Annotated in this window: 55 protein-coding genes (2 of these 55 cut by a window edge); 5 read left to right on the plus strand and 50 right to left on the minus strand. The window is 41.7% G+C overall.

The genetic code is table 11. The annotated features are described in order from the left end of the window. The 10 genes from AC0YN6_RS02960 to AC0YN6_RS03005 all read right to left on the minus strand — a co-directional run. A protein-coding gene (locus AC0YN6_RS02960; RefSeq protein WP_475745001.1) for a Gfo/Idh/MocA family protein crosses the window boundary here: on the minus strand, window positions 1-856 show its 5' portion. Its footprint begins 251 nt before the window's first position; the window shows 856 of its 1,107 coding nt (coding positions 1-856); its start codon is at window positions 854-856; the stop codon falls past the left edge of the window. Window positions 857-1,159: 303 nt separating this feature from the next. After that, complete coding sequence (locus AC0YN6_RS02965; protein ID WP_475745002.1) at window positions 1,160-4,330, minus strand: ATP-binding cassette domain-containing protein; 3,171 nt, start codon at window positions 4,328-4,330, stop codon at window positions 1,160-1,162. A 76-nt stretch (window positions 4,331-4,406) separates the two neighbouring features. Beyond that, window positions 4,407-4,820 (minus strand): SRPBCC family protein, encoded by a 414-nt coding sequence (locus AC0YN6_RS02970; protein WP_475745004.1) that lies wholly within the window; start codon window positions 4,818-4,820, stop codon window positions 4,407-4,409. Continuing rightward, window positions 4,820-5,143: an ArsR/SmtB family transcription factor gene (locus AC0YN6_RS02975; protein ID WP_475745515.1), complete on the minus strand. Its 324-nt coding sequence runs from the start codon at window positions 5,141-5,143 to the stop codon at window positions 4,820-4,822. Before AC0YN6_RS02975 ends, AC0YN6_RS02970 begins: the two co-directional genes overlap by 1 nt. 243 nt (window positions 5,144-5,386) lie before the next feature. Continuing rightward, complete coding sequence (locus AC0YN6_RS02980; RefSeq protein ID WP_475745005.1) at window positions 5,387-5,650, minus strand: hypothetical protein; 264 nt, start codon at window positions 5,648-5,650, stop codon at window positions 5,387-5,389. Window positions 5,651-6,364: 714 nt separating this feature from the next. Next, a complete protein-coding gene (locus tag AC0YN6_RS02985) occupies window positions 6,365-9,151 on the minus strand; it encodes a glycoside hydrolase family 3 C-terminal domain-containing protein (protein ID WP_475745006.1) in 2,787 nt (928 codons plus the stop codon). A 229-nt stretch (window positions 9,152-9,380) separates the two neighbouring features. Further along, window positions 9,381-11,765, minus strand: a complete 2,385-nt coding sequence (locus tag AC0YN6_RS02990) for a polyprenyl synthetase family protein (RefSeq protein ID WP_475745008.1) — start codon at window positions 11,763-11,765, stop codon at window positions 9,381-9,383. Between the two features lie 329 nt (window positions 11,766-12,094). Then, window positions 12,095-12,481, minus strand: coding sequence for a VOC family protein (locus AC0YN6_RS02995; RefSeq protein WP_475745009.1), 387 nt, complete (start codon window positions 12,479-12,481; stop codon window positions 12,095-12,097). A 119-nt stretch (window positions 12,482-12,600) separates the two neighbouring features. Continuing rightward, window positions 12,601-13,260, minus strand: coding sequence for a formylglycine-generating enzyme family protein (locus AC0YN6_RS03000; protein ID WP_475745516.1), 660 nt, complete (start codon window positions 13,258-13,260; stop codon window positions 12,601-12,603). Between the two features lie 69 nt (window positions 13,261-13,329). After that, complete coding sequence (locus tag AC0YN6_RS03005; RefSeq protein ID WP_475745011.1) at window positions 13,330-13,656, minus strand: antibiotic biosynthesis monooxygenase family protein; 327 nt, start codon at window positions 13,654-13,656, stop codon at window positions 13,330-13,332. A gap of 283 nt (window positions 13,657-13,939) precedes the next feature. Here AC0YN6_RS03005 and AC0YN6_RS03010 point away from each other — a divergent pair, with 283 nt between their 5' ends. After that, the gene (locus AC0YN6_RS03010) at window positions 13,940-14,419 is read left to right on the plus strand and encodes a DUF2975 domain-containing protein (RefSeq protein ID WP_475745013.1); all 480 of its coding nucleotides are present in this window, start codon (window positions 13,940-13,942) and stop codon (window positions 14,417-14,419) included. A 155-nt stretch (window positions 14,420-14,574) separates the two neighbouring features. Here the strand turns inward: AC0YN6_RS03010 and AC0YN6_RS03015 are convergent, their stop codons facing one another. The 10 genes from AC0YN6_RS03015 to AC0YN6_RS03060 form a co-directional block, all read right to left on the minus strand. Further along, the gene (locus tag AC0YN6_RS03015) at window positions 14,575-15,648 is read right to left on the minus strand and encodes a Gfo/Idh/MocA family protein (RefSeq protein ID WP_475745014.1); all 1,074 of its coding nucleotides are present in this window, start codon (window positions 15,646-15,648) and stop codon (window positions 14,575-14,577) included. Between the two features lie 4 nt (window positions 15,649-15,652). Next, window positions 15,653-16,651, minus strand: coding sequence for a Gfo/Idh/MocA family protein (locus AC0YN6_RS03020; protein ID WP_475745015.1), 999 nt, complete (start codon window positions 16,649-16,651; stop codon window positions 15,653-15,655). Between the two features lie 61 nt (window positions 16,652-16,712). Continuing rightward, a complete protein-coding gene (locus tag AC0YN6_RS03025) occupies window positions 16,713-17,519 on the minus strand; it encodes a phytanoyl-CoA dioxygenase family protein (protein ID WP_475745017.1) in 807 nt (268 codons plus the stop codon). Window positions 17,520-17,954: 435 nt separating this feature from the next. After that, on the minus strand, window positions 17,955-18,506 hold the full coding sequence (locus AC0YN6_RS03030) for a YdhK family protein (protein ID WP_475745018.1): 552 nt from the start codon (window positions 18,504-18,506) through the stop codon (window positions 17,955-17,957). 177 nt (window positions 18,507-18,683) lie between these two features. Continuing rightward, a complete protein-coding gene (locus AC0YN6_RS03035; protein ID WP_475745020.1) occupies window positions 18,684-19,349 on the minus strand; it encodes a FusB/FusC family EF-G-binding protein in 666 nt (221 codons plus the stop codon). A gap of 286 nt (window positions 19,350-19,635) precedes the next feature. Then, the gene (gene murB, locus AC0YN6_RS03040; RefSeq protein ID WP_475745022.1) at window positions 19,636-20,559 is read right to left on the minus strand and encodes a UDP-N-acetylmuramate dehydrogenase; all 924 of its coding nucleotides are present in this window, start codon (window positions 20,557-20,559) and stop codon (window positions 19,636-19,638) included. A gap of 118 nt (window positions 20,560-20,677) precedes the next feature. After that, window positions 20,678-21,790, minus strand: coding sequence for a DUF4179 domain-containing protein (locus AC0YN6_RS03045; RefSeq protein WP_475745517.1), 1,113 nt, complete (start codon window positions 21,788-21,790; stop codon window positions 20,678-20,680). Beyond that, on the minus strand, window positions 21,790-22,353 hold the full coding sequence (locus tag AC0YN6_RS03050; RefSeq protein WP_475745024.1) for a sigma-70 family RNA polymerase sigma factor: 564 nt from the start codon (window positions 22,351-22,353) through the stop codon (window positions 21,790-21,792). Before AC0YN6_RS03050 ends, AC0YN6_RS03045 begins: the two co-directional genes overlap by 1 nt. A gap of 200 nt (window positions 22,354-22,553) precedes the next feature. Further along, window positions 22,554-23,495, minus strand: a complete 942-nt coding sequence (locus AC0YN6_RS03055; protein WP_475745025.1) for a ring-cleaving dioxygenase — start codon at window positions 23,493-23,495, stop codon at window positions 22,554-22,556. A gap of 50 nt (window positions 23,496-23,545) precedes the next feature. After that, entirely contained in the window at window positions 23,546-23,989 is a 444-nt protein-coding gene (locus tag AC0YN6_RS03060; protein WP_475745027.1) for a MarR family winged helix-turn-helix transcriptional regulator, read from the minus strand. A 383-nt stretch (window positions 23,990-24,372) separates the two neighbouring features. Between AC0YN6_RS03060 and AC0YN6_RS03065 the strand changes: the two genes are divergently transcribed. Continuing rightward, window positions 24,373-24,915 carry an NADPH-dependent FMN reductase gene (locus tag AC0YN6_RS03065; RefSeq protein ID WP_475745029.1) on the plus strand — a complete coding sequence of 181 codons (543 nt, stop codon included), beginning with the start codon at window positions 24,373-24,375 and terminating at the stop codon, window positions 24,913-24,915. 46 nt (window positions 24,916-24,961) lie between these two features. Here the strand turns inward: AC0YN6_RS03065 and cdaS are convergent, their stop codons facing one another. From cdaS to AC0YN6_RS03155, 18 genes are all read right to left on the minus strand, one after another. After that, a complete protein-coding gene (cdaS, locus tag AC0YN6_RS03070) occupies window positions 24,962-25,591 on the minus strand; it encodes a sporulation-specific diadenylate cyclase CdaS (protein WP_475745031.1) in 630 nt (209 codons plus the stop codon). A 112-nt stretch (window positions 25,592-25,703) separates the two neighbouring features. Further along, window positions 25,704-27,575, minus strand: a complete 1,872-nt coding sequence (locus AC0YN6_RS03075; protein ID WP_475745032.1) for a family 43 glycosylhydrolase — start codon at window positions 27,573-27,575, stop codon at window positions 25,704-25,706. Between the two features lie 18 nt (window positions 27,576-27,593). Continuing rightward, window positions 27,594-29,093 (minus strand): xylulokinase, encoded by a 1,500-nt coding sequence (gene xylB, locus AC0YN6_RS03080; RefSeq protein WP_475745034.1) that lies wholly within the window; start codon window positions 29,091-29,093, stop codon window positions 27,594-27,596. Between the two features lie 150 nt (window positions 29,094-29,243). After that, complete coding sequence (locus AC0YN6_RS03085) at window positions 29,244-30,437, minus strand: ROK family transcriptional regulator (protein WP_475745035.1); 1,194 nt, start codon at window positions 30,435-30,437, stop codon at window positions 29,244-29,246. 133 nt (window positions 30,438-30,570) lie between these two features. Then, on the minus strand, window positions 30,571-30,705 hold the full coding sequence (locus tag AC0YN6_RS03090; RefSeq protein WP_475745518.1) for an ATP-binding protein: 135 nt from the start codon (window positions 30,703-30,705) through the stop codon (window positions 30,571-30,573). Then, window positions 30,644-30,952, minus strand: a complete 309-nt coding sequence (locus tag AC0YN6_RS03095) for a response regulator transcription factor (protein WP_475745519.1) — start codon at window positions 30,950-30,952, stop codon at window positions 30,644-30,646. Before AC0YN6_RS03095 ends, AC0YN6_RS03090 begins: the two co-directional genes overlap by 62 nt. 102 nt (window positions 30,953-31,054) lie before the next feature. Continuing rightward, window positions 31,055-31,687, minus strand: coding sequence for a nitrite reductase (locus tag AC0YN6_RS03100; protein ID WP_475745037.1), 633 nt, complete (start codon window positions 31,685-31,687; stop codon window positions 31,055-31,057). Between the two features lie 196 nt (window positions 31,688-31,883). Next, complete coding sequence (locus AC0YN6_RS03105) at window positions 31,884-33,026, minus strand: serine hydrolase domain-containing protein (protein WP_475745039.1); 1,143 nt, start codon at window positions 33,024-33,026, stop codon at window positions 31,884-31,886. Window positions 33,027-33,127: 101 nt separating this feature from the next. Next, window positions 33,128-33,514, minus strand: coding sequence for a rhodanese-like domain-containing protein (locus AC0YN6_RS03110; RefSeq protein WP_475745041.1), 387 nt, complete (start codon window positions 33,512-33,514; stop codon window positions 33,128-33,130). A gap of 129 nt (window positions 33,515-33,643) precedes the next feature. Continuing rightward, window positions 33,644-34,432 carry a sulfite exporter TauE/SafE family protein gene (locus tag AC0YN6_RS03115; RefSeq protein ID WP_475745043.1) on the minus strand — a complete coding sequence of 263 codons (789 nt, stop codon included), beginning with the start codon at window positions 34,430-34,432 and terminating at the stop codon, window positions 33,644-33,646. A gap of 317 nt (window positions 34,433-34,749) precedes the next feature. Next, window positions 34,750-35,016 carry a metal-sensitive transcriptional regulator gene (locus AC0YN6_RS03120; protein WP_475745045.1) on the minus strand — a complete coding sequence of 89 codons (267 nt, stop codon included), beginning with the start codon at window positions 35,014-35,016 and terminating at the stop codon, window positions 34,750-34,752. A gap of 75 nt (window positions 35,017-35,091) precedes the next feature. Then, on the minus strand, window positions 35,092-35,574 hold the full coding sequence (locus tag AC0YN6_RS03125; RefSeq protein WP_475745046.1) for a DsrE/DsrF/DrsH-like family protein: 483 nt from the start codon (window positions 35,572-35,574) through the stop codon (window positions 35,092-35,094). A gap of 39 nt (window positions 35,575-35,613) precedes the next feature. Further along, entirely contained in the window at window positions 35,614-35,841 is a 228-nt protein-coding gene (locus tag AC0YN6_RS03130; RefSeq protein WP_475745047.1) for a sulfurtransferase TusA family protein, read from the minus strand. 16 nt (window positions 35,842-35,857) lie between these two features. Further along, window positions 35,858-37,009, minus strand: coding sequence for an MBL fold metallo-hydrolase (locus tag AC0YN6_RS03135; RefSeq protein WP_475745048.1), 1,152 nt, complete (start codon window positions 37,007-37,009; stop codon window positions 35,858-35,860). Between the two features lie 32 nt (window positions 37,010-37,041). After that, window positions 37,042-37,623, minus strand: coding sequence for a sulfurtransferase TusA family protein (locus AC0YN6_RS03140; RefSeq protein WP_475745049.1), 582 nt, complete (start codon window positions 37,621-37,623; stop codon window positions 37,042-37,044). A 234-nt stretch (window positions 37,624-37,857) separates the two neighbouring features. Further along, window positions 37,858-38,016, minus strand: a complete 159-nt coding sequence (locus AC0YN6_RS03145) for a hypothetical protein (protein ID WP_475745051.1) — start codon at window positions 38,014-38,016, stop codon at window positions 37,858-37,860. A 95-nt stretch (window positions 38,017-38,111) separates the two neighbouring features. Continuing rightward, window positions 38,112-38,753: a Bax inhibitor-1/YccA family protein gene (locus AC0YN6_RS03150; RefSeq protein WP_475745052.1), complete on the minus strand. Its 642-nt coding sequence runs from the start codon at window positions 38,751-38,753 to the stop codon at window positions 38,112-38,114. A 100-nt stretch (window positions 38,754-38,853) separates the two neighbouring features. Continuing rightward, on the minus strand, window positions 38,854-39,804 hold the full coding sequence (locus tag AC0YN6_RS03155; RefSeq protein WP_475745520.1) for a substrate-binding domain-containing protein: 951 nt from the start codon (window positions 39,802-39,804) through the stop codon (window positions 38,854-38,856). A gap of 159 nt (window positions 39,805-39,963) precedes the next feature. Between AC0YN6_RS03155 and modA the strand changes: the two genes are divergently transcribed. Further along, entirely contained in the window at window positions 39,964-40,779 is an 816-nt protein-coding gene (gene modA / locus AC0YN6_RS03160; RefSeq protein ID WP_475745054.1) for a molybdate ABC transporter substrate-binding protein, read from the plus strand. Between the two features lie 95 nt (window positions 40,780-40,874). Here modA and AC0YN6_RS03165 read toward each other — a convergent pair whose 3' ends face one another. Next, entirely contained in the window at window positions 40,875-41,282 is a 408-nt protein-coding gene (locus AC0YN6_RS03165; RefSeq protein WP_475745055.1) for a TerB family tellurite resistance protein, read from the minus strand. A 154-nt stretch (window positions 41,283-41,436) separates the two neighbouring features. On the opposite strand from AC0YN6_RS03165, the gene AC0YN6_RS03170 reads away from it, so the two are divergent. Next, window positions 41,437-42,318, plus strand: coding sequence for a YihY/virulence factor BrkB family protein (locus AC0YN6_RS03170; RefSeq protein ID WP_475745056.1), 882 nt, complete (start codon window positions 41,437-41,439; stop codon window positions 42,316-42,318). A gap of 39 nt (window positions 42,319-42,357) precedes the next feature. Next, a complete protein-coding gene (locus tag AC0YN6_RS03175; RefSeq protein ID WP_475745058.1) occupies window positions 42,358-43,182 on the plus strand; it encodes an alpha/beta fold hydrolase in 825 nt (274 codons plus the stop codon). Between the two features lie 89 nt (window positions 43,183-43,271). On the opposite strand, the gene AC0YN6_RS03180 is transcribed toward AC0YN6_RS03175, so the two are convergent. From AC0YN6_RS03180 to nirB, 11 genes are all read right to left on the minus strand, one after another. Beyond that, entirely contained in the window at window positions 43,272-43,781 is a 510-nt protein-coding gene (locus AC0YN6_RS03180) for a hypothetical protein (RefSeq protein WP_475745060.1), read from the minus strand. Between the two features lie 145 nt (window positions 43,782-43,926). Then, window positions 43,927-45,369, minus strand: a complete 1,443-nt coding sequence (locus AC0YN6_RS03185) for a bifunctional 2-methylcitrate dehydratase/aconitate hydratase (RefSeq protein ID WP_475745521.1) — start codon at window positions 45,367-45,369, stop codon at window positions 43,927-43,929. Between the two features lie 23 nt (window positions 45,370-45,392). Next, on the minus strand, window positions 45,393-46,514 hold the full coding sequence (gene prpC / locus AC0YN6_RS03190; RefSeq protein WP_475745061.1) for a bifunctional 2-methylcitrate synthase/citrate synthase: 1,122 nt from the start codon (window positions 46,512-46,514) through the stop codon (window positions 45,393-45,395). Next, window positions 46,504-47,403 carry a methylisocitrate lyase gene (prpB, locus tag AC0YN6_RS03195; RefSeq protein ID WP_475745062.1) on the minus strand — a complete coding sequence of 300 codons (900 nt, stop codon included), beginning with the start codon at window positions 47,401-47,403 and terminating at the stop codon, window positions 46,504-46,506. The genes prpC and prpB overlap by 11 nt, the downstream gene beginning before the upstream one ends. Window positions 47,404-47,432: 29 nt before the next feature. Further along, window positions 47,433-48,575 (minus strand): acyl-CoA dehydrogenase family protein, encoded by a 1,143-nt coding sequence (locus AC0YN6_RS03200; protein WP_475745064.1) that lies wholly within the window; start codon window positions 48,573-48,575, stop codon window positions 47,433-47,435. A 24-nt stretch (window positions 48,576-48,599) separates the two neighbouring features. Next, window positions 48,600-49,460, minus strand: a complete 861-nt coding sequence (locus AC0YN6_RS03205) for a 3-hydroxybutyryl-CoA dehydrogenase (RefSeq protein ID WP_475745065.1) — start codon at window positions 49,458-49,460, stop codon at window positions 48,600-48,602. A gap of 17 nt (window positions 49,461-49,477) precedes the next feature. Beyond that, window positions 49,478-50,650: an acetyl-CoA C-acetyltransferase gene (locus AC0YN6_RS03210; RefSeq protein WP_475745067.1), complete on the minus strand. Its 1,173-nt coding sequence runs from the start codon at window positions 50,648-50,650 to the stop codon at window positions 49,478-49,480. A gap of 13 nt (window positions 50,651-50,663) precedes the next feature. Beyond that, entirely contained in the window at window positions 50,664-51,803 is a 1,140-nt protein-coding gene (locus tag AC0YN6_RS03215; RefSeq protein WP_475745069.1) for an acyl-CoA dehydrogenase family protein, read from the minus strand. Window positions 51,804-51,998: 195 nt separating this feature from the next. Further along, window positions 51,999-53,570, minus strand: a complete 1,572-nt coding sequence (locus tag AC0YN6_RS03220) for an ABC-F family ATP-binding cassette domain-containing protein (RefSeq protein ID WP_475745070.1) — start codon at window positions 53,568-53,570, stop codon at window positions 51,999-52,001. A gap of 77 nt (window positions 53,571-53,647) precedes the next feature. Beyond that, window positions 53,648-55,792, minus strand: coding sequence for an assimilatory nitrate reductase catalytic subunit NasC (gene nasC / locus AC0YN6_RS03225; RefSeq protein ID WP_475745071.1), 2,145 nt, complete (start codon window positions 55,790-55,792; stop codon window positions 53,648-53,650). Further along, on the minus strand, window positions 55,777-57,671 hold the 3' portion of the coding sequence (gene nirB, locus AC0YN6_RS03230; protein WP_475745073.1) for a nitrite reductase large subunit NirB. 256 nt of this gene lie beyond the right edge of the window; the window shows 1,895 of its 2,151 coding nt (coding positions 257-2,151); the start codon falls outside the window, past its right edge — the gene reads right to left on this strand; it ends in the stop codon at window positions 55,777-55,779. The genes nasC and nirB overlap by 16 nt, the downstream gene beginning before the upstream one ends.

The following is a 57,671-nucleotide window of genomic DNA, read 5'->3' on the forward strand; positions in this document are numbered from 1 at the left end:
TACTAATTGCCGGAATGCCTTTTTCCGCTTTCCAGAATGAAACTTTCTCTACACAGTTTTCGATACAGAATGTACCTTTTGATCCGGCAACCTCAAGACTCCACCAGCCGCCGAGGCCATATACCGCATCTCCCCGCTGACTAAGCAGGTAACCAACGCCTCCATTGGCGAATTTCACGTGAATACTGTTGATCGAAACCATGACATCCCCAGCGTTGCGACGAAAACCTGGACGATCTGAGAAAGTTTGAATATGAGTGATATCCCCGCAAAAATGACGCATAACACTGAATGGATGGGTAAGGAATGCTCTCATATGGAAATACGGATGGCCTTTGACCTTCGGAGAACCAGCAAGACCGTAATTCTCTTCGCCGCCGTTAAAGCCCATTTTGGCAAGGCAATAAACAAGCTCTCCTACTTCGCCGTTATCCATGTACTGCTTCGCTTTCTCCGCAGGCTGTGAAAAATAATGATTCAGATTACAAGCAAGATAAACCTTATGCTTCTCAGCAAATGCAACAAGCTCACGGCCCTCACGGACATCGTTACAGAGCGGTTTTTCGACCAGTACATGCTTGCCATAGCTTATTGCTTCCATCGCCGGTTCGAAATGCCAACTCCCGTTGTCAATACCGCCTGTCGTGACATCAACGACCTCAATGTCCGGCTCTCCTTCGAGCATTTCCTTCAGACTGTAGTACGCCTTGACACCATGCCGTTCCGCAGCAGCGTCCGCACGCTCCTTAACAACATCACACACCGCTACAACATCAGCTAGCTCGTCTTCTTTATAACATTCTGCATGGTTATTCCCAATCCCGTTCATACCGACAATTCCGATTTTTATCGCCATTCTCGAGTTCCCGACCTGAGCCTTAATCAGCTGGCCGGAAACTTCACCACCTTTCTATCTCATCAAAGTTTTTGGGGAACTGTTTCTACTATCATCATAATCAACCTACAATTCAGTTTCATGGCTGATCGGGACAATAATCGATTCGATCGGGACCATTTGAAAAAAAACGGCATCTCTGCCGTTTCCAAGATAAGTGTAGTAAACGAAATATGGACAAAAAAAAGGTAATCCTCGTGTAGTTTTTTCTACCACTCCGAGGATTACCTTTATAATTATAGATTCTGTTTTAATCAATCAGATTTAATTATTTTGCTCAAGGTATTGGTAAATTGCCATCAGATCTCGTTTATTCAACTCACGAATACGATTGAATATTGGAATATCTGCAACTGCCTCAAGATTTAAGCTGTCAGCAACAACCTCGCTTACTTTTCCAGTTAGCCATCTTTGCACGTCTATGCCGTCGACAATTTCCTTTCGTCCTTCATCATTGATGCCACTTGCATAACAACTAACACATGGGACTGATAATTTATACACGCCATCGTGGAGCCCATCTTCCGAAATTACTTTCTTCCCTTTACAGAATGGACATGGATGACTTGCTTTAACTTTATTGATTAAAGTGACGATTTTTTTGTAACCGAACGCTTCATAGACATAGGTTAGTTTTTTGTATTTTCCATTGGTGAAATACTTATCAATGATGGTTTCTCTTGTTTCAGAGATATTGTCAAAATCACAAATGGTGATCCGGTTATTCATGCTAATGGATTCGATACTGCTGCTAATATTGGCCCAGAATGGCAGGACATTTTGTATAACCATTTCATAGTGTGCAAAACTTGCCAGTTCTAGTTCAAGCATTTTCAGTGCAACTTGTGTTTCCCTAGGCAATAGAGAGACATCTTCCGTCAGAACCATATCGCCGCCTACAATGGCTTTCATTTTTTCCAGCACCTGTAATTGCCCTACGGTTTTTATGGCTTGATCAATAGGCTGCTGAATAATCTCACGAATATCCGTGTCACCAAATTTTAGCTTTTTGTGATGATTTAGGACGGTTCCTTGACAGATTGGACAGGTAATCATTTCTTTGGATTCTTTTATATGCTCTTTTATAAGAGATTTAGATATGAACATATAGGTCCCAATGATTTTATTAAAGCCTTCCCAAGTCCTTGATGCCTTGGTTTCTTTATCATAGAATGACTTTTCCCAATACCCATATAAGAAGGTATGTTTTTCTGCTTCTGTCATCTCATTATAACTTTTGCTTATATCCTGACCGAGCTCATTCTTAATCTCATCAAAGATGAAATGTAATTTTTGAAATTGATAAAATTTTAAAATCTCCATCACATCAGGATGCAATAAGCCATCCCAGAAAGGCACGGTTTTGTCCTTTGTAACAACGTCAAAATCAAATTTTTCAATGACTCGGCGGCCCGAGCAGCATGGACAATGATTTTCTTGATAATAGAAATCGAAGCTGCTCGTATCTTTATTGGTTGGATGCGCCGCCACAATATGGTTGATCAAGCCACCAATTTCATAGAGAAAACTATATTGACTATACAAGTGCCGTTCCAGATCAATGGCGATGACCGGTGCAATGGTTTCAGATTCGTATTCACCATAAATTAGACGGGCCATTGATGATAAGCTTTTTAAGATACCGCCCTTATAGACGTTTTCTGCATGTTTAAAATAGGCAATATGATTTTCTTTTAAGTAGTTAATTCCACTTTGTTGATTGAGTGTTGAAGAAATATGCAATGGAGCGACACGATCTGCACTGTTTTGCCCACGATAATAATCATCATGACTGACAACATCAAGATGCTCCACAGGCGCAAGCTGTCTTTTACCAAAATCAACGATATAATCAGAGCTTTCTAGCATATACGAATGATGTTCAATCAAAATCATTGAGACGAATTCATCCTGTAGAATGACCCTAATACTATCAATGAATTGATTTAAAATATTTTGTGATAAACCTTTTGAAGGCTCGTCAAAAATAAAAAGCGTATTTGGGTTTCTTGAGCCTGCAAACAGCTCAGAAACTAAATGGACACATTGAAATTCACCCGTGGATAGGGACTGTGTTTTTCTTTCCAACGTCAAATAACCAAGTCCAAGTTTGATCAATAAGCTCAAGCGTTTATGAGCGACGTCTTCATTTGGCAGTTCATCAATAATATCTTCAATCGAGCGCTGAAAAATATCATCAATTTCATCACTATACTTTGTGAGCTTCCTTTTAACATCAAGAAAAGTCGCAACGGTTGACCGACTGGTAATCGATTGATTTCGATCTTGACCAACCATTACCAGTTTATCTTTGGGATATCGCTTCAGAAAATCTTTGGACATACATTCATTGACAAGTGTAGATTTACCACATCCAGACTCACCCGTAAAAGTTACAACTCTGTTTTTGGGAATTTGAATTGCAGCCATTTGAATATTACGACAATAAAGATCTTGAAACTGGTAATATTCTGTTGGTGTTGCCTCATTTCGTTCTCCTTTGATAGGTTTTGGACGTGGTGATTCTTCAACAATTTTCCCGCCGTATTTACCACTACCAGGTCCAAAGAACACATGCTTATCCGCTGCATCGAGCACCGTGTCAGAATGGTCTATGAGCCAAACCTGATTCTTATACCCCAATTGTTTAATCTCTGTTAAAATTTTCAATAGTGTTTGGTGATCAAGACCTACAGAGATTTCATCAATGATAATAACAGTATTTTCACTTGCTGCCATGAATTCTGCCAAGTAAAGCCTTGTTACTTCTCCACCTGACAATGTACCCATAATGCGATTTAATGTTAAGTAACCAATATTCATATTGATTATATTTTTTAGAATTTTTTGTTTACCTTCACTAATCTTTAAAATTTCTGCAAGTGAAAAAATAGTTTCAATACTAAAGTCGTTGATATCGGAAATACTTTGCGCTTGATCAAATAATTCAAATGTATATTGTTCGACTTCATGATTATAGCGCTTCCCCTTACATTTTTTACATTCGACATTTTTAGTAGTTCCGCGACCTTTACAATCGGGGCACCAGCCTAATTCATTATTAAATGAAAAAACTTCAGGTGATAGATTAAATTTTTCAGCAAGAGTAACACGAATCTCTGTAAACACGCCAGTATGTGTGCCAATTGTTGAACGAGGATTTGAAGAAATGGATGATCTGCCTAGAAAAAGTACAAGCGGCATTTCTTCCATCTTGATGGAACTGAAATTGGTTTCCATAATGTTAGGAAATAAATACTGGTATTCAGCCTTTGGCAATAAGGAAACGAGACGCTTCTTGGATTCTTCACCAATCGTTTGACAGAAAGTTGTTTTACCAGATCCAGACAAACCAGCAATTCCTAACGATTGATCTACTGGTAGTACTGCATCTAATTTGTTAATATTGTTCGCAATTAATTGATTTATTTTCAAAGTGATATCCGCTCCATTCTCATTAAAAAATGACGCTTTCCGTGTTCCGGAAAAGCGTCTGATTGTAAAAAAAGCTCTATTGTTGAAGTATTGTTTCGAGTTGTTTACCCATGTGCTTCCAAGCAGCATTTGCTCCCTCAATGGCTCCTACTCGTGCTTTTGTTTCTTCACTAAATCCAGATTGATCAAGATGCAGATGGATCGTTCCATCTGAACCTTTTTTCAAAGTCCATGTAACCGTAGTGCTTTCTCCAGCACTTACCCAAGTGTATGACAATGTATGAGGCTCTTCCACTACGAGTACCTCGCAATCTACAATACCATTCCACCATTCGGAAGGCTTTGCACGAAACTGAAATTTATGTCCAACGACAGGCTTAAAATCATTATCCCAAATCCATTGTGCAAGCGTATCCGAATCAGTTAAAGCGTTCCATACCTTCTCGATTGAACTTGTAAATTGATAATCTAATGATACGTCCGATTTCATTATTTTTCCTCCAATAAAAGTTTTAGTTTATTTATTCTTTCATTCCAAAATCCTTCGTAAAATGATACCCAATCTTGAATTTCCTTCAACGGAGCAGCATTCAAACGATACCTCGTTTCTCTGCCAACCTTATGAGAAATTACGAGATCTGCATCTTTAAGGATAGCCAAATGCTTAGAAATCGCTGTGCGACCCATCTCAAAATGAACGGTTATCTCATGTAGAGGTAAGTCTTCAACAGCGGCCAACATTTGAAGCAATTTCCGCCTTGTTGGATCGGCAATAGCGTCATAAACATCCCTATCTTGGCTCTTATCGTTCAAAATCACCCCTACCTTTTCATTATCATTTCCTGTAGTATAACTTACTAAACTTTATCATAATCTAATGAGACACCTTTTAGTGTCTTATTGAATTATAAGACACCAAAAGGTGACGTGTCAAGTTTCCTTTATTTCAGCTTTAATGGAAAATCCTTGATAAAGAAAGAAGGGGCTGTCTCATTAGTAGGTCTGCTCGCTTGATGAAGAAATAGGTAAAAAAAAGAAATGGCGGTGTTGGGGTGGTTATCCCTGCACCGCCATTTCTGGCTTTTGGTCGATTGCGGCCTTCTTGAGCAAATTGTGGGAAAGCGAAATCCACCCGGCTTCGAGACTCACCTTTGGCAGGACTCGAAGCAGAAAACGCCGGAATCCCCGGTTGTTCTTTATTTGTCCGAACACAGTCTCTGACTCATCGGTCGGGCGTTGTTGCAAGCTGTACCCGATAATGAACTGGTTTTCCGTTCCGATCTGCACATTGTAGCCAGGTTTGAGCTGGCCATTTCGCATGTGATCTTCTTTCATTCGAATAAAGGTAGCGTCGGGGATCGGTCTTGCTCTAGCTGTTCAGATCGCCAAGGAACTCTGGCTTGACTTCATATTTTTGCAACCGTAGGAGCAGATCTTCACGGAGCACACTCACCGCTTTTTTAAGAGGCTTGTCCTTCAGTTGGGATTGCTGTTTAGTTTCTAATAAGAAATTGAAGCACACCTGTGAAGACGGTTTCCAGCACGTCTTTCATACGCTCGGAACGAAAGCGATTAAGCATCCCTTGCCCCTGTGTAGAATTTGGTCGTTTTCAGAGAAATAAGTCTAGTTTCTAGACTTATTACTGATAATCCGGCGGTTTAAAGGCACATTGGCGGAATAGGTGGCATAATAGATCTAGTTTCTAGATCTATTTGTGTTGAATTGGTCGTTTTCAGAGAAATAAGTCTAGTTTCTAGACTTATTACTGATAATCCGGCGGTTTAGAGGCACATTGGCGGAAAAGGCAGCATAATAGATCTAGTTTCTAGATCTATTTGTATTGAATTGGTCATTTTCAGAGAAATAAGTCTAGTTTCTAGACTTATTACTGATAATCCGGCGGTTTAGAGGCACATTGGCGGAATAGGCAGCATGATAAATCTACATTTGTTCTAAATAGAAAGGATCTATCCCATCGTCATCTTTGATGGCTTTTGGGACAGCCCCCTGCTGCAATCTTACTAAACTTTAAATTACACTTTTTTAAATTCGATCCAGTCAATTTGCAAGCCCGGTTTGGTGAAATCAAATTTCATTTCATAAAGGCCGATTTCCAGCTCAACTTTCACAAGCTTCTGTATGAACCATCTGCCGTCTGTTCCATTTGTTTGAATGGTCGTTACTACTTGATCGTTCAGTAACAAGTTGCAAGCACTTTGAGCCAGATCATTTTCCGGGGACATCATGTTGACAAAGACGCGATATATACCGGCCTGATCAACATTGATGATTGTCGATCCTGCTGCATCAGGTTTAGCCTGATCATTCTGGGTGAATAGTTTCTCTTTCTCACTTGATAGTGAGGGATTCGCCTTGAACATTTCAACTGTTTCTTCGATCACTTGTTTTCTGGAGAACACAGGTGCATTCATAATGAACTCGCAAATATTAATCGCGCTGCGCTGCAGTTCTCCACGAGTTAGAGTACCATTTGCCAATGATTCAATCGTATTGTCTCCATAAGCATTGGTTTCCGAACCATAGTTGCTGACAACCATATAAAGATCGTTTTGTGCGCGGACCATCCAGTTTGTAAATTTACGATCTGCAGGTCCTCCTTGCACGACATCGTTCATGATGGCCCACCAGTCCGTCATCACGATACCTTTGAAGCCCCATTCACCGCGAAGAAGTGAAGTGTTCAGATCATAGTTGGAGGCTGCCCAATGACCATTAATGGGATTGTATGAGGTCATAATCGAATTTGCTCCGCCTTGCTTAACCGCGATTTCAAAGCCTTTCAAATAAATCTCACGAAGAGCACGCTCCGACACAACCGCGTTTACTTTACTGCGATGTTTTTCTTGGTTATTACATGCAAAGTGCTTCAGTGTAGCATTTGATCCGCCTTTCATAATACCGCGTGTGCATGCTGCTGCAATTACACCAGAAATTAGCGGGTCTTCGGAAAAGTACTCAAAGTTGCGTCCATTAAGTGGACTGCGGCGAATATTCATGCCTGGTCCTAGCAAAGCGTCCACATTGTTGCGTAACAATTCTTGGCCTTCCATGACGTAAAGCTCTTCAACCAATTGTGCATTCCAAGTTGCGGCAAGCAGAGTTCCAATAGCAATCTGAGTCGCCTTCTGCCCGCTGTCCATCCGAATTCCAGATGGGCCGTCTGCTGTACAAGCAACTGGAATGCCGAAGCTGTAGAGACTGTCACTTACACCTCCGAAAGCTGACGCCGTACCTGGAGTAACCAAAGGACTGCTCATACCTTCGCCTCTGACAATTGCGGCTAGATCATGATCGTCGAGTTGAGCTACAAAAGTTTCAATGCTAACTTTTTGATCATAGACATCTCTCAATTTGTAACCTTGATCGCCAGTTTGCTTCAGTGTTTTGGGAAGATTAATCTCAATCCGTTCTGCCATAGAAATCTGACGTGTCGGTACTTCAGCAGAGACAAGTTCATATGAACCATCTTCCTTACGAGCTCCAGGCTTCATTCTTGTGAAGCTTTCTGTAGGTGCCATTGCTTCTGCTAATTGCTTCACTACTTGGAGCTCTTTAATCTCATAACCGTGCTCGCCGTCTACGCCTATTTCAACTAATTTTTTGACACTGTTACCAACAAATAAACGATAGATACCTTCTTCAAGGACATAAGCAGAACGATTGCCCGTTACACCGTTGTCATCATAGGATGCCATCGAATGAACAGGGAAACTTACAGTAAGAAGCTGCGATTCACCAGCTTGAAGTTCTTTTGTCTTCACGAATGCCGCCAACACTTTAGCTGGTTTACCCAGCTTTCCTTGCGGTGCTTCAAAATAGACCTGAACAACCTCTTTGTCTGCATAAACTGTGCCCGTATTTTTTACGGTTACGTCGATTTCAATGGTTTTCGCTCCATCTTTGTCGACCAGTTGAGCTTCCTCGGACATGATTTCGAATTGTGTATAAGATAATCCAAAACCAAATTCAAACTGAACTTTTTGTGGGCAAAACGTCTCGAAATAACGATATCCAACATAGATATCTTCCTCGTAAATGCTTGTAAATTCATGGCCGTAATTACGCGTCGATGGATAATCTTCAATCGAGTAAGCAATCGTATCGGTTAGTTTACCGCTCGATGTAACGTCACCAGCTAGTACGTCGGCGATTGCATTGCCGCCCTCCATACCGCCCTGCCAAGCGTAAATTACAGATGGAATTTGGTTTACATAACTTTCATCGTTCATCCAGCTCATATCGATAATATTCGATACATTCAACACAACGACGGTTTTCTCAAAATATGTAGTTACTTGCTTCAGCATGGCCTTTTCATCTGCTGTTAATTGGTAGCTTCCGGGCTCATTGGCATTATCTTGATCTTCTCCTGCTGTACGACCAATTACAATAATGGCTTTATCGGATTTGCTTCTTGCCGCAGTTGCCAGCTCATCAGTTAAAGGCATTTCTGCTTGATGCCATGGCTCAGCAGCCCAGCCTCCACCGCCATTATCAAAAGGATTTTGTTCAATCCATTTTTCATATACCGACGCTAGTTCTTCGTTGACCTCAACGTTCTTTTTACTGCGAAGCCCGTCTAACAGATTGGTTGTATAGGAAACATGAACACTACCGCCTGATCCTGTACCGCTGCGATAATAATTAATTTGAGTTCTACCAAAAACGGAAACTTTATCATTGTTCTGAAGAGGAAGAACTTGTCCATCATTTTTTAACAGTACAGAACCCTCTGCTGCAACTTTTCTACTAAATTCAGCAAAACCTTCTAATGGAACTCCTAATGATTGAATACTCATAAAATGCCTCCCTGTTTTCATTCGTCTTGATGTCATTTCATTCTCGGAATTTCCAGAATCTATCGAAACGTTTCGATTCAGTATATCATATGAATATACCAATTTTAAACAAGATTATTGTCTAATTTAATAGATACCTGAAAGCAGATTTGTGAAGTGATAGCAGGTGAACGCAAATAAAAGAACAGACCGTCAATGTATGTTGGCGATCTGTTCTTCTTAAACCATTTTAAGAGTCACGGGTGATAATGAAATTCAATAAATGCTTCAGAAAAGCAGATTTGTACGGTAATCGTTTCAATTCTTCCACTGCGAGGCAGTAGTGTTCCCACATCTCTTTTCTTGCACCTTCCTGACCAAGGATGGTCACAAAAGTCGAATTGTTGTTTTCAACATCTTTGCCGGTCGGTTTGCCGATTAAGAGCTGATCTCCCTCTGAATCAAGCAAATCATCCTTAATCTGAAAGGCGATGCCCATATGATAGGCGAATTTTTTTAAAGTCGCCATTTCCGCTGTGTTAACCTGAGCAAGAATGGCAGGCATAACGAGAGAAGCCTCGAATGCAATACCTGTTTTGTAAAAACATACTTTATTCAATTGCTCCAGCGTCAATGCTTTCCCTTTGGAATTTAGATCCATCGCCTGACCCATGCACATTTCTCCCGCCGTTTTCGACGAATATTGCATCAAGGCTAGAACTGTTTTAGCATCGAACCCGTCAATTGACGATTGTTCTTCAATCGCTTTCTGGATTAGAAATAAGCCCGTTAATTCTGCAGTAGCACTATTATGCACCTGATGTAGAGTTGGACGCCCTCTTCGTGAAGAAGCATTATCCTGTGTCGGTAAATCATCGAAGATCAAGGATGCGGTGTGCATATATTCCAACGATCTTAGCAGCGGAGCGATAGCTGAAGCCTGCAGTCCGTATTCCTTTACGCCCATAACCCAAGCCAATACAGGCCGTAAACGTTTGCCATCCCCTTCGAGACTATAATTGGCTGCATCAATCAGCGAATTTTTCATAGGAGAAATCCCGTTTTCATTAGGAATATGCAATAGGTCGTTGATCTGCATGCGGACCGATTTGATCGTCTCCAAAAAGTTATCCTTTTCTTTGCGGTTGTTTTTCAGATCAGATACCACATGATCCCGAAGCAGCTTATCGAAGAAATCAACATCATCCGCTTTTCGAACCATTTGCTGGACGAGCCGATTGAATTCTGGATTTCCGGAGGCGAATACATCCATTAACTCATTATACTTTTCGATCCCGATGCGTTTCTTACAACGTTTAAGCCCGTTAATGGCTCGATCCAGAATCACATCACGGGTCTTTTCGTCAGAATGATAGACGTTATGGATCAAATGGGAAATGACAGTCCAATATAATTCAAAGGGATTTACAAGATCCGAACGTTGACGATGGTATTTTAAATAATAGGTATAGGGCGTCACTGCCCCGTCTCTCATATCATCAAATATATCTGCAAAATCATCTGCAAGCTGATTGTATATGCCATAAAAGAATGTCCGATTATCAAAACCTTCATCCTCGGAAGCGCTAATGACAGAACGGACAATTAATCTTGAAGAAGAAGATTTTAAAATGATAGGAATATAAAGCTCTTCGTTTGTGTATTTCTCATTCGAAAGATCCTTTACTCGGTCAATATGCTGGGAATGAAAAAACACATACGACTGCTCAAAAAAAGTATGCTGGGTTTCTGGCCGCTGATATTTCTTGATATACTCAAAAGCTTCGCTGAGCTCAGCATGCACGTAATGGATTAGCTCTTGGTTATTTCCTGTCCAATCGCCTAATTCCGGTACCGTTCCACTTATAAGCGCTTCACGTATCATACGTGAATATTGTTCTTTCTCCTCTGTATTTAACACCCCAGAGTCGAGAAGATCATCAATAAAAGGATAGGTCAAACCATAGGAATATCCGAGTCTGATCGCTTCATCAAGCCTTTGTGCTCGCTCTGAAGGCAATATTTTGTCGTCCATTTCTTCAATCACGTGCAAAATAACACCGATAATAATTTTTATTAATTTGCGTTGTGCTTGCTCCGCATTCATTTCCTTCGGAATATTGGAGGACACGCTTTTGAGCTTATTAATTACCCATATCGTTGCGTTCTCTATGCTTTCCTTCTGGCCCCAACGATATAATGCTGCCAAACTCAAAAATTCTGGTTGTTCTTCTTTGTTTGTTGCGCTGGAAGGAATCAAGTGTTGTTTCACATCAGCAACTACACGTTGAATTCGGGTCCAGGTATCGGGAGAATCTAGAGCTTTGCCTAAATCCCTCATATAAATATAGGAAACACTACGGTTCAAGTAATCATCTAGTTTTCCTGTATAGCTCAAATATTGAATATATCTATTATAATCCTGGGAATCAGGTTTTTCCTTTCTTAGCGAAAAAAAGGACAGTAATGAATGCTGATGAATATGTTTCTTCTTCCACAAATGAATATCTTCTGTCAGGGCTGGCACGTATGACTTCTCCCTAACCTGACCATAAAGTGAAACATAATATTGAGCAGCCTTCTGCTCAGCTAGCCGATACCATGTATCGGAACGATCTGTAAATTGCTCATTCATACGACGGATTACCTCGACTTCTATTTTTGATTAACATGTATCCATTGGGGGAGGAACAGTAGGAACAGTTCTCTCCATGGATAGAAACTGATTTGAAGTCATAGCGCAACAATTTCGTGGAATCATGTTTACATCTGTATACGTGAAAAAGTGTATTGGGTTACGTAATCGATATGAAGGTAACTACATGGAAATTTGAGGATATGAAATAAATTCCACTTTGAACAGTATGTAAAAGAAAAAAACGCATACTTCATGCGTTTTTTTTTATTGCGATTTTGTAATATGTATATCTGACTAAAGATATGCCATGCAGTAGCATTTCACCACTAAACTGATTTCTTTTCCATAACTGCGAAGTAGTTGTTCTCATCGTCGGCAAAGTTGAATACTCGGCCCGCAGGCATGTTTACCAATTCTCCGACCGTAATCCCTTTACCCACAAAACCTTGGAACAGTCCGTCTAAATTGTCGCTATGGAACATTATGGAAGGGGTGTTTAAGTTAAGCTCCGGCTGCATTTGTGCAATGAATTGCTTGTTATGAAGAACGAAGGTCGTTTGTGCTCCTTGTGCTGGAGAAATTTCAATCCATCTGAACCCTTGACCGTTGTCTTCTTCTGCAACGACGATAAAGCCTACCTTTTCTGTCCAAAACTTTACTGCTTGGTCTTGATCATTCACGTAAAGCATAACTTGGCCGATTAGATTGATCATGTTTTACACTCTCCAATATTCATATAACAGCAATTGAGCTCGCGAGCCATAGACATAGGCAATAAACAGAATAACGCTGTTATTTTAATATTATCAATTTTTATATTGGCAGACAAGCACTAGGCTTCAGATCCATTCCATGTCCGGGCAAGGCGGAATCCGAGGTCATCGATCCCAAATGTCGGGTGGCTGCGACGACGGCAAGTTGAACCACAGCCTCTAGCCTCCTCAGCCCAGCTGCCGCCGCGAAAAATTCGGTAGGTGCCATATACTTTCTCATCATATACATCCCAGCACCATTCCCATACATTACCGAGCATGTCATACAGTCCCCAAGCATTCGGTTCTTTTTTTCCGACTTCTTGGAGTTGTCCTCCTGAATTTTCATTGTACCAAGCGATCTTATCAAGTTCGCCGTATTGATATGCTGCAGTTCCTGCTTTACACGCGTACTGCCACTCTGCTTCTGAAGGAAGGCGATAGCCGTCAGCATCCCAATCACAGATGATTTCTTCACCATCATGGCTAACAGAATAACATGCTTTCAATCCTGCTTTCTGTGAAAGTAAATTACAGAACGAAATGGCATCATTCCAAGAAATATCAACAACTGGTTTCTGTTCTCCGTCTGATGATATGAGTGATTTCTCAGTAATCCTATAATATAGTCCCGCAGTTACAGGATACGGAGCAAGTAGGAAAGGCTTTATTTCAGCCTTCCACTTACTTTTTTTTCTATCATCTCTTAAGTCAATTACTCCGCCAGAAATCTTTATCATGGGATAATCTAGATTGCTTGACAAGCTGCCTTCCTCCTAATCTCTAGGCAAATTCAATGCTCATTGGGTTTAGACTTTTTCAAATCCATAATCCCGTTCGACCAAACATACTCTTGTTTTATAAGAAAGGTACCAATCAGATCTACCTTGTCTTTGAGCAATCAAATGTCGTTCGTTTTGTTTCCAATGTTGAATCGCTTCGAGAGAAGCCCAGTAGGAAACAGTAATCCCTACACCTTCTCTAGCACTTTCTACACCTAAAAATCCAGGTTGGATGGCTGCAAGCTTCACCATTTCATCTGCCATTTCTGCATAGCGGTTATCCTCATCTGTTCGTTCAGATGTAAAAATGACGGCATAATAAGGGGGTTGTGGTGTTTTAGCAATCTCACTCATGACTTTACCTCCGATGTTTGGTTATTACTTTATTTACAATAACGGATAGGATAAGCCAATGTAAAACTCTTTATTGTTAAAATAAAGGCTATGTTAAACTTTGTTGTAGATATTTGATTCATGTGAGCTAACGATAATGAGAAATGCTTTTTTATTTTTTTCAAAATTAAAAGGGAATCTCAAAATAACAATAATAATATAATAAAAAACAGTTTATATTTATTGTGCAACGATAATTTATATGCTAAAATCATGTTGTTATTAAATAAGCGAGGTGTTTTAAATGAATGTTAAACGAGGTTCAACCACTTTCTTAAAGGTAATTATTTTTCTGGTTGGAATCGCAGTGCTTGCCTTGTGTATCTGGTTGCCTGAGATAGCCGTTAGAGATGCAAGGGTACATTCAGATACAGCTTACTTCCTAATCCCATTTTTAGTATGTGCATACGGATTCTGTATTGCATTTTCTGTTGCGTTGTATCAAGCATATAAACTACTAACCTACATCGAAAAGAACAATGCTTTCTCTGAATTATCCCTTAAATCATTGAAGATAATAAAGAAATGTGCTTTTACAGTCATTTTCCTCATTTTGTTAGGTGTAGTAAGCTTAAGGGTGCTTGCTCAAGTTACAGATAGTGATGATGCAGCGGGTCCTACATCATTATGTCTAATGGGTATTTTAGCAACATGTATCATTGCAGCTATTGTGGACGTACTTCAAAAGCCATTAAAAAATGCCCCAGATATAACAGACAACTAATTTATTTAACTACGGGGACGATAGCTCAATGAACCGCCTTTTCACCAAGGCGGTTTTCTTATGGTCAAATATCAACATTAGAATTTAACATAGCCAAAATAAAAAAAAGGACAGGCTTTATACAAAGTCTATCCCTTAATTTATTTAGCTAGCCGTTAATCGAAGTAAACAGTCTTCCCCGTTTCAGCAGATACATATACAGCTTCCAGTATAGCGGATACGACCATCGCTTCTTTAGGATTAACAAGCGGTTCAGTATCGTTGACGATACTGCTGATCCACTGCTTAGCTTCATATTCGAAATCCGTCATATTTTCTCCTCGGAAGTGCTCTCTTACGTTCTTATCAACGTCAATAACGTTAATGAATAAGCTGCCGTCCCTTTCACCATTTATGCGTAGACCATCCGTAAAATCAGCGCCGCCCTTGGTACCGCATAAATACGATCCATCAGGTTTGGCAACATTAAGCGCCCAACTGGTTTCAATCGAAACGACGGCGCCATTTTTGAATTTCACATAACCAAAGGCGGAATCCTCTACTTCAAACTGTTCTGGATCCCACGAGCCCCATTCATTTGCTGCATTTTCCGTATCCTTTAATTTGTGAAATACACTGCCTACTACGCTTTCTGGCTCATAATTGTTCATCAGCCAGAGGATGAGATCGAGCGAATGGGTACCGATGTCGATCATAGGTCCTCCGCCTTGTTTCTCCTTATCTAGAAATACACCCCAAGTAGGAACACCTCTTCGCCGAGTCGCAACAGCTTTGGCATAATAGATTTCACCAAGTTCATCATTGACGATCATCTTTTTGAGCAGCTGCGCGTGTGCTCTGCTGCGATTCTGATAGCCGACCGTCAGCTTTTTTCCAGTCCTTAGATGAGCCTCGTACATTGCTTTCGCCTCTGCACCGGTCTTCGCCATCGGTTTCTCGCACATGACGTGCTTGCCTGCTTCCATCGCATCGATTGAGATGGCGGCATGCGAAATATTCGGTGTCAATACATGAACGACTTCAATTTCTTCCATGGCGAGCAGCTGTTTGTAATCCGTAAATACTTTCGCACCAGCCACCCCATATTTCTCAGCACCTTCTATCGCCCTTTCTTCAATTAGATCACAAAAGGCGACCATTTCCACGTTATTCAACTTAGCCAAACTTGGCATATGCTTGCCGTTTGCAATCATTCCACATCCGATAATACCTACTTTAACAGTCCGCATTGGATTATTCACCTCCCAATTGGTTGAATTCAACTGTTCTCTTCTCTCGATGAGCGATGTAAGCTGCTTCAAGCAGCGCCGTCAGCTTCGTTCCATCTTCCAAACCAAATGGCATCGGTTCGTTGTTTAAGAGACCATTCACCCATTGGGTTAGCGGGAGAGGCTGCTCCTTAGGCAGCTGACTTGGAGAAATCCAGCCTTGGAGCGATGAATTAGCTTGCTTGGAAGTGAATTTCACTGTATCCCCGGAGATGATTAATGTCCCTTCCGTACCATAAAGTTCGAACGCGGATGGTGTATTATAGGTGACTAGGCTAGTTTCTAGCAGCGCCACTGCATTGCCCTCAAATTCAATCGAGCATTGTGCATTATCTTCAACGGCTCGACCTGTAAAATGGCTAAACATTGATGTTATGCGCTTTGGTTGTCCCAGCAGCCAGCTTGCCAGATACATAGGGTGGCACCCGAGATCCATCATAGCCCCCCCGCCTGCTTGATTCTCGTCGTACCAATATTCTGGCAGCCAATTATTTAAAGCTCCGTCATGGCCATTACGAATACGAAGAAGTGTAATTGCTCCAAGTAATCCCTCGTCCATCAGTTTTTTTGCGAACAAGTGATGTGGTCTTGTACGAGCAGGGAAAGAAATACAAAACTTGACGCCAGCCTTCTGAACGGCCTCCGATATTTGATCACATTCCGCTACAGTAAGTGCCATCGATTTCTCTGTGAAAATATGTTTACCCGCATTTGCTGCGGCAATCATCACTTCAGCGTGCCTGCTGGTAGGTGCATTGATGACGACAGCATCCACATCATCCCTTTGAAGCAAAGCATCCAGATCGGAATGAAATTCAGCTCCGAGCTCTACAGACCATGCACGACCACGGTCTGTATCTTCATCCCACACAGCTGTAATATTTACAGTACCAAGCGATTGTAAGTGTTTTGCATAACCCTCCGCATGAACATGCCATTTGCTAATCATTGCTACATTCAACATTTGATTATCCCTCCATATCAAAACTATGAAATTTAGTAGTAATGCTTTATTTCAAAGTATATTAATTCTCGAATATGGAAGCAGGGTAACCGGCACCGAATGGCGCGTCAGGCCGCGTGTATTCCCCCGCTAGATATCTGCGTACAGGCGTAGTTCGATCCAAATAGTCCTTGTCGTTCGTAAACCGATCAGAGAATCGAACCCAAGGTGGACTGTAAATATAATGTGCAGTATAACGATCATAGTCTCCATCATGCATGTATGTACGATGCCAAACGGCGTTGTGGAAGAGCAATACTGATCCGGCGGGAGCACAGATAACTTGTCCAATCGGCAAATCGTCTTTGTTGCTGCGAATGTCTGCGGGGAGCGGCACCTGCGCGCGGTGGCTGCCAGGAATCATTTCCATGTTACCCATCCTCGGTAGAGATTGATCGGTGAGCAGAAATGATGCGCGAAGCTGCAATAGAGGGATAGGGTAAGCTAACTTATTGAAATCATAGGCACCAGAGCCGTCTTGATGCCAACCGCCTTGGCTTCCAAATGCGGGCTGCTTCGTACACCAAGCCGATTGAAGAATGAAACGGTCGCCATATAATGCTCTTACTTTCGGCAGAACAGCCGGGTGATCAATTAAGTTGTCAAGTGACTGTTCCGTCTCAAAGCCTCGTCCAACCTGAGCCCATCCCGTTGTTCCTTCTCTCTCATGCAGGCGGATAGCAGCCTCCAGACATTCTTGTGCTTGGTCAGCTGTTAAAACATTTGGTATGACTAGATAACCCCATGATTCAAACATAAAACGGTCAAGCTCTGTAAATTCGCCGGGTTGGGAGATGGCGTTAATCCCTTGGTACTGATTCGCATTCATATGACAGTCCCCTGACTAAATGAATTGAGTTCGAAGCGTTAGTACAAATTAGATTGAGCTCTAGCATGACCTGACAAGTGCAGGCGATAATATGAATATCAAACGATCAAATCATCTCCACCTCCCGCATGTAATAATCATATATATAAAATATGAACAATAAAATAAATCATGCCTAAAAAACGAAGATCATTCACGTAATTTTCAAGTTAAGTTATTAAAATTTAGTCTTCAATGGTCCGCTTTTACGTCGAAATGGTCATGTAGTTGTTTGAATCAGCTGTCTGTAATCTAAAATCATATATGTTAAATATATACAATTGAAAAAATTTAAAGATATTGGTCTAAATAATCAAAAAAAAGAGAAGGAGCTCCGAAGAACTCCTCCTTTTCATGTCATTCACGCTCATTATAGAGATTACCGTCAGATGCTTTTTATTTACTTGAAAGCTCACTTTCTGTTACCCATTTATGATTAGTCATTTTTTCCCCACCAGTAGTCGGAACATAATCAAACATGTAAACAGTTGTTTGCTCTGCAGAATCAATGATAGCTGTTGCTTCATTCATTCCAACCATATGGTCTGCTTGTATGACGACCTCTGACCCCGGTTCATAAGGCTTTTCTCCAGCATCTTTAAGCTCTTCATGAATAACCCATTTATGATGGGTCACTCTTTCTCCACCGGTAGTTGGGGTATAAGTTACGGCATACGCAGTTGTGCTGTAAGCACCTACAATCGTTGCTGTGGCTCCGTCCATCCCTTTCATGTGATCAGCTTTTATAATCGCTTCACTTCCCACTTTGTACGTTGGGTTATTAGCTTCTTTTAATCCTTTAGGAATTTGACCTGTACTCGAGTGATTCATTGCTGAATGGTCTACATTTTGATTGATGTTTACTGGTTTCTCATTATTTGAATCTTTACCGCATCCACTTAGTGCAATCAATGCAACGACACTAATTAAAGCCAACTGTTTTTTCATATTGTAAAACACTCCTCTAGATATTTGTTTATGTGCGTTATTTACATCATACCCCCTCTGGGTATTTTAAAAACATAATAATATAAGTGTAACCTGTACTTTTGAAGATATTGTGAAGACAGCTCCGAATGCACAAAAAAGAGAGGCGCCAGTACGATCAGGTGCCTCTCTTTGATTTTATGATTCGTATTTTCCGAGTAATTGGCTAATGAATTTTTCTAACACGGTGATATCCGAGATGTTTTTGTTGCAGGTGCCGCTGTCTACACACATATAATTTCCGATCGCTTTGTAATAATCAGGGGAAGCATTAGCTGGCTTCGACTTCGTAAGTGCAGTGAATAACGCAACCTCTTCATGCCGATTACACAAAAAACAGGTGCTCTTCTTATTTGTGGGTGTAAACTTCCCTTCAATGCCAATGAGCTGTCCGTCATAATAATACATCAGGAATAATCTATTCGACGCGATATCAGTCCAGCCAATATACGTTACATAACGGTAATCAACATCAGATAGATCGGGAACCTTCAGTTTTTTTACCTTCGGAAACAGTTTCTTAATCTGTGCTGCCGTCACTTCCATAAATTCCGTCATCAACGGATTTAATGAATGCAAAAACTGCTGGATATCTTCCGTTTTATTCAACGTCGAGAGCTTCTCCAAATGTTGCTTTTGCAATTCCGTCACTTCCGGGAAAGCTTCAATGATTTTAGTATGCGTGCTATACCTAACAGCTTCTACTACTTTCTTGTCAGAAACAGAGTTGATCGCTGTTTGAAGCAAATTTGCCTGCTTCTTTATGAGATTATATTGATGGTTTCTAATAAATGGATTATCCATTGCTTTTTCGCCCCTAATTTTTATTGGAAAAAATAGACGGTGCAAAGCCGATTATTAGAAACGATATGAGCTATTGTGGGCGAAATTATTTCAGTCCGGCCCCATGCAAAGTATCGCCCTTCTAATAGGCTTTGCATGAGCAGTTACTTATTCCGGCAATTTGAATTGCCATGCCTATCACTTCCTCTCAGTTACATTATAAAATGAATGATTACATCGTTACAACTTTAAATCAAAGACCCTCCAAAATGAAATTCGGAGGGCCTTTGATCATTCATATTTTGATTTAATTTGCAGGTTCATCACCAATGATAATTACTTCTGTTTCTAGATCAATATCAAACTTCTGCTTTACCGTAGTTTTAATGTCCTCAATTAAATCGATGTAATCCTTAGACGTAGCATGGTTTACATTTACAATAAAGCCTGCGTGTTTTGTGGATACCTCTGCCCCTCCAATTCGCTTTCCTTGCAGTCCGCTGTCTTGTATGAGCTTACCGGCAAAATATCCAGGAGGACGTTTGAAAACACTGCCGCACGATGGGTATTCCAAAGGCTGCTTACTTTCTCTGGCATACGTGAATTCATCCATTTTTTCTTTTATTGCTGCATAGCTGGCTGGTATTAGTTTAAATTCAGCTTCCAGCACGATATATTTTTTTTCTGAAATGATGCTCTTTCGATACCTTAATACAAGGTCTTCATTGGATAAGGTAAGCAGCTCACCAGCATCGTTCATCACTAATGCTTTTACCAATACATCAGCAATCTGACCGCCATAGGCTCCAGCATTCATGTAAAGTGCTCCGCCAACAGTGCCAGGGATACCGCAAGCAAACTCAAGTCCTGATAAATGCTGTTCTAATGCATGCCTAGAGACATCGATTATAGAGGCACCAGCTTGTGCATAAACCGTACCATTTTCAGTTCGAACTTCATTGAAGTTCTTTAGGTTCATTGTGATTCCACGCAGGCCTCCATCTCTAACGATGAGATTGGAACCGTGACCCAGCAGAGTTACGGGAACATTTTTTTCCTTAGCGATTTGAAAAACAGTACTTATTTCATCATATTGGGTCGGAGTAATGAATACATCTGCATTCCCCCCTAATTTTGTATAGGCATGATTTTTAATCGGTTCAGCGAGCTTAATATCCAAGTGAGGCAGTTTATCTAATATGCAGTTATAAAGAGTACATTCATTATTCATAACATTGTTCCCATTCGATCATGATCATCGATTTCACCTTTTCTTGTTGTTGATTGTGCATTGAAATTCAACTTTAAATTATAGCACAGTTTTCTGACTAATATGTGTGTAGAATGAACTATTTCTTTAATTCAATGATAATGTCTTCAAATAAATGAGTTTCTCTGCCTTTGCCTAGCTTTTCGGATAATGAAATTTCTGTTGATCCTTCTCTCGTTATTTCTAAAGAACCATGATTTTCAGGCGTGTGATCATATAGGTCGAGCTGAGTTGTTATAATTATCTTCGTTGCATTTGGATCTAGTTTCTCGAATGTTTTACTCCAGTTCATGTTATAACCACCCTTATCACCAGACCCGCCATTCCCTTGCCCTTTATATCGATTACCTAAATCATCTTTAATGTCAATATCCACATCTACAGCATCCCATTTGTTTCTAACTTCATCTGATACCATTTGGTCATAATATACGATGAAGGACATAGGCGTGAAGGTTAATTTCTCTATATTTACATTTACTCCTTCTTGTTCAGTACTTTGGTTAATGATCTGTGTAGCGTTATCTGTTGCATCTAATGCAAGCGCAAAGTTCCATTTTCCAGTTATTTTCTCTTGGCTATCTTGTTTGATAATACCTTCAATATCCCAATTTACATTGATATGGTTTCTTTCTTTAGCATTACGATATTCATTATTAAAATGGGATAAGCCTACGTAACTATTTTCACCCACTTTTGAGATTTGTGAGCTTTGAGTCCCGCCGAGAGCACCTTTAGCATTCAAAAAACCATGTAATCTAGGCTCGTCACCGAGGTCATGATCGCTTTCTATAGCATACGTAAGAGTAACGGTTTTTCCATCATAAATTGCATCTTTGATTGTGATTTTTATGCCATTACTTTCTTCTGTAACATTGATCTCACTGGAATATTGCTTGTAGTCATTATAAGAGCCGATTCTCCCAGTATCCAACAATCTAAAAATATTTCCAATAATGGGGATATCGCTTGCATAAGCGGGAAACGTTATTCCAAATGTTGCAGCGGATAAGCCGACTATTATGACAGCTGCAGCAGCATTCTTTTTCCAGCTCTTCATTTTACGCTTCTGTTTTAATTGTTCTTTTAATAGTCGTTTTATTTTAGCTTTCTCTAATTCATTTACTTCCATTTCCTCAAATTCATCTTCATCTATATTTACCTTGTTTAATAATTCATAAATATCCTTCATCACACACTACCTCTCCAATTCAGATTCATAGCTTTGTTATAAAGCTTCTTTTTCCCTCTATAAATCCGATTATCAATCGAAGCTTTGGTCAGATCTAGTTTGGCGGATATATCCTCCGTTTTTAGGCCTAGAAAGTACTTCATAATAAAAATATCTCGATCGACGGGTTCCAAAAGGTTAATCAACTTAATGAGTTCCGTTTTATCTTCGGCAAGTATGAGCTCATCTTCCGCAGATATTTCAAAATTCAAATCCATATGTTCAGAAGTGAATTCCACTTTCTTGATATTTTTTCTGTAATAATCAATCGCTTTAAACTTTGCAATCGCACATAACCACTTTCTAAAATCCGCTTTGTCCCCATGAAATTTATTCGAATTGTTCCAAATGGAAAGCAATATATCGTTCATACATTCTTCAATGACGCCATCGTTCTCAAGCGGTGCCAGTACTTTATACGCTATCCCTTTGATTAGGGGCAAATAGGTATCAACAATAAATTCTAGCGCATCTTCTTTATGCCGCTGTAACCGTTTTATGAAATTTGCATCCGTAGACTTCATTTGCGATTCTCCTTATTTTTTGTAAAAGTTTTTACACTATAAACAACGAAATTATATTTATTTGTTCTCACATTAAAATAAAAAAAACAGTCGATTCCTTTATCGTACAGGAAATCGACTGTTTTAGGTTGAATTTACACATTTTGCGCAGATTGATGTAAGGTTTCTGTAGCAGAGGGGCATTAAGTTCATTATAGAAATTAATCAAGCGGGACTAACTTTGCTTCAATAGCTACACGTCGATCTTCCAAGAACGGTGGTAAATCCAATTGTTTACCAAGCTCTGCGATCGTTGAATCTTTAGTGAATCCTGGACCGTCTGTCGCAATTTCGAATAAAATTCCGTTCGATTCGCGGAAATATAAGCTTTGGAAGTAGTATCGATCTACAATTCCTGAAGAGTGGAAGCCGCGTTTCTTGACGACTTCATCCCAGTAGCGCAGCTCTTCTTCGTCTTTTACACGGATTGCTAAATGATGAATGCTACCTCTTCCGGGCTTTTCGCTAGCCCCTTCTGCTTGCTTGACGACGAGCTCTCCAAATGATTGGCCAGTTACGGACTGGTAAATCGCTTCGTTGTCTGAGCGAGACACCTCGACATAACCAAACATGTCCGTTAATGTTTTCGCTAGGCGATCCAGGTTGCGAACTGTGATTTCGACAGAACCCATTCCCAAAATACGATGCTCCAGCGCGACAACTGAGTCGTTCCATGCTGCCCATTTTTCGGGTACTTCTTCGCCATTATTATTTATCATGATCATACGCAAGCCTTCATGATCTTCGAAATGCAAAGCATCTCTGCTAGCATATTTTGTAATCTCACTATGCTCTATTTGTAATGTCTCTAAGCGTTCTTTCCAATAAACCAGACTTTCGAATGACGGAACAAGTAAGCCAATTTGTGTGATCGCATTTGTACCGCGTACGGTTCTTCCTGCATTTGTCATTTCGAAGAACGATAGCTCTGTCCCTGCACTCCCCGTTAAATCCCCGTAAAACAGGTGATACATCGACGGATCGTCTTGATTAACCGTCTTTTTCACTCTGCGAAGGCCCAAAACCTTTTGATAAAAATCATTATTCATTTGAGCATTTTTTGTAATCATTGAAATATGATGGTGTCCTGGTATTATATACATCGCTATTCCTCCTATTTAACTTGACTAGTCAATTGATGTTGTAAAAAAAATTACTCTGTCGGTAATTCTTTTTCTTGGCTATGTTTATGAATGCGTGTCATCAGTGAGTATAGTATTTTTTGTTCCTCATCATTTAATACATCATCAAAAAAAGAGGTTTGAAATGCAAGCTGCTGCGGCATTGCGATCTCCAAGATAGCTTCAGCTTTCTCGCTGAGACTAATCGTTTTCGTTTTCCAATCCTGCTTGCGCACAATATAACCTTCATTCTCAAGGCGCGCAAGCATACGTGAAATACCGCCCTGAGTTACGGTTACTTTCTCTGCTAATTCCATTTGTGTAAGCGGCTGATAAACTTGAATTTGCATTAGTACATCAAATTGAGCAGTCGTTAAATCAAATCGTTTGAGAAAGTCATTCGACATCTGGTTGCTTTGGTTTGTAAATCGCATTAAACGTAACCAGATTAACGAGCCTAACGTATTATTACGCATTTCGTTACCTCCTTCGTATGACGATGCCATCACTTTACTACTCAATTGATTTGAAGTCAAGCAGAATAATTGTTACATCTAGTGTGTTTAATGAATAAGACATAAACAACTAAAATAATTATAGTTACTTGACAATGTAAATGGAATTGGTTATGATTATCTCACATTAAAGATACTCAAACTAGAGACGGTTTGGTGATGTGCTTTAATTTTAGTTGAGCAATAGAATAAACCATTCTTGTTTAAGGAATGATTATAATTGGGTATTATTAATTCCACGGACAATGGTTTTTCTCTATCGCTGTAGAAATTTACTTGGTGGTGTCCTTATGGGTTTTCTAAACAAATTATTTGGTAAAACTATTTCTGAGGAGGAAAAAACAATGTCAAAATTAAATATCGGAATTATTTTGGGGAGCACTCGTCAAGGTCGCGTTAGTCCGCAGGTTGGAGAATGGGTTAAAAAAATTGCTGATCAACGTGGGGATGCTAACTATGAAATCGTAGATATCGCGGAATTCAAGCTTCCACTCTTAGGAGAAGCAGATGCTACAGAACAAGCTACTGCTTGGAATACAAAGCTTGCTAGTTTAGATGGTTTCGTATTTATCGTGCAAGAGTATAACCACAGTATCTCCGCTTCCTTGAAAAATGCACTAGATTATGCACGTGAAGCATGGAACGACAAAGCAGCAGGTATCGTAAGTTATGGTTCTGTCGGCGGTGCGCGTGCAGCTGAGCATCTTCGTGGAATCTTAGGTGAATTGTCCGTAGCGGACGTTCGTGTTCACCCAGCATTATCGTTATTCACTGATTTTGAGAATGGTTCTGTTTTCAAACCAGCGGATCTGCATCTTACAAATGTGAATGGCATGCTAGACCAAGTCATCGCATGGAGCGGTGCGCTAAAAACATTGCGTAAATAAGAACTAAAGCCGCCTCTTGAGTTCAAGAGGCGGCTTTTTGTCATGATCATGATTGGAGATCAATACCAGGAGAAAATGGATACAAATTTCCATTTAAACTAAATGAAGCTTGTCCTGATTCTTCTGATACAATAATGACCAGCGCATCGCAAAGCTCAGATAAACCAAGACCTGCACGATGCCTTGTCCCTAGCTTTTTCTGATCAGTGGTTCTCTGCGTTAATGGGAGAACATTGGCTGCGGAGATAATCTTGTCACCTTGAATTAATACTGCTCCATCATGCAGAGGTCCGCCAGGAGTGAATATCGATTCTATCAACGAATGCGTCAGCATCGCAGACAACGTTACTCCATGAGTAATTAATCTATCAATTTCATCTGATCTTTGTACGACCAGCAGCGCACCATGATGCCGTTGTGACAAGTGGGCAATGGCCTTAGATAACTCGTCATATTTTGCTGTATAGGGAGCGAGATAGCATTTCAAATAAAAAGTCGAAGCAATTGATTCAGCCCTAATAAATTGTTCTTTTAGAGAATGAAACTCGTTTAACAAACAACTACCTTCTTCATGATCTAATCCCTTTATCAAGGCTTCCATTTTTAAGTGTAATTGCTCAAGCCCACTCTTCACTTCTACCTTCATTGGAGAGAAGTCACATATTATTTCATCCACAGGTCCACCCCACACTCATAAGACTACAAATTACGAAGACGAGTACTGTATCTATTTTGCTTAGAACATCCTCTTTTATACAATCACAAAAAATTTTATGATCAATTATTCATTATTGTTTAGATGAAATTCGAAGCTGGATGTTGTGGAATCCTGCTGTTCCAAATTGGGCAAAAAAACGTAGATGCGAAAGATTTCCACTTATTCGTGAGATGAGCGTTCGATTTCCATTCACACAGAGGTCGATGAAACCTTCTTTTTTGATGACCTGTACAAGTATACGTTCGTCTAATCCCTTCACATGATAAATCGATGAAGCTTCATCCTCCCGAAATGACGCGCAATTGATCTCATGAACCCCCAACTTACCGTTCGAGGGTTCGAATCTGATATCATAACCTCGTTTGAAATCTGCATCTTCACCAAGGGAGAATCCATAGTACATCGTCGACTGCTCAGGGATTACCTCAAAGGAAAAGCTGAATTCCCCCTCTACCTTGCCCCAATGATGTTCAGAGAAGCCCGTTAGATTTCCTGTTGAGAGAGCTGCTGCCACGGTTTCTGTTTGACTAGTTGCGTCAATTAATTCCTTAGGGTGTTTTAGTCCTAGAGAACCGTCGTGTTCCTGAACAAGTTCACGGATTACTAATTCTCCACCATATCTGCCTGGCTCGGATAAAAAACCTGCTGCAAATCGTCTTCCTTCCGGAAAAGCTGCCGTTTTGGGTACCCTCATCTGGACACTATCAAAGGTATCCATCACTGGTCGCAGCCATGGCCCGAACGGCGTGCGCGAATAGCGATAACGTGCTTGGCCGTCGTTGCTAAATATTAAATAATACCAGCCATTCCATTCAAAGTAGTCTGAGCACTCTGGTTCATCATGGTATCCCGGAACGAGGAACGGTTTCTCCTCCTCCCATTCGAGCAGATCTTTGGATACGAGATGGGCAAGGCATCCCTCGTGTTTCCCTCCATCCACTAGGCTAGTCGTAATCAACATATGATAAATGCCTTCTTCATCCTTGAAAACATGAGGATCTCTTACAGAAGCCAGTGTATAACGCTCAGAAATATTTATGTAGTTCATCGATTTTACGAAATGAATGCTATCGTTACTGATAGCATACGTCAAACGCGCCGGTGAGCCATCAACTGCACGTACTGCATAAAAAGCATAATAAATACCATTTTCACAAATGACAGAACCTGTGCAAATAGATCCTTCCCAATCCTCAGAAATTCCAACTGCCAGCGGATGATGAGTCCAGTTTGTTAAATCCTTTGATGAGATATGCGCCCATTGATGGGCACCTAGTCCCCACTTGCTTGCATGCCCGCGGCGATCGAACAGATAATAAATATGAAATGTTTCACCGTCAAAAAACGGCATGCAGTCCCCAACCCCAGTATTGAAGCCTTTTGGTCTCCAGTACTGAATCGTATCAGGCTCAGTTCCGAGATAAGTTGTTTCCCTTGTCTTCAAGCTCTCTATATCACGGATTAGATTTAACTGATCTACATCTGTAAGAGCATGATCCCAAATCTTTAACTCCTGTATTGCGTCATGTGCTAGTGCAACTGCTTGGTCTAATCGAATAGCGCCCATAGGCCATTCTTCATCAACCAGCACACCATCTATGAAGAGTTCCACTAAATGACCGCTGTAACGTAATAGGATATCATGATTTCCAGTGCCTATAGCATGCCATGGAATGGACAATGTCAATGGATGCTGTTTGGCATCTGTGAATAATTCCACAACAAGTGATATCGCTTTCAAATTAGGTAATGTACCCGAATAAATACGGATTACAGCTTCTCCATTGTTGTTTTGGATTCGCAACAGATCACCATGTACTATTTCGCCAGAAACCCGTGCATCTACAGTTAATTGCTTTGCAATGCCAAGCTGGGCAGACAGTTCAGTTTGTCTGTGCTTTAACTCATTAATTTCGCTGCTATCTCCTGCATTTATCATCATTTCACAACTCCATTCTTTTCAAATGATAGACTCAAGCTTAGGAAAAAGCTCTTTATTGTTCTCATAAAGTTGAATGAAAATGGCATATTGACGATCATAGATGGCATGATTGTACAGATTGGGACGAATAGGATCAGTATGCAAACTCACAGCAGTGTTACATGCTTGTTCAACACTATCATAGATTTTCACTCCAACACCGGCCATCATTGCAGCTCCTAAGCAAGCTTGTTCGACTGTGTTACTTCTATAGACGTCCTGGTTCAACACATCAGAAAGGATCTGTGACCACAGCTGACTCTTTGCGCCGCCGCCGGAAATAATAATTCTCTTCATATCAACACCAAGCGAACGGAAGATCTCTACTCCATCTCGCAGCGAATAACAAACCCCTTCAAGGACAGCTCTTATCATATGAGCTTGATGATGACCTAGTGTGAGACCAAAGTACATCCCCCGTGAGTGTGGATCCATATGAGGAGTTCGATCACCAGATAAGTAAGGAAGGAAAATCAAACCATCACTTCCAGCAGGAACTTCCATTGCCATTAGATCGAGACTCTTAAAATCGGGATTCCTTAGCACTTGCGATGCCAACCATTTTAGTGAAAGTCCAGCACTCATCGTTGCGCCCATCAGATACCATAGGTTAGGAGCTGCATGTACATAGGTATGTGTTCTAAGCTGCTTATCATAGATAGGTTGATCTTGTGGCGTGAACAACTGGCCGCCTGTTCCGATCGTGCAAGACACATCACCGGGCTTAATGACACCGTTTCCAACAGCTTGCATGGCTTGATCTGCCCCGCCGAATACAACTGGGGTACTTGCAGCAAAGCTTGATACAAGTGCAGCTTGCGGTGTTACATATCCTGCAACATCCCAAGGGTTCCCTATTATTGGGAACATCGATCTCTCGAGTCCAACGGCTTCAATGAAGGAATCGGACCAGCGCAAGGATACTGAATCGTAGGCTGCTGTGCTCGATGCATCTGTTGTATCTGTTCCAATCTCACCGGTCAAACGATAACGGACGTAATCCTTTGGCAACATAACGCAATCGATTTGACTATAAATATCAGGTTCATTCTTTTTGATCCACATTAACGATAAGAGCAGAAATCCGGTCGACACCGAGTTCTGTATCAAGCTTCCGAGTTGTTCAGCAGTAAATTTCGATTCGACCATAAGTTTCTGAGAAATCGAACGCTGATCGCACCAGATAATAGCTGGACGCAGCACTTCTCCGTTTTTATCAAGTACGACCACACCGTGCATTTGTCCGGACAAACCGATTCCCGCTATCGAAGCCCCATCCACCCCAGCGTTCTTTATCGCCTGCGAACTGGTTTCGTTGACGAGCCTCCACCATTCATCCGGATTTTGCTCAGCATATCCTGATATAGGAATATCGATGTCATATTCCATTTGTGAGAAGCCTCGTATGTTACCTGATGAATCCATGAGCATGGATTTCACGCTTGAGGTTCCGATATCAATCCCCATTAGTAACGACATGTGTGGTTACATCCCCTAAAATGAGTAATGTATTAACAATTGCATCATTACTATAAATCTATTAATTGATTTAATCAAGTAATAAATAATGCTTGGATATGAAAAAGTCTATATGTACCACTATGTGCTTATAGACTTATAAAATTGTGATTAGCTTCGATATTTGAAATAGCTAGAGGGTTGATCTAATAGGCTGTCAATAGCAACGATTGCAGAGCCGATTAGCATGGTATCTTTCTCATTCGAGGCCATTTCGATTGATAATTTGCGTGATACATCGGGCAATACATGCTGATTGATGACTGATTTCACCGTCTCGTGCAGCAAAGATCCTGCTTCTGTGAGCTCATCGCCCAAAATAATACGATCTGGATTAAAGGTATTCACAATATTAACAAGCCCAAACCCGAGAAACCACGCGGCTTGGCGAACAGCCTCTTCTGTTTCTCCTCCTTTATTCTCCTGCAGTTCTTTCCAGACGGATTTAAGTGAGATATGCTCTTTGTTTAGTGTCTTGAGCAGTGCAGAGGTTGAGCAATATAGCTCAAGGCATCCTTTATTACCGCATTCACATTGGGGGCCTTTATAATCAATGCTCATATGCCCGATTTCACCTGCCATACCTAATGATCCGCGGTAAACTTTTCCATCAACAACAATACCTGCACCAACACCTTGTCCAGCAGCAACGTAGATCATTACGCCCTGATCGCGATTTGGCTCCTCAAACCACCATTGAGCGAGCGCACCTGCCTTCGCATCATGTTCGATATAAACTGGAAGCGAAAACTCCTTCATGAGTTCTTCCTGTATGTTGATTTTTTCCCACCCTGGAAAGTAGGACATCAGTCCAATTCTTCCCTCGTTGCGAAACAGAGGGCCTGGTGTGACCACGCCAATTGCTACGATATTTCCAATAGCGTTCATTACGATCATATCAGCTATTAATTTTTTCATCTGATTAAAAGCATTAACAGATCCATCTGCTATTTGGATTAGAATTTGCTGGTTACTATATTCGGTACCTTCAAGGTCGTACAAAGCTACCGTGATTGATTGACGTGTAAGTCGGATACCAATGACTTTATAGGGCTCACAATTAAGCTTTATCCCGATAGAGCGACGTCCCTTTTTGCCGTCAATGATGCCTGTTTCCACTACAAGCCCCCAACTAATGAGCTCATTTATAATATTAGTTATTGTAGATTGATTAAGACCTGAGGCTTGAGTCAACTCAGCCCTTGAGCTTATCGGCTTTTTTCGCATAAGTCGAATGACTAATGAACGATTCATTTCTTGAACATCTTCAAGATTCGTTCCACGTTTCGTTTTTGTAACAATCACAGCTTATCCCTCACATTTTAAATGTTTAATTAATCAAATAATACATCGAATAAACAAAATATATCATTTTGGAAAAAAACACACAAACAGATATACACAATTACCTTTCAGCGAGAGAAGGCTTACTACCCTATCATCTTCTTGGCAAGTACACATGGAATAAAGTTCCTCCATTACTCTCTGCCCACACTTGTTCCCCATGACGTTCAACTAGCGTTTTCGTGATAGCGAGTCCTAATCCCCGGATCAGCGAGAAGCTCTTGGTGATTGGTTCGACGCAGTACAGATCGAATTCTAGCTAACAAATCATGAGGATCGGACGGTTTTACGATATAATCGTCAGCCCCTGAAGATAAACCTTGAATTCGATGATTCATCGAAGCTTGTGCAGTAAGCATAATGATGGGTATCGGATTAGTACTGCGTATTTGTTTGCATAGAACCTCTCCGTCCATATCTGGAAGCATCAAATCAAGAATAATTAAATCATAAGGCTGTCTGTCTAACTTATATATAGCCGCTTGGTCTCACTTGCTTCACTGGTATCGTAACCAGCTTTGTTTAGATATGCGATAATGACTTCTCTAATTTTATCTTCATCTTCGACAACAAGTATTTTACTCATATTCATTCCATTTTTTTTCTTTAAGCTGTTCTAGTGAAATCCGATTAACAAACTTACTGAACTTTTCTTTTCCTTTTGCATGCTCTTTATAATAATTAATGAGGTTAATTATTATTGGGATTAATTTCTCTTCCGATAAATCTGTAAGTAAAAGCTGAGCAAACGAAGTTTTTATTCCTTTTGGCTCTCCCCCAACATAAACATCAAACGTATTCCGCATTTTTACGACCGCGATATCCTTTAATAGAGGTTCACTTGTACCGAGGGCGCAGCCTGCATAAGCAATTTTCATTGGAGTTGGTGTGAGAATTCCGACGATTGCTTCGTTTAATTTCCGTGCTATGTCTAAACCGGCATCCTCGGGACCTCTGCAAAAGTTACATGCGATCAAGCTTTTTGTCGTGAACCCTGATGGATTAACCTCAAGACCAGCTGCACGTAATTGTTTAGTTATTTGATCTTGTTGATCTATCGGTATTTCCACATAAAGCTGCTTAAAAGGTGTCATCTCAATGTTCGCTTCTAGTCCAACAAGCGAACCAATCGTCACCAGTTGCTGAGGTGTAAACAAGCTCCCTCCGACCTGGATAGCAGGTGATACAGCTATTTTTATTTTGTCATTCATATTGTATCTCTCCTTTACATCATTGCCATTATAATATACCCCCTCAGGGTATGTGGGTCAAGAGTTTTTACTATACACAGGTAGAAGTAGAGTATTACTATCATCGTTATTACTCCCCCTAGATCATCCTGCTTAACAGAACACAAAAAGAGTGAGTCGATGGTTCGACTCACTCTTTTTGTTCAATAACGATTTCTTACACTAAACTCGACCAAATAATCTGTTTAGTCCCAAGTATAGACTCGGGCACCCATGAGTAGATGGATGGCACAAACATAATGACAACAAGCTTTTCAACCGGATCGACGAAAAAACCTGATCTGCCGGCACCTTCGAGCTGGTAGGTGCCTATAGATTCATAAGAAAGCTGACTAATGGAAAGGTCTAATCCAAGGGCTTGCCCTTTGTCTTTGATTTTACCGCCCCAATGGTATGCAGGAACATTAAAGAGATGACGCTTCGTTAATAGCTCAACGGACTTTCTTCCAAGAATGCGTTGACCATCGAAGGTCCCTCCATTCAGCAGCATTTGACCAAATTTCCACAAATCATACATGGATGAATAAAGACCGTTGTCTGAACGCGGAGGCAGATCTGTACTCTTTTCAGTCCTAATAAGTCTCTCCATATCACTTTTGTCTACCGTGCAAACTTCTGCATGAAGATACTCAGGCAAGTCAAAAAAGGTCCTATTCATCTGAAGAGGTTCGAGAATATTCTCAATAACGTAATCTTCATATTGCTTTCCAGAAACTCGAGTAATAATCTCTCCAAGCAGCGCGAAGCCCGCAGAGGAATAATTGTAGGCTTCACCTGGTTGGCAAATGAGGGGACCTTGCAGCACTTTACGAATCCAGTTATCAATGCCATTAGCGCCCCACCATAGCCTTGGATAGGGTTCATTAAAATATCCAGTCACCGGTAAAATACCGGACGTATGTGTTAACAAGTGAAAAAGAGTGATGTTCTGATGAGTAGAATTATTGAACTCTTCCAAAATGCTGGAAACCGGTAAGTCGATGTACAGCTTTCCGTCCTCAATTAACTTCATAATAGCGACGCTTGTGAATGCCTTAGTAATAGATGACATATTTCGTATGGAATCCGGCTGTAATTCACCTTGCTCGGTCAATCCATGAAGTCGCCCCATGGACTTCCAAGCAGCGATTTTCTCATGGCGAGCAACGAGATAGCTGGCTGCTTGAAGTTTTTGCTGTGAGATAAGATGAAGTAAGTGATTATCTAGCTTATTCAATTGTGTGGAATCCAGGCCCACCTCATCTGGTGAAGCATCCAAAACTCCCTCTGTTATTTTCCAGCTGTTAAGCAATTCGTTCATCGGACTCGATCCCCTTCCATAAATTAGGAACAATGAATCAATTCTACACGAACCTTACTTAACGCGTCTATAAGCAGATTATCTTTTCATTTAGAAGTACATCATTTCAAAATTCTGCCTCCCCAAGCGTTCATGCCTCCTTGTAGATGCGCAAGTTTTGTATAGCCGTTCTTTTGAAGTATGCGAGCAGCTTTCTTGCTTCTCATTCCACTTCTGCAATACAAATAAACATCGGTATTATTCGGTATCTCAGCCATGCGGCTATCCAACTGCGATAAGGGAACATTTTTCGCTCCTGGGATGTAACCCGATTTATATTCAGACTGTTCTCTAACATCCACTAATATATGGTCCTGTGATGCCTCGATTTCTTTTCTAAAAGTAGAATTTCCTAAAGTTCTTAATCCTTTAGAAGATCCAAATTGTCTGTAAACAAACCACACAATTAGCAATATTATAACGATGTTAAGCAGTGTATTCGTATTCATTAAACAGCCTCCTATTTACTTTTAAAAAAATTTACTGTTAAATTTACAACTATCTACATATACGCGTATGGGTATAAATATCTCGCTAATTTAATATCATTATAACCATGATCATACAATTTCAAATTGTTACAAAATGGACGCCCATACTTTCACTGTAGTGGCGGTTAACAATACAACCAGACCATAGCGCAAATATCGAACATTGATTTTAGAGCTAATTCTAGATCCAAGCGGTGCTCCGATCAAACTGCCCAGAACAACAAATACGGTTGGCCAGATCGGAATGGATCCTGCACTTAATTTCCCGATAACACCGCCAATAGCGGATATGAATACGATGGCAAGTGAGGAAGCAATCGCTGTTCGAGTCGGAATCTTTAAGACCGTCAGCATTATGGGAATAAGTATAAATGCACCTCCTGCTCCTACTACGCCAGACACTAGACCAACCATGAGGGCCGATACGACGGCAATATTTTTGTTAAATGCAATATCGCCTAATTCTGATTCTTGTGTTGCCCGGCTAGTAATCAACATCATTACTACGGCAATCAGAGCCAACGTTCCATAAATGACATTAATGACTCCTTCATCCAAAAATCGTGACCCAAACCCTCCAATCAAACTCCCGAGCAGTATACTGCTCCCCATGTACATGACAAGTCTTTTATGAATGATCGCTTTCTGGTCACTTTTGTTTCGAAATGCAAGTATACCAGCTAAAGAAGCGAAGAATACTTGAAACATGCTAATGGACGCAACTTCCTTTGCAGTGAACTCCGCTAAGCCGAGACCGGATGGTACGTATAACAAAAGGGGGAAGTTAATTATGGCTCCGCCTATGCCGAGTAATCCTGAAAAGAAGGACCCGACAAAGCCGAGCAGCGTCATGATGATATAAAGGAAAGTGTCCATAATCCCTCCTTGTTTGATTGCGAAAAATGAGTTATAATTTAATTCCAAGTAACTTCATGCGAAATTAGGTGATTTCAAATGTTTACTCTTATTAAAAAAATATTTGATCATAAATGTCCTACTTGCAATGAACAATTAATGTCAGTAAGCGACAGTTTCTGTTCCTCGAAGGTGTGCCCACAAGGGCATTACAAAGAGGAAAACTATAGTTCCCTTGGCGTAACAATTGTATATGATAGCTTAAAATAAGCGAACACGCTCACCCGTGTTCGCTTATTATTAATTTCATACAGCAGTCTTGAGAATGATGGCCGCCCTTACCGGCTCTTAACGAGCAGCTCCATCGCTTCTTTCACAACCCTATTCGTATCTCCGCCGGCAGATTGCTCTTCAAGAATACATTGATAAAGATTTTCTGCTACGATTTGTGCCATAGCTTTATCTGCTGCATTTCGGACTGCGGCAAGTTGGCTAACGACATCTTTACAAGATTTTTCTTCATCCATTAACCGCAGAACTCCGCGCACTTGACCTTCTATTCTTCGCAAACGTGTTTTCATTTCATCTGTATAAGTGTATGGCATGATCTTAGCCTCCCATTTCATAACGCGTACATGTATGGGTATATTATAAACTAAAAAATAATAATATTTCATCTATTAGATAAATAAGTTTACTTTTGCATCAGCAGCATCTCCAAGGTAACCGGCAACACCGGCAAGCTCGATGCCATCAATTAACTCCTCACGCTGCAACCCAAGCAGATCCATTGTCATCGTGCATGCAACTAGTTTTACACCTTGCTCCTGAGCGAGCTCAATGAGCTGAGGCAACGAAAGTGCATTATGTTTTTTCATAACATGCTTAATCATTTGAGGTCCCATTCCGCCAAAATTCATTTTGGACAATCCGAGCTTCTTCGGGCCTCGCGGCATCATCCAACCAAACGCTTTCTCAAGAATACCTTTTTTCAAAGGTACGACTTCATCCTTCCGTAAAGTATTTAAACCCCAGAAGGTGAAAAATATCGTTACCTCATGATCATATGCCGCTGCTCCATTCGCAATAATAAAAGCAGCTATCGCTTTATCAAGTTCCCCGCTGAAGAGAACAATGGTTGTTTTCTCTGCTACCTGTTCCATTTCATTGTCTTCTCCTTTCGTTAACAGTAAATTTGCTTACTAGATTTTTTTGACTAGAAATTTGTAAACGCCGTTTTCTTCTTGATGTTGAACAAGCTCATGGTTTGTTTTTCTAACCCATGCTGTGAAGTCATTAATTGAGCCTTTATCCGTAGATAACACCTCCATCAATTGTCCAGGCTGTAAACCATCTATTGCTTTTTTTGCCTTTACAATCGGCATAGGACATGCCAGTCCTTTGGTATCAACGATAAGATCTGCTTTCATTTGTTTGTTCCTCCTCTTATTTATCGTGAATGGCACAGCGGTTCGGACCGATTTCCATATGGCGCTGTTCCTCTTCACTCGGTGTGATTTTACCCATATTAATTTGGCGAATCTCTTGGTAGGCATTCGGGTGCTGCGGTAGATTACTCGTTACCATGCTGCGGAAATTAGCTTCATCCGAAATTTGCAGTCCTGCATTATTTTGATACAAGTCGGACAACCGTGCAGCCACACGGCCACCTTCGCCCAGCTCAGAAATAAAACCAAAATGAGCAGGCAGTACAATCAAATCTTGTGATAACTCAGGATAACGGTTATATAATGTGTGACGGAGATCACCGACCCAATCTTCTGCGAGACCAGCTAAATCAGGCCGACCAATCGATTCTATAAATAAAATATCTCCAGTCAGCAAATATTGATCATCAACTATGAATGAGGTGCTCCCAATTGTATGCCCAGGAGAATAGATAGGCTGAATTTTTATTGTCGTCTTGCCAACGGTAATATCATTACCGCTCTCAAGTTTAGCGTAATCAAATGTGACCTCCGTCGCATCCTTTGGTGGCATCCAGTACGTTGCAGATTGTTGTTCAGCCAGTTTTCTGCCACCAGAAATATGATCCGCGTGGAGATGAGTGTCCATCGTATGAGTTATACGGGAACCAAGATCACTCGCAAAGCGATCATACTCCTCAGTCATTCTTAGCGTGTCTACGACAGCGGCTTCACCGTCGGATACGATCATATAGGACAGACAGCCTTTACCGATTCTTACGAACTGATAAATAGCGCCGCCGTCACTCAAGTCGCCGATCTTCACCGGTTCTAGGTGCTCACTCCAAGACTTCATGCCGTTCTGAAGATAATATACTTCCTTTAAGCCAGCTTCGATGAGCAGTTCTCCAACAAATTTGGATGAACCTTCCTTTGCACATACAACAAGCACTTTTTTATCTGTTGGTATTTGATCTAGAATTTCATCCACGCCTTCAAGCAATTCAAAGTATGGGATATTAATATTTTCAATGCGTTCGCCTTCGATCTTCCAATCCAAAAAGTCACTCTCATTGCGGACGTCAACAATAAAGAGGTCTTCTTCTTTTTTCAAAATAATTTTTGTCAGCGTTTCCGCACTCATTTCAATTAGTTCGGTCGTTGAAGTCATGATGTTCCTCCTATAATGCTTATTGTAATGTGCTAAATAGTGTCATTCTCAGTTGATCCTGTCCACGCGGACATCCCTGGTAAAACGTTGTACACCTGCTCAAAGCCTTTATCGGCAAGCAGTTGGCAAGCTAGATCGCTGCGTGTGCCGGTGCGGCATACCACATAAAACGTTTCATCCTTATTCAACTCATTGAAACGCTTCTCTAGTTCACCTAAAGGCATGGACTTTGCATCACGTATTCGGCTGAAAGAATATTCCGCCGGTTCACGAACATCGATGATCATAATCTTCTCATTACCTTCAAGCTTCTTTTGCAATTCATCGTTAGTCACTGTATTAGGATAGTTTGTCTCTACTCTTGTCTCACTTGGGCTAGATTTTCTAAGGTAATGCTTCAAGACATCTCCCTGCTCAATCGTACCCAAGTATTGATGGCCGGTTTTTTTGCTCCAACCTTGAATATCAGCCAGTGAACCCTTATCTGTAGCCAGTACTTCAATGACCTGACCAGCCTGTAGTGTGTCCATTGCTTTTTTTGTCTTAACGATTGGCATCGGGCAAGCCAGCCCTATGCAGTCCAATGATTCGTTTGCTTGAATTTGTACATTCATTGCACAAGCCTCCTTCGGATTAATTAAAATATGTTTTGATCGTATGCACAGTTTTGAGTGACGTGGAAATAATGTTATATACCCATGGGGGTATGTTTGAAACAAAAAAATATACTTAATCTCATTACGTATACCCCTATGGGTATAAGGTGTTGATATGAATATACATGGTTTTAATTTAGATGTCAACGCTGCTTTCTCAAAAAAAATAGCCGCATATATGCGGCTTGAACATCAATCCATTGAATTCTTCTCTCTATCTCTTCTTTCCCGATCTCTTTTCAAAGCGCTCCTCACTGCTTCCTTGGATAGGTCTCTCTTTGGCAGCTTACCGTTTATTTCGAATAATAAAAATATAATTATGATTAATAAAATAACAATAATGATCTCCATCACTTCCCTCCTAAAATAAGCAATTCAATAGAAAGTTAATAAAAAAGGCTAACCTTCATTAAGAAGATTAACCTTTTTAGTTATTTTTCGAATGCTTAATCACTTATCAAAGACTTCACAAAACGAAGAGCAAACAAAATCATATTAACCAAATCAAGATAAATATTAACGACCATCAAAGGAATGTCACTATCAGCAAAGCCATCTTTGGACATTCGGCTAAAGTCGTAAAGCGTATAGCCTATGAAGATGAGTAAACCAAAGCCTGCATACATCGTCTCCATCATTCCTCCGAAAGGAAAGATGAACTGCATCAGCCCAATAACAATGAGCCCAATAACCGATGCGAATAAAAATCCGCCAAGAAATCGGAAATCCTCTTTCGAATACGTAGCGTAGATCGCAAGTCCGGCATATACGAGTACTGCTACTAAGACGGTTTGAAAAACGATCGTCGTTCCCATGGAAGCGATGTAATAGCTTAAGGAAAATTGCAAGGTTGCCCCGGATACTACCATAAACACGTACATCAATGAATATCCAATGGCTTTGGATTTGCGTAGAAACATAATGGCAATAATTAAACCTAACTCTACAACATACAGTGGTATTCTCGCTGCGGTTGGAAGAAGCGTTCCAACATACATGCCGCCTATTGAAACAATTAAAGCAAAGAAAAAGGTCAGCATTAACTTCTGCATTGGTTTACCATAACCGCTTGTTTGACTATAGCTCATCTTAAACTTCTCCCATCTTGAATAATTATTGTCCCAATAATAACATGAAATTCAGTTTTACAAAATGATTATTCACAAAATAATGCCGCATCAGATAAGATCAACTTTCAAATAAAATATTGCCTGTTTGGGATAAGTCATAGCCCGCAATTGCAGCTAGCTCCTGTCGATATTCATCTGATTTAAGAATTTGAATAATCGTATCAATGAGTATTATATTTTCTGATTTCTTCATTATGACAAGATCATAGCGTTCACTAATTAAAGGTACAAAATCTACACCATTCACGATCGATGCAGCCTTCTCAATCCCGACTCCCACATCCCCCTCGCCGCCTGCAACTTTGGCTGCCACGCCTAGATGGTTCGTTTGCTCATCTTCATAACCAAGAAGCTCATGGGCAGAAATCCCATGCATTCGCAGCTGTTCGTCGAGCAATACCCGCGCCCCTGAGCCTTTTTCCCGGTTAATTAGTCGTAAACCTGGTTGAGATAGATCGCTCCATCCTTTTAATCTATGTGGATTTCCACGTTGTACATACAGACCAGCTTGCCTCGAAAGTAAATTAATGACGACATAGGACGAGCCAACGAGCAGCTTACGAATGTAGGGAATATTGTATTCACCAGTATCTCCGTCCAGCAAATGAGTACTAACAACGTCTGAATGACCATTGTACATGGAGATTAAGCTATCGAGACTACCGACATTGGAGCGTAAAGGTCTAAGTGAATGTGTTTGTTTCTCAATATGTCTTGCTAATAGATCCAAGCTGATGTCTTGTCCAGTGATGACAATGGAACGGGTTCCATGATTTGATTGAGCCCCATTTGTGTTATCCGACTGAACCACTAATGGATCCCGAACACTTGGCTGGTTTCCTCTCGAGCGCTGCTTATAAGCATCTAAATCGGATGAGTCTACTCGCATCTGTTTGCCTACACGATAAGAGGTCAATTCACCCTTTTTAATGAGATCATAAACGGTTAGTTTTGATATTTTTAGAAGCTTTGATATTTCTTCAGGTGTATACGAAATATTTTCAGATATGTTAATCACCTCTTAAGGATTGTATACAGCAATGATTATTGTAGCATAAACGAATGATAAACTGCTTGTATTCACTTTACAAATGTATTTCTGAAATCGTATAATCGAAAAATGAATTATATCTATTTATAACTAAACATAACAAAGGTGGGGATTTATTTGATTATATTAGTTAAAAGAAGTTATGTCTTATATGCTTTGATCATAGTTTTAATGCTTTTATCCGCTTGTGGATCGAATCAAACGAATTCAACTAATCAAACGGAATCTCCTGCTGAAACCGTAGAGTTAACGATTTCCGCAGCTGCAAGCCTGACCGATGCTTTAAAGGTGATTCAAGAACAATTTGAAGAAGCTCAGCCTAATGTAAAATTGAACTTTAACTTTGGAGCCTCTGGCGCTCTTCAGAAGCAGATCGAGAACGGAGCACCTGCGGATCTCTTCCTTTCTGCTGCGGTCAAAAATATGAATACACTTGTAGAAGGTAAATTTATCGCAGACGACAATCAAACGAACCTCTTAGCTAATAGCTTGGTGCTTGTCGCATCTAAATCATTTAAAAGCAGCTTATCCACGGTTAGTGATCTTCAAACCGATGATGTTAAAACGATTGCAATCGGCATTCCTGAAAGTGTGCCTGCAGGCAGCTATACGAAAGAGGCATTGGTTCAAGCTAAGCTATGGGATAGCTTGCAAGCGAAGCTCGTTCAAGCAAAGGACGTTAGGCAGGTGCTTCAGTATGTTGAAACAGGAAATGCGGATGCAGGCTTTGTATACAAGACTGATGCTTTAGCATCTGATAAAGTAAATATTGTGCTGACGATTGATCCTGCAACCTATACGCCTATTTCGTATCCGATCGGTATTGTTACCGCTACAAAACATCTTCCAGAATCGCAGAAATTTTATGACTATCTCCAAACAGAAGAGGCAATGGCTGTTTTTCAGAAGTTCGGCTTCTCAAAACCAGAATAAATATTGCCTTTCATAGCACTTTTGCAGCTAGTAGACCAGAAAACCTCCGATCTTCCATTAGGAAGACGGAGGTTTTTTTCCATGCTCTTTGGAGGCTATGGGTTCAAAATTAACTTTAAACCTTCAATTTTTAACTGATCCATGCGAATAACCCAGCCTTTAATGCTTTCACATGTTTCCTCGCTGAAATTAAATAGCTGTTTCATATCTTTGGTTAACTTCTTCTCATCATCATTGTAGTCGCCGTCAGCGAATATAAGAAGCAGAATTTCTGCGAAAAAGATCTTTTTCACATTCTCATCGTTCAGATTTCCTATAATGTCCTCAAGCGGTTTCTCAGTTGAAAAGCTTAGATCTGTCTGTTGAATGTCCATCTCTTGCATATACGATTGAAGATAACCTTTTTCCTTTTTGTGAATGAACCCATCGGCGTTGGCCGCTAGATGCGCTAATTCGAGAAAAGCTTCTTTATGTTCCTTGGATTGTAGAAAATGTAAAAACAATAGGTCCACTCCCTTCATTCAAAAAATGATTGATCTTACTCTTATTCGACATGTTTTGACTATTTCCTACTTGTTCCACGATCTTTTCTATGATGTAAAATGTTTTGATCTCCCGTTCTTTTGTTTAGATTATTACAAGAGGATGGTGGTCACAATGAAAAACAAATTAAATACACTTCAGTTTATGAAATGTCTATACAACCGTTTTCGAGAGGATGATGTCCCTGCACTCGGAGCACAGCTGACATATTATTTAATTTTGTCATTTTTTCCGTTTCTCATCTTTATGGTCAGTTTGCTTAGTTTTATCGAATTATCAGGCAAAAGTGTCATTGCTGAGCTGATTCGTCTCCTGCCGGCTGAAGCAAGTGAAACGATAATCGGTATTTTAACAGAGGTAATGGATAACAGCAGCGGTACATTGCTATCCTTCGGTATGATTGCTACGATTTGGTCAGCTTCAAACGGTATTAACGCTATTTTGAAAGGATTAAATAAAGCTTATGATATGGAGGAAGAACGTCCCTTCTGGAAAGTTCGAGGTATTTCGCTGTTAGCAACCCTATTTGTCGTTATCGTCATTATTTTGGTGATGGTTATGCTTATTTTCGGAAAGGCGATTGGCGAATACTTATTTCAGTTGCTTCATTATCCGGATGGATTTCAATGGATATGGAGTATCTTCAAATATGTTATACCCATAATGGCTATGGTCTGCGCCTTTTCGCTGCTATATTGGATCGTTCCAAGTAGAAAACTTCGTCTTAGAGAAGCTTTACCTGGGGCTTTGTTTACAACCTTTGGATGGATTGTCTCATCTGTTATAATGCAATTTTATATGAACAACTTTGCTAACTACTCCAAAACCTATGGCAGTCTAGGCGGCGTAATCATGTTATTAGTTTGGCTTTATATTAGCGCAATCCTCATCATGCTTGGCGGTGAGATAAATGCTGCGCTAGCATCAGCGAAAAACGAAACACCTCGCGATTACACAGCAATACTTTCGCCATCATTAACCTCAAGAGGAAAATAGGCATATGCTGAGTTATCTGAATTTGAGGGGTAATGCTAAATGTATCAAATTGAACAAAACTATATGAGTATTGCTTATCCTTATATGAATTCTTACTCTCCTTTTGAACGCTTGATACCAAGCGAACCGCCGCTTACTTTTGTGCTTATTCACGGCGCTTGGGCAGATTCGAGCTTCTGGAATGGCATAGGTTATGAATTAAGTAAGATGGGACATACCGTTTATGCGCCTGAATATCCCGGTCATGGTTCTGATCCTAATAAAAATGTTACGCATGCCATGATCTCTAATTCCGTTGCAAGTTTTATTCTTACAAGAAATCTTCACGAAATCATCCTTGTTGGGCATAGCTTCGGAGGCTCAGTTATTCAGAAGGTAGCTGAGCTTGTTCCTGATCGCATCAGAAGACTCGTGTTTTGGAACGCTTTTGTACTGAATGACGGTGAAATGGTTGCCGATGAGTTTCCTGCTCCTGTTCAAACGATTTTTCAGCAGCTAAGGCAAAGCTCCAAGGATGATACGATCATGCTTCCTTTTCCGTTGTTCCGTGAAACGTTTGTCAATCTAGCAAGTCTTAGCTTAGCGGAGCAAATCTACAGTAAGATCTCCCCTGAACCAGCAAAGCCTTCATACGAAAAGCTGGATCTCAAAATATTTTATAGTCTTCCTACCCCCAAAAGCTATATTTTCCTGACAGAAGACAATGTTCTCCCGCAATATAACAGCAATTACGGCTGGCATCCGCATATGTCCAATCGACTGGGCTTGTTTCGGTATATCCAAGGTCATGGTGATCATATGACAACTGCAAAGACGAACCCAGCTATGCTTGCCCATAAAATATATGAAGCTGGACGAGATTAACCAGCGTGAACAAAGTAATACATTGCTATGGAGTCCAGCCGAAAAAAAAGCCGCGAAATTCGCGGCTTCTTTCATTATTATAAATGATGTTATGGAACAAATTGCTGTACAATACGAACGATTTCTCCATCCTTGACGGTCATATGATAAGGGAAGCTCTTCATATCAAAGTCGTCTTCCGTATTTATAATCTTGATGAACTTTTCAACAGTAATCGACTCATTCCAAATGATGTCTGCTTCGTCGATATTACCAGTTCGATTATAGATTTGCATGAGTACCTCTGCGTTATCAGTGATCGGCAAACTGTGAAAGGATTCATCGTCATTTATGATGTAATAATCGTCTGGCGGGCCATCAAGGCCTGAATCACCTTCATATTCCATGAATTTCTGAGCAGCTTGCTCACCCTCGTACCAATCGATTTGATCGAGAGACAGTGTGTATTTATTGTTATCCTTTTCAACACTGCCAATGTAGCCAGTTACTAAATCCGGTGTTTGTTCTACCGGTGTATAATCACGGCCTCCCGTCGGCGCGAAGCTAAAGGCCGTGAGACAAGCTATCGCAACAATTGCGATCATCGTATATTTTTTCATAGCGCAGACGCTCCTTCTTGTATGGTGTATATTCTTATTCGGCTTACCTATAGAATATAACGAATTAGGGGTGCAGAAAGTTACAGAATAGAAACAAAAAATTAGAATTCTAAAAGAAAAACCCGCGATGTACGCAGGCATTCACTTAAATAACAAATAGTTCCATGAATTGCTGGACAGGCGTGTTTTCTAAAGCCTCTTGATCTTGGAACAGTTCCAAAATCGCTTGTGTTTGCTTGACTGGGAATCTGCTTCTCAAGCTAGCTTCGAACTTAGTATGCAGTAACGGTATACCTTCTAGACGTCTGCGCCGATGTCCGATCGGAAACTCAACTTCTACCTTCTCTGTAGTCGTTCCATCCTTGAAATGAACTTGAATGGCATTAGCAATAGAACGTTTATTGGCATCCAAATAATCCAGTGAATAAGCCGGTTCCTCGGTTGTAATCATTTTTTGACGCAGCTCATCGATTCGCTTGTCGCTGGCGAAGGAATCCTCATAATGTTCGGATAATAAATGTCCGTGCAGCAGGCCGACAGCAACCATATACTGAATACAATGATCACGGTCTGCAGGGTTATGAAGCGGTCCTTTCTTGTCGATAATTCGCAAAGCGGATTTATGTGTTGTAATGATTACTTTATCGATTTCATCCCATCTGTCCTTCACAATCGGGTACAGCTGTATTGCAGACTCAACTGCCGTTTGGCCATGAAATTCTGCAGGAAACGATATTTTGAACAATATGTTCTCCATTACATAAGTACCATAGCTCTGTTTGAAGGCAAAGGAATTCCCTTTGAAGAGAACATCATAAAATCCCCATTCTGATGTCGAAAGAGCAGCTGGATAGCCCATCTCACCTCGAAGAGTCATTAACGACAGCCGAACAGCACGACTTGTTGCATCTCCGGCAGCCCATGATTTTCTCGTCCCCGTATTAGGTGAATGCCGATAGGTGCGAAGCGGATGACCATCGATCCATGCATTCGAGACGGCATCGATGATTTCACTTTTTGTCCCCCCTAACAGCGCTGTCACTACTGCGGTAGAAGCTATTTTCACGAGAATGACATGATCCAGACCGACGCGATTAAAGCTGTTTTCAAGCGCTAAAATCCCTTGAATTTCATGAGCTTTGATCATAGCTGACAGCACGTCTCGCATGATAAAAGGCGGTTTGCCTTCCGCAATGTTGGTTCTACTCATGAAATCGGCTACAGCCAGTATAGCTCCAATATTATCGGACGGATGACCCCACTCAGCCGCAAGCCAAGTATCATTGTAATCAAGCCATCGATTCATGCATCCAATGTTAAAAGCAGCAGTAATTGGATCAAGCTGAAATGATGTGCCGGGCACTCGTGCACCATTCGGAACGACTGTCCCGGTCACAATCGGACCCAGCAGCTTCGTACATTCTGGAAACCTTAATGCAAGTAATCCGCAACCAAGCGTATCCATAAGACAAAAGCGAGCAGTCGCATAAGCCTCTGCGCTATTGATCTCATAATTAGCAGCATACTCCGCAATATCCACTAGCACTTGATCGGGTTTCGGCCTCTCGTTACTGATTTGTGTAGAAATCCGTCTCACGTCCCTCCTATTTATTAGGATCGCCGCTCAATTGGCAGCCAAGGCAAAAGTTCAGGTCCGATATAATCGGCTGTTGGACGTATGATTCGATTGTGCGCGCGCTGCTCAATAATGTGGGAAGCCCAGCCGCTTGTGCGGGAAATAACAAAGATAGGCGTGAACAGTGAGGTTGGAATGCCCATAAATCGATACGCAGATGCGCTATAGAAATCCAGATTAGCGAAAAGTTTCTTCTCCAGCAGCATAATCTCCTCTACACGTTCAGAGATCTGATATAGAGTAGGATTCGCACAATCTTCAGAAAGCTTTCTAGACCAGCGTTTGATAATATCTGATCGCGGATCTGAAATAGAATAGACACGATGTCCAAAACCCATAATCAATTTCTTATCACTTAACATTTGCATAATTCCGCTTTCTGCCTCGTCAGGGCTTCCGAATTGCTCAATTAGCTCCATCGCTGCTTCATTTGCACCACCGTGTAGATTTCCACGGAGCGTTCCAATTCCAGTTGTAATCGCAGAATAAATATCCGAAAGCGTAGACGAGGTTACACGAGCTGCGAACGTAGAAGCATTAAATTCATGCTCCGCATACAAAATGAGTGAAACATCAAAGGCTTTCACATGCAGCTGATTTGGCTGCTTACCATGAAGCAGCTGTAGAAAATGTCCGGCTACACTGCTTTGATCTGTTTCCGTATCTAATAGTCTGCCGCTCTTATGATAATGATACCAATATAGCAAAATAGAAGCGCTGCTTGCTATAAGTCGATTAGCTATATGGAAGGAGTCATTCCGCTCATTCTCCGGCTCAAAGGCTGCCAGCGCAGAGACACCTGTTCGCATTACATCCATAGGGTGCGTATTACTAGGCAGCTGTTCCAAAATGTTCTTCAAGCCTGATGGCAATTGTCTAAGTCCTGCAAGTTTTTTTTTGTAATCGTCCAATTCACTTTGATTCGGGAGGTTCCCGTATAGGAGTAAATAGGCCGTCTCTTCAAAGGAACCATGGCTGGCGAGATCGTCGATCGAATAGCCGCGGTAGGTTAAGCCCTTTCCTGACTTGCCGACTGTTGAAATCGAGGTTTGGCCGGCGATAATATTAGCGAGACCACCTTGTTTTTTACTCGTCATGAAGGTTTCCCTCCTTCTTCGTGCCATACAACTGATCCAGCTTTTGCTCATAGCGCAAATAATCTAGAATATCATAAAGCTCAGTTCGGGTCTGCATAAGACTAAGTACGTTTTTTTGAGTCCCTTCATTTTTAATCGATTCATATACATGAAGAGCAGCCGCACTCATCGCACGAAAAGCGGATAACGGATAAAGGGCTAAGCTGACTCCAGCTTCCTCTAACTCTTTTGTTGTAAATAGCGGCGTTTGACCGAACTCAGTAATGTTCGCAAGAACAGGAACCTTAACCGCATTAACAAATGCTTGATAATCCTCAAGTCGTGTAACCGCTTCTGGAAAAATCATATCTGCACCAGCCTCAACACAAGCACATGCTCTTTCGATTGCTGCTTGTATCCCCTCTACTGCAAGTGCATCGGTGCGTGCCATAATGACAAACTTAGCATCTTCTCTAGCATCTGCAGCTGCTTTAATCCGATCGACCATTTCTTCTTTACTGACGATCGCTTTATTAGGACGGTGCCCGCAGCGTTTTGCCATGATTTGGTCCTCTATATGGACGCCTGCGGCTCCAGCCCGATTCATTTGCTTTATCGTACGTGCAATTTGGAATGCCCCTCCAAAGCCGGTATCGGCATCTACGAGCAGCGGCAGCTCCGTTACACTCGTTATTCTTCTTACCTCCTCCAGGCAATCCTGCAGCGTAGTGATGCCAAGGTCAGGTAATCCGTAAGAAGCATTGGCGACACCTGCTCCGGATAGATATAGTGCGTGAAAACCTACCCTTTCCGCCAGCATCGCCGAATAGGCATTAATGGTGCCCGCAACCTGCAGCGGTTTTTCGATACGAAGTGCCTCGCGTAGCCGCTCTCCGGGTGTAAGAGTCATAGATCCACCCCCATAATAGATGAAACTATTTATTTTAGAAATTTGCTGCTAATTACTATGCGGTGAATTTCATTAGTTCCCTCGTAAATTTGCGTTGCCTTAGCATCGCGAAACAGCCTTTCTGCGGATGACCCATGCAAACATCCTTCCATTCCAAGCATTTGAAGAGCCGCACTCGAAGCTGAAACCGCTGTATCTGAAGCGAACATTTTGGCCATGGAGGCTTCTTTCGTACACGGTAATCCTTCTTGATGCAAATATGCTGCGCGGTATACAAGCAATCTCGCCGCTTCTACTCTAGCTGTATGGTCGGCAAGCTTTACTTGCTGGTGTGTCAGCTTTGCTTGTGTCTTCCAGCTGTTTCTCAATTGTGGATTAAACCTTTCATCGAGCAATTTCAGCGCTGCTTGCGCAATGCCCAGCGCTTGTGCTCCGATCCCGATTCGTCCTCCATCTAATGAGCCTTTAGCAATAGCAAACCCTTTACCTTCCTCACCCAACCTTTGAGATACCGGCACTTTCATTTGATCAAAAAACAGTTCACAGGTATTAGAGCCATGAAGTCCCAGCTTCTTTTCTTTTCTTCCGACAATTAAACCTTCCGTATCACTCTCCACAATAAATGCAGTAATGCCATTTGGGCCTTTGCTTGGGTCAGTCACTGCGAATGCAACGTATACATTTGCAACTCCGGCATTCGTAATGAAAACTTTGGAACCGTTCAATATATAAAAATCGCTATCTAATACAGCAGATGTACGTATAGCAGCAGCGTCTGAGCCCGCGTGGGGCTCCGTTAGGGCGAAAGCACCTAAGCTCGCTCCTGTTGATAGACTTCGAACATATTTAGATATTTGATCTTTTGTTCCATATTTTAAAATAGGCAAAGTACAAACTGAGGTATGAACTGACAAAATGACGCCTACCGCTGCGCTGACTTTAGATATTTCATTCACTGCAATGATATAGGAGATGAAATCAGAGCCTGCTCCTCCCCATTGCTTAGAAATTGGAATCCCCATAAATCCTTGTTGGGACATAATCGCAATCAATGAGCTGGGGAACTCATTATTTTGTTCCATATTCAGCACCATTGGTGCAATTTCTGTCTCTGCAAAATGTGTTACCTTTCTTTGCAGCTCTATCTGTTCCTCTGTAAGCTGGAATTCCATCGCTCATCACCCTCTCGATGAACCCTACCTCTGCTCGTTGTACTCGTAAAAACCGCGTCCACTCTTGCGTCCCAGCCTGCCAGCCTGCACATATTTGCGCAGCAGCGGGCAAGGTCTATATTTTGAATCGCCAAATCCGGTTTGCAGCGTCTCCATAATTGCCAAACAAGTGTCGAGTCCAATGAAATCGGCAAGAGCGAGCGGTCCCATCGGATGGTTCATACCTAGCCTCATCACTTGATCTACAGACTCCGGCTCCGCAACTCCTTCATAGACGGTATAAATGGCTTCATTAATCATGGGCATCAGAATGCGGTTCGAGACAAAGCCTGGGAAATCATTTACCTCTACTGGCGTTTTCCCAAGCGTGAGTGTTAATGCCTTGATCGTTTCAAATGTATCTTTCGAGGTCTCTAGCCCTCTGATGATCTCTACTAAAGGCATAATGGGTACGGGGTTCATGAAATGCATGCCGATAACAAGCGATGGACGTTTCGTTGCTGCGCCTATTTCAGTAATCGACAATGAGGACGTATTACTAGCCAAGATCGCATTCGGTTTGCATAGCTGATCGAGTTTCTTAAACAATGATTTTTTCGTTTCCATATTCTCTGGAGCTGCCTCAATGACTAGCTCTGTGTCTTTAACGCTCTCCAAATCAGTCACAGCTGTAATAGAGTTTAACAACTGAGCTTGCCGTTCTTCTTTCAATTTCCCTTTTACGACTAGTCTTGTAAATGCGTTGTTTATGGAGTCGATGCCACGAGTTACCGCAGCTTGGTCAATATCGTAAAGTGTAACCTGCACGCCGCTTTGTGCTAATGTCTGAGCAATGCCGCAGCCCATTTGTCCGGCTCCGATTACTGCGGCCGCTTGGATCGTCATCACTGACCTCCTTTGTTTCAACCATCTACCCCAATAAGTATCGCATCTCCCTGCGCCCCTCCGCTGCAAATCGCTGCAATTCCTAGTCCTCCTCCGCGCAGCTTCAATTCATGAATCAAGGTAAGCACAATTCTAGCGCCGCTTGCACCTATAGGATGACCTAGCGCGATAGCACCTCCATTGCGATTGACCTTTTCCTCGTCCCAACCGAGTATTTTTCCACATGTCAGAATGACCGAAGAAAACGCTTCGTTCACTTCGAACACATCGATGTTTTTTAAAGGAATGCCCGTTTTTCGTAAAAGCTTCTGAACTGCAAGTGCTGGAGCAGCACCAAGATAAGGCGCTTTTGTACTTATCGAACTATGACCGATGATTTTGGCGAGCGGTATATGTCCGCCTCGAAGCGCTTCCTTCTCAGACATTAAGAGCAAAGCAGCTGCTCCATCATTCACACCAGGTGCATTTCCGGCTGTAATCGTTCCATTCGCACCATAAATGGGTTTCAGTGCTGCTAGCTTATTCATGTTTGTATCTGGGCGCGGTCCTTCGTCGATAGCTAAGACAGCTTTTGCCGAATTTGAAAATGGTTCTATTTCATTCTCAAATCTCCCGCTTTTCATAGCTGTACTTGCGCGCTCATGACTTCTTACTGCCCACTCATCTTGCTCCGATCTGCTAATATCATAATCCTCGGCAATTTCGTCCCCGTACTCAGCCATCAGCACATTCCCGAATGGACAAAGCAGACCATCGTTAATCAAAAGATCTGTTAATTCGCTGTTGCCAAGCTTGTTCCCCCATCTTGCCGTTCGAACAGCGAATGGTGATTGACTCATACTTTCCATACCGCCTGCAACCAAAGTTACTGCATCTCCTGTACGTATGATCTGATCCGCCATTGTAATGGCGCGCAGTCCCGATGCACATACTTTATTGATCGTTTCTGATGGAACACTCCAATCAATACCGGCATTCATCGCAGCCTGCCGTGCCGGGTTTTGTCCACAGCCTGCTTGAAGCACCATTCCCATCATGACTGCATCAATTTGACTCGCATGAAAGCTAGTTTGCTGAATAACCCCCCTTATCACAGAAGCTCCCAGTTCGACTGCTTTTACATTTTTAAATATGCCGCCTAGCTTGCCAAACGCCGTTCGTTTTCCCCCGATAATTACAGTCTGGCGCATGATGGTTTGCCTCCTAATCCTTCAGCATACGATAGACGCAATTCGAGTCCATGCCGCCCGTTCCAAGCTCTGTTTCCAAGCACTTCGCATCCCTCAAAAAACGCTCCATTCTAAATTCCTGCATATAGCCGTAGCCCCCAAATACTTGAACTGCTTCAATCGCAACGAAAATCGCGGTTTCTGCTGCAAACTTACGTGCAATCGCTGCTTCTTTACGGAAAGATAAGCCCTCATCCTTCCGCCATGCTGCTTGATAGGTGAGCAAACGTGCTGCTTCGAGCTGGGCAGACATATCTGCAATCTTGAAGGAGATGCCCTGCTGCTTCCCGATCAAAGTGCCAAATTGTTTACGCTCCTTGGCATAGGCAGTTGCCACTTCGAACGCACCCTGTGCAATGCCTACTGCTTGTGCGGCCGCACTAATATGACCAATATCCATTATTGACAAAGCGATTTCATGCCCCAGTCCTTCGTTTCCTATTTTGTTCGTAAGTGGAACTTTACATTGATCAAGCCTCAGCTCTGAGATCATGTAGGAGCGTAAGCCCATATTGTTTGCTCTTTTGCCAATGCACCATCCAGGAGCGCCGCATTCAATTACGAAGGCACTCAATTGGAGTTTTCCTCGGCTTAACTCGGTTTGTGCGAAAGCAAGGCAATAATCCGCTTGATTCGCTTGAATGACACAAGACTGTTCGCCGCTGAGTTCCCATAGATCCCCTACTAGTCGTGCGGAGATGCTGCTAGCCATTCCGCCTTTAACGGTTTTGACCGTTGGCAGAGCGCATGCCCCGAGTTTTGTACCCGTTGCAAGTTCCTTAAGGAATAATTTTTTTGTGCTTTCACTCCCAAATGTATAGATCGGCCATGTCGTAAATAGCGTATGTGCAGCTAGCGCAGCTGCTGTTGAAGCACATACTCGCGCTAATTCTTCTAACACAATAGCAAAAGTGAGCCAATTGCTTCCAGCACCGCCATACTTCTCATCTATCGGTATTCCTGTTACTCCTAACAGTCCCATTTTGTCAAAAAGCGATCGATCAAACCGTTCTCTCTCATCACGCTCTCCTGCTTTAGGTGCAACCTCACTTTCCGTGAATTCCCTTAATACGGAACGGGTCATCTCCAGCTCTTCGGATATTGAAAATTGCATCTCACTCCCTCTCCTTCTTTTGACAGGCATGGTAAGTGGACAATGTTCGACGGTATCCGCACGTATCGTAGTATATGAAAGCGGACCCTTGAAAAATGACATCCAACCCTCTGCATTATAAGCAAGTTATAGCTTTGACAATTAAAAAAAGAAGCCATCCCTGTTAGGTTGACTTCTTAATTGGAATAATCTCATTTACACACTTTGCTGGCTAATTACTCCACCTGGTTCAAAGGTAAGCAGCTTCGTAGCTATTTTATCAATGAAGAAACGATCATGGCTTACGGTGAGTACTGCACCAGGGAAATGGATTAAAGCCTGCTCCATGACCTGTATGCTGGTTAGATCAAGATGATTGGTTGGCTCATCCAAAATGATTAGCTCAGCGCCGGATAGAAGACATTTAGCCAATGCTACTCGCGCCTGCTGTCCACCTGATAGGCTGCCAATTACTTTTTGCAGATCAGCCTCGGAAAATTGCAGCATCGAAAGGAATTTATTCACTTTTTTACGCGGTGCGTTAAGACCTAGTCCAAATATGTTCACTGCATGGCTGACCGTATCCTTCTGATCCAGCTCGTCCCACATCCGGTTGAAATAAGCATAGCTTACTCCTTTACTAAACTGCACCGAACCTGAATCAGCAGATTCTTGTCCAGTAAGCACTTTAATTAATGTGGATTTTCCGCTTCCATTAGCGCCGATAATAGCAATCCGATCTTCCTTCTGAATATCGAAGCTAACATTTTGAAAGATCACGCGTTCCGCGTAATTTTTACTGATTGTATCGACTGTGCACAAGTTGTCTGGAAAACGCAGGTTTTCATATATATCTGTAATCAGAACATTTACGGGATGAGGCTCTACTCGCTTCTTCATATCAGCTAGCTTACGTGACAGCCGATCTTTTGAGGACTTTCTTTTGGATCGGTTGTCGAGCTCCTCCGCTTCCATGAGTAGAAGCTCCTCTTCCCATTCAAATTGTTTGTCGAGCTCCTTCTTGCGCAGCTTCTTTTTACGAATATAGTCCGTATAATTGCCTTCATATTCTTGAAAATGATAGTTTTCGATTTCAATGGTGCGAGTTACAACGCGGTCGATAAACTGCCGATCATGGGATACGAGAACCATCGTACCGCTGTAGCGGTTTAGCCATTGCTCTAACCATGCCAAACCTTCTAGATCTAAGAAGTTCGTCGGCTCATCGAGCAGTACGACATCTGGAAGCTCAATTAGCATTTTGGCAAGTGCAGCACGATTACGCCATCCTCCGGACAACTGATCGACAGGCTGCTGACGCGATTGTTCATCAAATCCAAGCTTTGACAGCACCGTATCGATCTCAACAGCTGCATTCCAGCCATTATGATGCTCCATTTGCTCGAATAGATCAGCTTGGCGATTCAATAATCGATCCATTTCATCCGCATCTTCGATTGCACCAAGCTTTTCTCCGATTTCCTGAAGCTCACGCTCTATAATCCAAATATGCTCATAGCATAACTCAAGCTCCTGACGTACGGAACGATTGCCGCTCAACTCGGAAAATTGGGAGAAATAGCTCACCTTAACCAGTGGATCTACCTCTACTTTGCCTGCTGTAGGCTCTTCTCTACCTAGTATAAGCTTGAATACAGTCGATTTCCCCGCACCGTTTCGACCAATGAGACCGATTCGTTCCCCTTTGCTAATGCGAAAATAAATATCTCGAAAAATCAGAGTATCTTCATATTTTTTCGTTACGTTCTCCAACCGAATGACGCTCATGTCGCTCACCTCTGTATATGGTTGTAAACCACTTGCGTGCCATGTGTCAAGCTTAACGCAAGATAGAACCATAAAGGTTAATTTATTGATGGCTTTAGTCGCAATGGACTAATCGCAACGGTTGAAGTCTTGAATCCCGGCATTTTACAATTAGGATCAAGCTCAGGGTTAGTCGCTTTGTTTACGTTCTGTACTCCTCCCCAATGCATCGGCACGAATAACGTATCTTCTCTAATTTTATCGGTCACTCGGCTTCGTACGCTGAAGTTGCCTCTGAGAGATGTTATCTCTACCCATTCTCCATCCTCGATTTGATATTTTTTAGCTGTTCTGGGATGGATTTCGACGTAATTCTCAACGTTTCTAGCTACTAATGAATAGCTTCTGTGTGTTTGGACGCCAGTCAAATAATGAGCCAGCACCCTGCCATTCGTCATTGTAAGCGGGAACTCGTCGCATGGTATTTCCTGAGGCAGCCGACTTGCAACGGGCATAAAAATCGCTTTTCCATCAGGATGGGCAAAACGCTGTTCGAACATCATCCCTTGGTTTCCATCTTCATCGGTTGATGTACATGGCCAATAAACACCGCCTTCTCGGCGCAAACGATCGTAGGTAATACCATAGTAATCTGCTAGACCGCCGCGGCTAGCTAATCTCAACTCGTTGAAGATCTGCTCGGCTGACTGGAAATCGAAATGGGATTGCTTCCCAAGTTCCGCTGCGATCTGGCATAAAATTGTCCAATCATTTCTCGTTTCGCCTGGAGCAGCGACCGTTGATTCCCGTAATAGAACGCGTCCTTCCAGATTGGTTAAGGTGCCCTCATTTTCCAAATAGGAGGTGACAGGTAGAATGACATCGGCCATTCGTGCTGTTTCGGAAAGAAACATGTCCGCGACGACTAAGAAATCCAAATTTTTAAATCCTTCTTTTACTAAATTGGCGTTTGGATTAGAAACGACTGGGTTTGAGCCCATAACAAACAAAGAACGGATGACCCGTTTATGAACAAGCTCCATCATTTCATAAGCGGATACACCTTTGCGAGGGATATCCGCTGCATTTATCCCCCAAATGTTTGCAATGTATTCACGGTCCTGCTCATCTTCAATACTCCGATATCCGGGTAACTGATCGCTTTTCTGTCCGTGCTCTCTGCCTCCTTGTCCATTGCCTTGTCCAGTAACGGCTCCATAACCGCAGCCAAGCTTTCCAATTTTCCCTGTGGCTAGTACAAGATTAAGGTAATTCCGAACAGCAACATGGCCATCTGTCTGCTGTTCAACGCCCCGAGCTGTAAAAACAAGTCCCGTTTCCGCTTGACCATACGCCTTCGCAGCTTTCTGGATGGCGGTTTTATTCAAACCTGTTATTAAAGCTATGTCCGTGAGTTCTATCGTAGATAGATGCTCTTTGAGCTCTGGAAAACCATTCGTTTTATTGGTAATGAACGTCTCATCCACTAGCTGCTCATCAAGCAGAACCTTCAACATGCCATTTGCAAGAGCAGCATCAGTGCCCGGTTTGAGCTGCAGATGAATATCAGCTATTGCTGCTGTTGCCGTAACCCTTGGATCAATGACGATAATAATTGCGCCATTTTCCTTTGCCTTCGTAAAATACGGCATTAGTGTCGGCTGACATTCCGCGATATTCGTTCCTGCCAGAATGATACAGCGAGCTAGCGGTATGTCGGATAATCGACTAGTAAGTCCACGATCGATACCGAATGTTTTATTGCCTGCAGATGCAGCAGCGGACATACAAAACCGTCCGTTATAATCGATATATTTTGTACCAAGAGCGACTCTAGCAAACTTGCCAAGCAAATAGGCTGATTCGTTCGTAAGCGAGCCGCCTCCATATACTCCAAGCGAATCGGGACCATACGTCCCACTAATGGCTTGAAACTTATTGCGAACGAGTGTAAGAGCCTCCTCCCACGTTGCTTGCACATGCTCACCGTTCTTCTTTATGAGTGGTTGCAGCAGTCGTTCTCTACTTGTCGCATGTTGATAAGCATTCATGCCCTTCACACATAAGCGCCCTTCCGAAGCTGCATTTGGCAGTCCCTCAATCGAATAAGAATACCGACGCGACCCGGGGATAGGCAATTCTCGCCTAACACGCATCTTGCATTGAACACTGCAGAACGGACATTGTGTATCTGTGACGAAGCTTGAATTCATATCCTCATGTTTATCTAACAGTTCCCGCATACTTCCTCACCCAGCCTTTCCTTGTTATTCGTCGGTCTCGTTGATACTGCCGCTCTTTCCACTAATTCAAGTCGATAATCCGCATCCAAAATTTTTTCACGAATTTCAATGATGCCTTCTCTCTCGATCCATTTCCAAAGCGGTTCACCAAACGATGCTCTTTCACGGAATAACTGAAGACAAGAAACAGCAAGACTTGCAGCTAATGTATCTGAATCTGCTTTTCCAATAAGCTGGCCTTGCTTAACTGGATGTTCCGAATGGCCGCCGGCATAGATTTCCCAACCGGCTGGTGCGCCAGTTATTCCAATGTCATGTACAAGAACGCCAGCCGGAAGATGAATACCTGCCGATATGGATGCCTTTACAGATGACGGGAATAACATATCCCCGTATAATCTTTGAAGCTCACGTCCCACAAAGTGAGAATCATATTTTTCTGATGAATTGGGATTAGGGCCGCTGTAGACATTTACTTTGAACTCGCTTTGATTTCTAACTGTTACATCAAATTTATCTATATTTTCCTTAATCGGATGATAGAGGACTGAATAATAGTAAAAAGCGGATGCACAGGCGGAGCTGCAAGCAGCCGTTTTTCGTTTAAACTTTGTCATAATATCAGTGAAGTTCAATGAGGAGTCAGCGGCAATAGCAGCCTTGAATGCTTCATGACCTACGTCAGTACAGCTGCATATAGGAGTAAATTCAGCCGTTATCGCTTCCCTCCCATGTCGCAGCGCATATTGCACAATTGCAGCAACCATAGGTCGACAGCCTCCACAGGAGCTTGATGCCTTCGTGCTCTCGCGAACCTGCTCTGTTGTTTGCAGGCCATCTTCAATAACTGCACACATAATTACCGATTTATTGACAGCATTGCAGGCACAAATCGTCTCACGTTCAGACATATTTGCTATGAATTCCTCATTATCATTTTCTTTATCTTTATTTTGGGGTGTGGTCAGCTCGCTTACGGGTGCACCTCTTTTTACAAGCCCAAGAATTGTAGAACCTTCAGTGGTATCTCCGAATAGAATCGCACCGCTGACCGTTCCGTCTTTCATCGTAACCTTCTTGTATGTTCGGCGAATTCCGTCATACTGTTGAATGGCTGTTTCAGATTCATTCGCATTAATATTTCCCGCTGAAAAAACGTCAACTCCTGAAACCTTAAGCTGTGCGTAAGGTACCGACCCGCGATATGGCGTGACGTTCTCTCCGCATAGCATATTGGCTAGCACTTTACCCTGTTCAAATAAAGGTGCAACGAGACCGTAAGCGACTCCGAGGTGCTCTGCACATTCTCCAACGGCGTATACATGCGGCATGCTTGTTCTCATATAGTCATCTACGATAATAGCTCGATTAGTAAGAATGCCGCTTTTTTTGGCTAGGTCGATGTTTGGTCTAATTCCTACAGAGATCACAATCAAATCCGCCTCTAGTGTGCTGCCGTTTGTGAATCGAATGCCTTTGGCGCGATTTAGACCCAATATACTTTCCGTCTCTTTACTCATACAAAACCGCATGCCTTGCTCTTCTAATTCCTTGCGAAGCATATCAGCAGACATAGAATCGAGCTGTCTGTTCATCAGGTATGGAGCATTGTGAATGACATTTGTTTCCATTCCCAGATTAAGCAAGCCTCTCGCTGCTTCGAGTCCTAATAAGCCTCCGCCGATAACAGCAGCTTTCTTATATTTTTTCGCATAAGCTATCATCGTTTGGCAGTCCTCAATATTTCGGAAAGAGATTACTCCCTTCTTGTGAACGCCAGTTATGGGAGGAATAAAGGCTGAGGAGCCGGTTGCTATAATGAGGTGATCATAATTTGCACGAATGCCCGATTTCGTCTGAACATATTGTGCTTCAGGAT

The organism is Paenibacillus sp. J22P15 (genome assembly GCF_056269345.1).

Coding starts and splice junctions, on each gene's coding strand:
- AC0YN6_RS02970 (WP_475745004.1), bottom strand. CDS start 4,820: ATGAAATCGGACGTATCATTAGATTATCAATTTACAAGTTCAATCGAG.
- AC0YN6_RS03010 (WP_475745013.1), top strand. CDS start 13,940: ATGAATGTTAAACGAGGTTCAACCACTTTCTTAAAGGTAATTATTTTT.
- AC0YN6_RS03200 (WP_475745064.1), bottom strand. CDS start 48,575: ATGGAATTCCAGCTTACAGAGGAACAGATAGAGCTGCAAAGAAAGGTA.
- AC0YN6_RS03065 (WP_475745029.1), top strand. CDS start 24,373: ATGTCAAAATTAAATATCGGAATTATTTTGGGGAGCACTCGTCAAGGT.
- AC0YN6_RS03020 (WP_475745015.1), bottom strand. CDS start 16,651: ATGTTGAATGTAGCAATGATTAGCAAATGGCATGTTCATGCGGAGGGT.
- AC0YN6_RS03205 (WP_475745065.1), bottom strand. CDS start 49,460: ATGACGATCCAAGCGGCCGCAGTAATCGGAGCCGGACAAATGGGCTGC.
- AC0YN6_RS02995 (WP_475745009.1), bottom strand. CDS start 12,481: ATGATCAATCTAATCGGCCAAGTTATGCTTTACGTGAATGATCAAGAC.
- AC0YN6_RS03120 (WP_475745045.1), bottom strand. CDS start 35,016: ATGCCATACACTTATACAGATGAAATGAAAACACGTTTGCGAAGAATA.
- AC0YN6_RS03105 (WP_475745039.1), bottom strand. CDS start 33,026: ATGAACGAATTGCTTAACAGCTGGAAAATAACAGAGGGAGTTTTGGAT.
- AC0YN6_RS03175 (WP_475745058.1), top strand. CDS start 42,358: ATGTATCAAATTGAACAAAACTATATGAGTATTGCTTATCCTTATATG.
- AC0YN6_RS03210 (WP_475745067.1), bottom strand. CDS start 50,650: ATGCGCCAGACTGTAATTATCGGGGGAAAACGAACGGCGTTTGGCAAG.
- AC0YN6_RS02985 (WP_475745006.1), bottom strand. CDS start 9,151: ATGAGTATTCAATCATTAGGAGTTCCATTAGAAGGTTTTGCTGAATTT.
- AC0YN6_RS03170 (WP_475745056.1), top strand. CDS start 41,437: ATGAAAAACAAATTAAATACACTTCAGTTTATGAAATGTCTATACAAC.
- AC0YN6_RS03015 (WP_475745014.1), bottom strand. CDS start 15,648: ATGCGGACTGTTAAAGTAGGTATTATCGGATGTGGAATGATTGCAAAC.
- AC0YN6_RS03005 (WP_475745011.1), bottom strand. CDS start 13,656: ATGAGTGAGATTGCTAAAACACCACAACCCCCTTATTATGCCGTCATT.
- AC0YN6_RS03030 (WP_475745018.1), bottom strand. CDS start 18,506: ATGAAAAAACAGTTGGCTTTAATTAGTGTCGTTGCATTGATTGCACTA.
- AC0YN6_RS03145 (WP_475745051.1), bottom strand. CDS start 38,016: ATGGAGATCATTATTGTTATTTTATTAATCATAATTATATTTTTATTA.
- AC0YN6_RS03135 (WP_475745048.1), bottom strand. CDS start 37,009: ATGACTTCAACGACCGAACTAATTGAAATGAGTGCGGAAACGCTGACA.
- AC0YN6_RS03220 (WP_475745070.1), bottom strand. CDS start 53,570: ATGAGCGTCATTCGGTTGGAGAACGTAACGAAAAAATATGAAGATACT.
- AC0YN6_RS03150 (WP_475745052.1), bottom strand. CDS start 38,753: ATGAGCTATAGTCAAACAAGCGGTTATGGTAAACCAATGCAGAAGTTA.
- AC0YN6_RS03075 (WP_475745032.1), bottom strand. CDS start 27,575: ATGATGATAAATGCAGGAGATAGCAGCGAAATTAATGAGTTAAAGCAC.
- AC0YN6_RS02990 (WP_475745008.1), bottom strand. CDS start 11,765: ATGAATGAGCAATTTACAGATCGTTCCGATACATGGTATCGGCTAGCT.
- AC0YN6_RS03060 (WP_475745027.1), bottom strand. CDS start 23,989: ATGCGTAATAATACGTTAGGCTCGTTAATCTGGTTACGTTTAATGCGA.
- prpB (WP_475745062.1), bottom strand. CDS start 47,403: ATGACTCTTACACCCGGAGAGCGGCTACGCGAGGCACTTCGTATCGAA.
- nasC (WP_475745071.1), bottom strand. CDS start 55,792: ATGCGGGAACTGTTAGATAAACATGAGGATATGAATTCAAGCTTCGTC.
- AC0YN6_RS03180 (WP_475745060.1), bottom strand. CDS start 43,781: ATGAAAAAATATACGATGATCGCAATTGTTGCGATAGCTTGTCTCACG.
- AC0YN6_RS03025 (WP_475745017.1), bottom strand. CDS start 17,519: ATGAATGCGAATCAGTACCAAGGGATTAACGCCATCTCCCAACCCGGC.
- AC0YN6_RS03000 (WP_475745516.1), bottom strand. CDS start 13,260: ATGATAAAGATTTCTGGCGGAGTAATTGACTTAAGAGATGATAGAAAA.
- AC0YN6_RS03140 (WP_475745049.1), bottom strand. CDS start 37,623: ATGAATGTACAAATTCAAGCAAACGAATCATTGGACTGCATAGGGCTG.
- AC0YN6_RS03115 (WP_475745043.1), bottom strand. CDS start 34,432: ATGGACACTTTCCTTTATATCATCATGACGCTGCTCGGCTTTGTCGGG.
- AC0YN6_RS03055 (WP_475745025.1), bottom strand. CDS start 23,495: ATGTATATAATACCAGGACACCATCATATTTCAATGATTACAAAAAAT.
- AC0YN6_RS03110 (WP_475745041.1), bottom strand. CDS start 33,514: ATGAATACGAATACACTGCTTAACATCGTTATAATATTGCTAATTGTG.
- AC0YN6_RS03215 (WP_475745069.1), bottom strand. CDS start 51,803: ATGCAATTTTCAATATCCGAAGAGCTGGAGATGACCCGTTCCGTATTA.
- xylB (WP_475745034.1), bottom strand. CDS start 29,093: ATGTCGTTACTAATGGGGATTGATATCGGAACCTCAAGCGTGAAATCC.
- AC0YN6_RS03100 (WP_475745037.1), bottom strand. CDS start 31,687: ATGAATGACAAAATAAAAATAGCTGTATCACCTGCTATCCAGGTCGGA.
- AC0YN6_RS03035 (WP_475745020.1), bottom strand. CDS start 19,349: ATGGATAATCCATTTATTAGAAACCATCAATATAATCTCATAAAGAAG.
- AC0YN6_RS02980 (WP_475745005.1), bottom strand. CDS start 5,650: ATGCGAAATGGCCAGCTCAAACCTGGCTACAATGTGCAGATCGGAACG.
- AC0YN6_RS03050 (WP_475745024.1), bottom strand. CDS start 22,353: ATGAAGTCTACGGATGCAAATTTCATAAAACGGTTACAGCGGCATAAA.
- AC0YN6_RS03130 (WP_475745047.1), bottom strand. CDS start 35,841: ATGAAAGCAGATCTTATCGTTGATACCAAAGGACTGGCATGTCCTATG.
- murB (WP_475745022.1), bottom strand. CDS start 20,559: ATGAATAATGAATGTACTCTTTATAACTGCATATTAGATAAACTGCCT.
- AC0YN6_RS03125 (WP_475745046.1), bottom strand. CDS start 35,574: ATGGAACAGGTAGCAGAGAAAACAACCATTGTTCTCTTCAGCGGGGAA.
- AC0YN6_RS03045 (WP_475745517.1), bottom strand. CDS start 21,790: ATGAAGGATATTTATGAATTATTAAACAAGGTAAATATAGATGAAGAT.
- prpC (WP_475745061.1), bottom strand. CDS start 46,514: ATGACGAGTAAAAAACAAGGTGGTCTCGCTAATATTATCGCCGGCCAA.